The organism is Piscinibacter defluvii (genome assembly GCF_004011805.1).
GTDB classification, from domain to species: domain Bacteria; phylum Pseudomonadota; class Gammaproteobacteria; order Burkholderiales; family Burkholderiaceae_C; genus Piscinibacter; species Piscinibacter defluvii.
Window position 1 is genome coordinate 1 of the sequence record NZ_RCHJ01000003.1, and the last position, 56,821, is coordinate 56,821.

Annotated in this window: 48 protein-coding genes and 1 pseudogene (1 of these 49 cut by a window edge); 36 read left to right on the forward strand and 13 right to left on the reverse strand. The window is 72.2% G+C overall.

What is annotated here, in order from left to right; translation table 11 throughout:
• Nucleotides 1-73: 73 nt before the first annotated feature.
• The 5 genes from D9C15_RS09505 to D9C15_RS09525 form a co-directional block, all read right to left on the reverse strand.
• Entirely contained in the window at nt 74-505 is a 432-nt protein-coding gene (locus tag D9C15_RS09505) for a peptidase associated/transthyretin-like domain-containing protein (RefSeq protein ID WP_127997216.1), read from the reverse strand.
• 127 nt (nt 506-632) lie between these two features.
• Nucleotides 633-1,628 carry an L-histidine N(alpha)-methyltransferase gene (egtD, locus tag D9C15_RS09510; RefSeq protein WP_127997217.1) on the reverse strand — a complete coding sequence of 332 codons (996 nt, stop codon included), beginning with the start codon at nt 1,626-1,628 and terminating at the stop codon, nt 633-635.
• Nucleotides 1,625-3,019 (reverse strand): FAD-containing oxidoreductase, encoded by a 1,395-nt coding sequence (locus D9C15_RS09515; RefSeq protein ID WP_127997218.1) that lies wholly within the window; start codon nt 3,017-3,019, stop codon nt 1,625-1,627. The genes egtD and D9C15_RS09515 overlap by 4 nt, the downstream gene beginning before the upstream one ends.
• A 45-nt stretch (nt 3,020-3,064) precedes the next feature.
• Nucleotides 3,065-3,547, reverse strand: coding sequence for a DUF302 domain-containing protein (locus tag D9C15_RS09520; RefSeq protein WP_127997219.1), 483 nt, complete (start codon nt 3,545-3,547; stop codon nt 3,065-3,067).
• A gap of 13 nt (nt 3,548-3,560) precedes the next feature.
• The gene (locus tag D9C15_RS09525) at nt 3,561-4,073 is read right to left on the reverse strand and encodes a cupin domain-containing protein (RefSeq protein ID WP_127997220.1); all 513 of its coding nucleotides are present in this window, start codon (nt 4,071-4,073) and stop codon (nt 3,561-3,563) included.
• Between the two features lie 162 nt (nt 4,074-4,235).
• Here D9C15_RS09525 and D9C15_RS09530 point away from each other — a divergent pair, with 162 nt between their 5' ends.
• Complete coding sequence (locus D9C15_RS09530) at nt 4,236-8,978, forward strand: sensor histidine kinase (protein ID WP_127997221.1); 4,743 nt, start codon at nt 4,236-4,238, stop codon at nt 8,976-8,978.
• Here D9C15_RS09530 and D9C15_RS09535 read toward each other — a convergent pair whose 3' ends face one another.
• The 3 genes from D9C15_RS09535 to D9C15_RS09545 all read right to left on the reverse strand — a co-directional run bounded on the left by D9C15_RS09535 (nt 8,979) and on the right by D9C15_RS09545 (nt 14,966).
• On the reverse strand, nt 8,979-10,493 hold the full coding sequence (locus tag D9C15_RS09535) for a bifunctional aminoglycoside phosphotransferase/ATP-binding protein (protein ID WP_127997222.1): 1,515 nt from the start codon (nt 10,491-10,493) through the stop codon (nt 8,979-8,981).
• Nucleotides 10,494-10,555: 62 nt separating this feature from the next.
• The gene (locus tag D9C15_RS09540; protein ID WP_127997223.1) at nt 10,556-13,219 is read right to left on the reverse strand and encodes a bifunctional acetate--CoA ligase family protein/GNAT family N-acetyltransferase; all 2,664 of its coding nucleotides are present in this window, start codon (nt 13,217-13,219) and stop codon (nt 10,556-10,558) included.
• A gap of 4 nt (nt 13,220-13,223) precedes the next feature.
• Nucleotides 13,224-14,966, reverse strand: a complete 1,743-nt coding sequence (locus D9C15_RS09545; RefSeq protein WP_127997224.1) for a PHA/PHB synthase family protein — start codon at nt 14,964-14,966, stop codon at nt 13,224-13,226.
• 307 nt (nt 14,967-15,273) lie between these two features.
• Here D9C15_RS09545 and D9C15_RS09550 point away from each other — a divergent pair, with 307 nt between their 5' ends.
• From D9C15_RS09550 to D9C15_RS09635, 18 genes are all read left to right on the forward strand, one after another.
• Nucleotides 15,274-16,278 (forward strand): FAD:protein FMN transferase, encoded by a 1,005-nt coding sequence (locus D9C15_RS09550; protein WP_127997225.1) that lies wholly within the window; start codon nt 15,274-15,276, stop codon nt 16,276-16,278.
• A gap of 26 nt (nt 16,279-16,304) precedes the next feature.
• Nucleotides 16,305-19,298, forward strand: a complete 2,994-nt coding sequence (locus D9C15_RS09555; RefSeq protein WP_127997226.1) for an HzsA-related protein — start codon at nt 16,305-16,307, stop codon at nt 19,296-19,298.
• On the forward strand, nt 19,295-19,921 hold the full coding sequence (locus D9C15_RS09560; protein ID WP_127997227.1) for a hypothetical protein: 627 nt from the start codon (nt 19,295-19,297) through the stop codon (nt 19,919-19,921). The genes D9C15_RS09555 and D9C15_RS09560 overlap by 4 nt, the downstream gene beginning before the upstream one ends.
• The gene (locus D9C15_RS09565) at nt 19,918-20,694 is read left to right on the forward strand and encodes an outer membrane beta-barrel protein (protein WP_127997228.1); all 777 of its coding nucleotides are present in this window, start codon (nt 19,918-19,920) and stop codon (nt 20,692-20,694) included. Before D9C15_RS09560 ends, D9C15_RS09565 begins: the two co-directional genes overlap by 4 nt.
• Before the next feature lie 4 nt (nt 20,695-20,698).
• Entirely contained in the window at nt 20,699-21,364 is a 666-nt protein-coding gene (locus tag D9C15_RS09570) for an outer membrane beta-barrel domain-containing protein (protein ID WP_127997229.1), read from the forward strand.
• Nucleotides 21,365-21,384: 20 nt separating this feature from the next.
• Nucleotides 21,385-21,897 carry a peroxiredoxin family protein gene (locus D9C15_RS09575; RefSeq protein ID WP_127997230.1) on the forward strand — a complete coding sequence of 171 codons (513 nt, stop codon included), beginning with the start codon at nt 21,385-21,387 and terminating at the stop codon, nt 21,895-21,897.
• A gap of 2 nt (nt 21,898-21,899) precedes the next feature.
• Nucleotides 21,900-22,130: a DUF4266 domain-containing protein gene (locus tag D9C15_RS09580; protein WP_240668352.1), complete on the forward strand. Its 231-nt coding sequence runs from the start codon at nt 21,900-21,902 to the stop codon at nt 22,128-22,130.
• Nucleotides 22,117-23,214 carry a DUF3570 domain-containing protein gene (locus D9C15_RS09585; RefSeq protein ID WP_127997232.1) on the forward strand — a complete coding sequence of 366 codons (1,098 nt, stop codon included), beginning with the start codon at nt 22,117-22,119 and terminating at the stop codon, nt 23,212-23,214. Before D9C15_RS09580 ends, D9C15_RS09585 begins: the two co-directional genes overlap by 14 nt.
• An 8-nt stretch (nt 23,215-23,222) precedes the next feature.
• Nucleotides 23,223-23,810 (forward strand): AraC family transcriptional regulator, encoded by a 588-nt coding sequence (locus D9C15_RS09590; RefSeq protein WP_240668353.1) that lies wholly within the window; start codon nt 23,223-23,225, stop codon nt 23,808-23,810.
• Complete coding sequence (locus D9C15_RS09595; RefSeq protein WP_127997233.1) at nt 23,810-25,714, forward strand: tetratricopeptide repeat protein; 1,905 nt, start codon at nt 23,810-23,812, stop codon at nt 25,712-25,714. The genes D9C15_RS09590 and D9C15_RS09595 overlap by 1 nt, the downstream gene beginning before the upstream one ends.
• On the forward strand, nt 25,698-28,526 hold the full coding sequence (locus D9C15_RS09600) for a tetratricopeptide repeat protein (protein ID WP_240668354.1): 2,829 nt from the start codon (nt 25,698-25,700) through the stop codon (nt 28,524-28,526). The genes D9C15_RS09595 and D9C15_RS09600 overlap by 17 nt, the downstream gene beginning before the upstream one ends.
• Nucleotides 28,513-29,238, forward strand: coding sequence for a tetratricopeptide repeat protein (locus tag D9C15_RS09605; RefSeq protein WP_127997234.1), 726 nt, complete (start codon nt 28,513-28,515; stop codon nt 29,236-29,238). The genes D9C15_RS09600 and D9C15_RS09605 overlap by 14 nt, the downstream gene beginning before the upstream one ends.
• On the forward strand, nt 29,235-29,531 hold the full coding sequence (locus D9C15_RS09610) for a hypothetical protein (RefSeq protein WP_127997235.1): 297 nt from the start codon (nt 29,235-29,237) through the stop codon (nt 29,529-29,531). The genes D9C15_RS09605 and D9C15_RS09610 overlap by 4 nt, the downstream gene beginning before the upstream one ends.
• 46 nt (nt 29,532-29,577) lie before the next feature.
• The gene (locus D9C15_RS09615; protein WP_127997236.1) at nt 29,578-30,231 is read left to right on the forward strand and encodes a MotA/TolQ/ExbB proton channel family protein; all 654 of its coding nucleotides are present in this window, start codon (nt 29,578-29,580) and stop codon (nt 30,229-30,231) included.
• 18 nt (nt 30,232-30,249) lie between these two features.
• On the forward strand, nt 30,250-30,774 hold the full coding sequence (locus tag D9C15_RS09620) for an ExbD/TolR family protein (protein ID WP_127997237.1): 525 nt from the start codon (nt 30,250-30,252) through the stop codon (nt 30,772-30,774).
• Between the two features lie 8 nt (nt 30,775-30,782).
• Entirely contained in the window at nt 30,783-31,271 is a 489-nt protein-coding gene (locus D9C15_RS09625; RefSeq protein WP_127997238.1) for an ExbD/TolR family protein, read from the forward strand.
• The gene (locus D9C15_RS09630; protein WP_127997239.1) at nt 31,268-32,380 is read left to right on the forward strand and encodes an AgmX/PglI C-terminal domain-containing protein; all 1,113 of its coding nucleotides are present in this window, start codon (nt 31,268-31,270) and stop codon (nt 32,378-32,380) included. The genes D9C15_RS09625 and D9C15_RS09630 overlap by 4 nt, the downstream gene beginning before the upstream one ends.
• A 67-nt stretch (nt 32,381-32,447) precedes the next feature.
• Nucleotides 32,448-33,275: a class II glutamine amidotransferase gene (locus D9C15_RS09635; protein WP_127997240.1), complete on the forward strand. Its 828-nt coding sequence runs from the start codon at nt 32,448-32,450 to the stop codon at nt 33,273-33,275.
• Nucleotides 33,276-33,291: 16 nt separating this feature from the next.
• Here D9C15_RS09635 and D9C15_RS09640 read toward each other — a convergent pair whose 3' ends face one another.
• From D9C15_RS09640 to D9C15_RS09650, 3 genes are read right to left on the reverse strand one after another with little or no spacing between them, the layout of a single operon-like run.
• The gene (locus D9C15_RS09640; RefSeq protein WP_127997241.1) at nt 33,292-33,648 is read right to left on the reverse strand and encodes a hypothetical protein; all 357 of its coding nucleotides are present in this window, start codon (nt 33,646-33,648) and stop codon (nt 33,292-33,294) included.
• 16 nt (nt 33,649-33,664) lie between these two features.
• Nucleotides 33,665-34,351, reverse strand: a complete 687-nt coding sequence (locus tag D9C15_RS09645) for a CpXC domain-containing protein (protein WP_127997242.1) — start codon at nt 34,349-34,351, stop codon at nt 33,665-33,667.
• A gap of 19 nt (nt 34,352-34,370) precedes the next feature.
• Entirely contained in the window at nt 34,371-37,403 is a 3,033-nt protein-coding gene (locus tag D9C15_RS09650) for a coiled-coil domain-containing protein (protein WP_127997243.1), read from the reverse strand.
• Nucleotides 37,404-37,511: 108 nt separating this feature from the next.
• Here D9C15_RS09650 and D9C15_RS09655 point away from each other — a divergent pair, with 108 nt between their 5' ends.
• Nucleotides 37,512-38,045, forward strand: coding sequence for a hypothetical protein (locus tag D9C15_RS09655; protein ID WP_127997244.1), 534 nt, complete (start codon nt 37,512-37,514; stop codon nt 38,043-38,045).
• Between the two features lie 7 nt (nt 38,046-38,052).
• Here the strand turns inward: D9C15_RS09655 and D9C15_RS09660 are convergent, their stop codons facing one another.
• Together D9C15_RS09660 and D9C15_RS09665 are read right to left on the reverse strand one after the other, a co-directional pair.
• Nucleotides 38,053-38,760 (reverse strand): dienelactone hydrolase family protein, encoded by a 708-nt coding sequence (locus tag D9C15_RS09660; RefSeq protein WP_375138770.1) that lies wholly within the window; start codon nt 38,758-38,760, stop codon nt 38,053-38,055.
• On the reverse strand, nt 38,757-39,482 hold the full coding sequence (locus D9C15_RS09665) for a TetR/AcrR family transcriptional regulator (RefSeq protein WP_127997245.1): 726 nt from the start codon (nt 39,480-39,482) through the stop codon (nt 38,757-38,759). Before D9C15_RS09665 ends, D9C15_RS09660 begins: the two co-directional genes overlap by 4 nt.
• Nucleotides 39,483-39,649: 167 nt before the next feature.
• On the opposite strand from D9C15_RS09665, the gene D9C15_RS09670 reads away from it, so the two are divergent.
• The 16 genes and pseudogenes from D9C15_RS09670 to D9C15_RS09740 all read left to right on the forward strand — a co-directional run.
• Entirely contained in the window at nt 39,650-40,537 is an 888-nt protein-coding gene (locus D9C15_RS09670; protein ID WP_127997246.1) for a fumarylacetoacetate hydrolase family protein, read from the forward strand.
• A gap of 10 nt (nt 40,538-40,547) precedes the next feature.
• Nucleotides 40,548-41,345 carry an alpha/beta fold hydrolase gene (locus D9C15_RS09675; protein ID WP_127997247.1) on the forward strand — a complete coding sequence of 266 codons (798 nt, stop codon included), beginning with the start codon at nt 40,548-40,550 and terminating at the stop codon, nt 41,343-41,345.
• 10 nt (nt 41,346-41,355) lie between these two features.
• Complete coding sequence (locus tag D9C15_RS09680; RefSeq protein WP_127997248.1) at nt 41,356-42,663, forward strand: metal-dependent hydrolase family protein; 1,308 nt, start codon at nt 41,356-41,358, stop codon at nt 42,661-42,663.
• 10 nt (nt 42,664-42,673) lie between these two features.
• Nucleotides 42,674-43,957 (forward strand): metal-dependent hydrolase family protein, encoded by a 1,284-nt coding sequence (locus tag D9C15_RS09685; protein ID WP_127997249.1) that lies wholly within the window; start codon nt 42,674-42,676, stop codon nt 43,955-43,957.
• Nucleotides 43,954-44,904 carry a branched-chain amino acid ABC transporter permease gene (locus D9C15_RS09690; RefSeq protein WP_127997250.1) on the forward strand — a complete coding sequence of 317 codons (951 nt, stop codon included), beginning with the start codon at nt 43,954-43,956 and terminating at the stop codon, nt 44,902-44,904. Before D9C15_RS09685 ends, D9C15_RS09690 begins: the two co-directional genes overlap by 4 nt.
• Before the next feature lie 23 nt (nt 44,905-44,927).
• Nucleotides 44,928-46,037, forward strand: a complete 1,110-nt coding sequence (locus D9C15_RS09695; protein WP_127997251.1) for a branched-chain amino acid ABC transporter permease — start codon at nt 44,928-44,930, stop codon at nt 46,035-46,037.
• Nucleotides 46,034-47,287, forward strand: a complete 1,254-nt coding sequence (locus tag D9C15_RS09700; RefSeq protein ID WP_205854772.1) for an ABC transporter substrate-binding protein — start codon at nt 46,034-46,036, stop codon at nt 47,285-47,287. Before D9C15_RS09695 ends, D9C15_RS09700 begins: the two co-directional genes overlap by 4 nt.
• Before the next feature lie 14 nt (nt 47,288-47,301).
• Nucleotides 47,302-48,123, forward strand: coding sequence for an ABC transporter ATP-binding protein (locus D9C15_RS09705; protein ID WP_205854773.1), 822 nt, complete (start codon nt 47,302-47,304; stop codon nt 48,121-48,123).
• Nucleotides 48,123-48,620 (forward strand): annotated as a pseudogene (locus D9C15_RS34330) (ABC transporter ATP-binding protein); the annotation flags it as partial. The gene D9C15_RS09705 and the pseudogene D9C15_RS34330, both read left to right, overlap by 1 nt.
• A 516-nt stretch (nt 48,621-49,136) precedes the next feature.
• Nucleotides 49,137-50,372: a Tm-1-like ATP-binding domain-containing protein gene (locus tag D9C15_RS33720; protein ID WP_205854785.1), complete on the forward strand. Its 1,236-nt coding sequence runs from the start codon at nt 49,137-49,139 to the stop codon at nt 50,370-50,372.
• Nucleotides 50,373-50,391: 19 nt separating this feature from the next.
• Nucleotides 50,392-51,222, forward strand: coding sequence for a phosphoenolpyruvate hydrolase family protein (locus D9C15_RS09715; RefSeq protein WP_127997253.1), 831 nt, complete (start codon nt 50,392-50,394; stop codon nt 51,220-51,222).
• An 18-nt stretch (nt 51,223-51,240) separates the two neighbouring features.
• A complete protein-coding gene (locus D9C15_RS09720; protein WP_127997254.1) occupies nt 51,241-52,932 on the forward strand; it encodes a flotillin family protein in 1,692 nt (563 codons plus the stop codon).
• A gap of 9 nt (nt 52,933-52,941) precedes the next feature.
• Entirely contained in the window at nt 52,942-53,385 is a 444-nt protein-coding gene (locus D9C15_RS09725) for an SRPBCC family protein (protein WP_127997255.1), read from the forward strand.
• Nucleotides 53,386-53,472: 87 nt separating this feature from the next.
• Nucleotides 53,473-54,933 carry an SRPBCC family protein gene (locus D9C15_RS09730; RefSeq protein ID WP_127997256.1) on the forward strand — a complete coding sequence of 487 codons (1,461 nt, stop codon included), beginning with the start codon at nt 53,473-53,475 and terminating at the stop codon, nt 54,931-54,933.
• 16 nt (nt 54,934-54,949) lie between these two features.
• Complete coding sequence (locus D9C15_RS09735; protein WP_127997257.1) at nt 54,950-55,324, forward strand: VOC family protein; 375 nt, start codon at nt 54,950-54,952, stop codon at nt 55,322-55,324.
• A 666-nt stretch (nt 55,325-55,990) separates the two neighbouring features.
• Nucleotides 55,991-56,821, forward strand: the 5' portion of a protein-coding gene (locus D9C15_RS09740; RefSeq protein ID WP_127997258.1) for an alpha/beta fold hydrolase. The gene runs 81 nt beyond the window's last position; the window shows 831 of its 912 coding nt (coding positions 1-831); the start codon lies at nt 55,991-55,993; its stop codon lies beyond the right edge, outside the window.

The following is a 56,821-nucleotide window of genomic DNA, read 5'->3' on the forward strand; positions in this document are numbered from 1 at the left end:
TAGCGCGCCGCTCGATTGCAAATCCGTGTAGGTCGGTTCGACTCCGGCCCGCGCCTCCAGTCTCACCGCGCCGTCACTCGGACGCCTTCGCGGTGTTCCAGTCCAGGCGCTGCACGCCCCGCTCGGGCACCTGCACGCTGCGCTTCTCGACCTGTCCGTCGAAACGGGCCTCGACCGTGTAGCGTCCCGGCGGCAGGTCGATCAGCACCCAGGGCCCGGCGTCGGGCACGCTGAGGAGTTCGGCGTCGCCGCGCTTGACGCTCAGCACATCGGCCACGCCGTACTCGCCGCCGCGCCCGCTGATGACGACCTGCAGCGGATACTGCGCCGACTGGGCCTTGAACCAGCGCACCTCGTCCTCGCCGACGCCGCCGTTGAGCACGCTGACCAGGCCGTCCTGCCGCACCTCGGGCGGCGGGCTGGGCAGCAGGTCCGCGCTCATCGGCTCGGCAACGGCGATCGTGGCGCCCGACAGGGCAAGCAGCAGCGTGGCCAGGGTCTTCATCGGGGTCTCCTTGTTCGGGTGACGATGAAGCCATGGTGGCCCGCGCCGCGCCGGGCGTCTGTCGGCCCGCCGCGGGCGGCGCCGTAGGACGGCGCCGACAGAGGCGACGGCTCGGACTCTCTGCCCGTCAGCGGTCGCGCTCGAGCACGTGCAGCGCGAAGCGCGACTGCGCGTCCATCCAGAGCTGCTTCTGCGTCCAGCCGGCACGCCGGGCCAGGGCCTGGAAGCGCACGATGCCGTGCTTGTACGAGTTCTCGGTGTGGATCGACTCGCCGGCCGCAAAGCGGAACGCGTGGCCGAGCACCGTCACGCGCTGGGTGTACTCGCTGACCAGGTGCATTTCGATGCGGTGCTGCTGCGCGTCCCAGCGCGCCTCGTGGCGGAAGGCGCTCGGGCTGAAGTCGCCCTCGAGCTCGCGGTTGATGCGCAGCAGCAGGTTCTTGTTGAAGGCGGCGGTGACGCCCTGCGCGTCGTCGTAGGCGGGGATGAGCACGTCGCGGTCCTGTGTCGCGTCGGCGCCGATCACCAGCAGCGCGCCGCGTCCCACCGCCTGGCCGATGCGCTCGAGCAGCCCGACCGCCGCCTCGGGCACGAAGTTGCCGATGGTCGAGCCGGGAAAGAACACCAGGCGCCGCCCGCCCGGTGCGCCGTGCGACAGCACCGGCAGCCGGTTCAGGCGCGTGAAGTCGGCCACCACCGGCCACATCGGCAGGGCCGGGAAGCGCCGGGCCAGCGCCTGCACCGATTCGTCGAGAAACTGCTCCGAGATGTCGATCGGCACGTAGCCCGAAGGCTCGTCCAGCGCCTGCAGCAGCAGCGGTGTCTTGCGGCTCGAGCCGCTGCCGAGCTCGACGACGATCGCGCCGCGCCCCGCCTCGGCGGCGATCTGCGCCGCGCAGCGCTCGAGGATCCAGGTCTCGGTGCGGGTCGGGTAGTACTCCGGCAGCGTCGTGATCTGCTCGAACAGCTCCGAGCCGCGGTGGTCGTAAAGCCAGGTCGACGGGATGCTCTTGTGCTGCATCGACAGCCCCGCCAGCACGTCGCGCGCGAACGCAGGGTCGACGCCGGAGGTGGCCGGGGCAGCCGCGGCGGCACGGGCCGCACGTTCGAAGACAGCGCTCATCGTGGGATCTCCTCGAGGGGTTTGAGCTGCGCCATCAGGGTGGGCAGCAGCTCGCTGACGGTGGGGTGGATGGGCACGCTGCGGCGCCACAGTGAAACGGGCAGGTCGGCCTGCATGGCCAGCAGCAGCGTCTGCACGACCTCGTCGGCCTCGATGCCCAGCAGCGCGGCGCCGAGCAGGCGCTCGCTGCGGGCATCGACCAGCACCTTCATGAAGCCCTGCGTCTCGCCGCGCTCGCGTGCCCGGCCGACGCGGCTCATCGGCAGCACGCCGACCAGCGCCGGCTTCTGCATGGCGCGCACCTCGGCCTCGCTCATGCCGATGCGCCCGAGCGGCGGGTCGGTGAACAGCGCGTACGCGGGAATGCGGTCGCTGACGCGGCGCTGCGCACCGGCCAGCAGGTTGTCGGCCATGATCTCGTGGTCGTTGTAGGCGGTGTGGGTGAAGGCGCCGCGGCCGTTGCAGTCGCCCAGCGCCCACACGCCCTCGACGCTGGTGCGCAACTGGTCGTCGACCGTGATGAAGCCGCGCGCGTCGGTGGCGATGCCGGCGCGCTCGAGCCCGAGGTCGTGTGTGTTCGGCCGCCGGCCGATGGCGGCCAGCAGATGGCTGGCGTCGATCTCGCGCGCCACGCCGGCCGCGTTCAACGCCAGGTGCACGCCGCCGTCGGCGCTGCGCGCGACCTTGGCGCCGCGCACCCCGAAGTGGAAGGCCACGCCCTCGCGCTCCAGGATGGACTGCAGCTCGCGCGAGACTTCCGGATCCTCGCGCGCCACGGCGCGCTCGGCCGCCTCCAGCACCGTCACCTGCGCGCCGAAGCGGCGGAACATCTGCGCGAACTCCAATCCGATGTAGCTGGCGCCGACCACCACGAGGTGCTCCGGCAGCGTCTCCAGCGTCATCATCGAGGTGTTGTCCAGCACACGCACCTCGCCGATGCCGGGCCAGTCCGGGTGCAGCGCGCGGCCGCCCACGTTGATGAACACCTGCGGCGCGGCGAGCGTCTCTCCGCCGACCTTCACCTCGCGCGGACCGACGAAGCGCGCGTGGCCGCGGATCAGGCGCAGGTTGGGCAGGTTGGTGAGCCACTGCGTGAGGTTGTCGACCGACTGCGCCACGACGCGGTCCTTGCGTGCCTTCACGGCGCGCAGGTCCACGCCCACCGGGCCGCCGACCGTCACGCCGTGCTCGGCCGCGCGCCGTACCACGTGCGCCGCGCGCGCGCTGGCGACCATGGTCTTGGTCGGGATGCAGCCGTCGTTCACGCAGGTGCCGCCCAGGTGTTCGCGTTCGATCAGCACGGTGTGCCGGCCGGCTGCGGCCAGGCGCGCGGCCAGGAAGGGCCCGGCCTGGCCGCTGCCGATCACGATCGCGTCGCATCGTGTGGCCATGGTGCTTGTCTCCTGTTCTGCTTGTCGTGCGGCGGGAGGCGGGCCTTACTTCGGCCGGATCGTCGACGTGATCGACTCGACCACCCGGCTGGCCATCGCGAACTGCGGCATGCGGTCGGTGATGCCGTGGCGCCGGGCGATCCACGCGAAGTCCGTGTAGGCGGCCCACACCGTACCCTGCTCGTCCTGCAATACCAGCAGGCGCACCGGCCAGTCGAGACCGGAGTAGGGATTTGAGGTGAGGAACTGCGCCCCCAGCGGCGGATTGCCGAAGGTCAGCAGCGTGGACGGGCGCAGTGTGATGCCGGCCTGCGCGGCGAGCTGCTGCTGGTCGACGGCCGAGAAGAACATGATGCCCTTGGCGGCGATGTCCTCGCGCAGGCGGCGGATCGTCTCGTCCACGGGGTAGGCGCTGCGCACCTTGACCAGGCCGTCGCCGGCCGGCTCGTCGGCGTGTGCCGACGCGCCGGCGCCCAGCGCCAGCACGATGCCCAGGGTGGCCGCGAGGCGGCGGGTGAGGGAGGTCATCGTGCGGCCCCGCTCACATCATGTGCTCGTCGTGCTGCGCATCGCCGGGGAACAGGTCCACCGAGATCAACACGGCCGGTGTGCTGCCGGTGTTCTTCCACCAGTGCGAGGTGCCGTTCTTCTCGGGCGCCACGTCGCCGGCGCGGTGCACGATCGGCACGGCGCAGCTGCTGGCGTACTCGACCACCTCGCCGGAGACGATGTAGATCATCGCCGGGCGCTCGTTGTGGCTGTGCCAGGGCACCACGCCGCCGGGCGCGATGTCGAGCTGGCGCAGGCGGAACTGGCGGCCCTTGATGGCGGCCGGCTCCTTGGCCAGGTCGGTGCTGGCGCGCACCTTGTCGACCACGCCGACGGCCGCCGTCGGGCCGGGCTTCTGGCCCTGGCCGTCGGCAACGCGCTGGCCGGCCGGGCATTCGCCGGCGAAGGCGGCGCCGGCCGCCAGGGCCAACGCCGCGACGGCGGCCAGGCCGACCGCGACACGCGGCCAGATCGAGGGACGGGAGAGGGGGATGACGTTGACCATGCTCGTGCTCCTGTGAAGGTTCGGGGAGGGCGGTGCGGCAGCGCCGCGCCGTGGGTCACTGTCGCGATCCGGCTTCACGTCGCCGTCCGGGGCCGATCACGTGTTGGTCACGAATCGTGACCGGCGCGGTCCCAGGGGCTAGAGTTCGCCGCGGGAGGATGCATGGACCCGGACGGTGAATCGATCGCGCACGCGCTGGCGTCGGGCCCGCTGCCGCTGCAGGCGGCGCTCGCCGTCGGCGTGCAGCTCGCGGCGGCGCTGGCCGAGCGGCATGCGGCCGGCCGGCTGCACCTGGGGCTGCGCCCCGAGCTGCTGCGCTGGCAGGCCGCGACGCAGCGCCTGACCCTGCTCGACGCGCCGCCGGCGCCCGGCTACCTGTACGTCGCGCCGGAGCAGACCGGGCGGCTCGAGCGGCCGCCTGACGTGCGCAGTGACCTGTACCTGCTCGGGCTGCTGCTGCACACGCTGCTGGCCGGCCGTCCGCCGCTGGCGGCAGACGATCCGCTCGCGCAGGTCCACTGGCACCTGGCCGGCGTGCCGGAGCCGCTGGTGCGGCTGCGGCCGGAGCTGCCGGCGGTGCTGTCCGAGCTGGTGCTGCGCCTGCTGGCCAAGTCGCCCGACGAGCGTTACCAGAGCGCACTGGGCGTGCAGCGCGACCTGGAGCGCTGCGCACACGAGTGGGCTGCCGGCGCGACGGTCGCGCCGTTCGAACTCGGACGCCACGACCGCACGGCCCTGCTGGCCCCACCGACGCGGCTGCACGGGCGTTCGCGCGAGCTGCACCAGCTGACCGAGGCCTTCGAGCAGGCCTGTGCCGGCGGCCGGCGCCTGGTGCTGGTCGAGGGCTGGTCGGGCATCGGCAAGACCGCACTGGTGCGCCAGCTGGTGCGCCCGGTCACGCGGCGCCAGGGCTGGTTCATCGCGGGCAAGTTCGACCAGGTCGCGCGCGGCCTGCCGTTCGGCGGCCTGGCCCAGGCGCTGCGGGCCCTGGTGCGCCAGCTGCTCGGGCAGGGCGAGGCGGCGCTGGTGCAATGGCGCGCCGTGCTGGCGCAGGCGCTGGGCGAGAACGCCGGGGTGCTGGCCGAACTGCTGCCCGAGATCGCGTTGATCGTCGGCGCGACGCCGGCCCCGCAGCCGCTGCCGGGCATCGAGGCGCAGAACCGCTTCCGCCGCGTGCTGCAGCGCTTCGTCGCGGCGCTGGCGCAGCCCGGCCGGCCGCTGGTGCTGTTCCTGGACGACCTGCAATGGGCCGACGCCGCGACGCTCTCGCTGCTCGAGCCGCTCTTGACCGACCCCGAGACCGGCAGCCTGCTGCTGATCGGCGCCTACCGCGACAACGAGCTCGATGCCGCGCCGCGCCTGGTGCACACCCTTGCCGCCCTGCAGGCCGCCGGGGCGGCGCTGCAGCGCATCGTGCTCGGCCCGCTCGGCGAGGAGGACCTGGCCGCACTGGTGGCCGACACCCTGCGCGAACGCGCCGAGCGGGTGGCGCCGCTGGCCGCGCTGGTGCAGCGCAAGACCGGCGGCAACCCGTTCTTCGCGCTGCGTTTCCTGCACGTGCTGGTGCAGGAGGGCCAGTTGCAGCACGACCCGCGGCGCGGCGCCTGGTGCTGGGACCTGGAAGCGATCGCGCGGGCGCCGTTGGCCGACAACGTGGTCGAGCTGATGGCGCGCAGCATCCGGCGCCTCGCCCCCAGCACGCAGGCGACGCTGACGCTGGCGGCCTGCATCGGCAACCGGTTCGACGCGATGCTGCTTGCGCAGGTGGCCGGGCGCTCGCCGTCGGCGGTCGAGCAGGACCTCGCCGCCGCCGCCGCGGCCGGGCTGATCGAGCCGGCCGACGGCGGCGAACCGGGCCACGTCTTCCTGCACGACCGCGTGCAGCAGGCGGCCTATGCGCTGGTGCCGCCCGAGCGGCGCGAGCACCTGCACCTGGAAATCGGGCGCCTGCTGCGGGCGCGCGGCGACGACGAGGTGGTGCTGTTCGATGCCGTGCAGCACCTGGCGCGCGGCCGCCGGCTGATCGAGCAGGCCAGCGAGCGGCGCGACACGGCGGCGCTGCACCTGGCCGCGGGCCGGCGCGCCAAGGCCTCGGCGGCCCACGAGCCGGCACTGGAGATGCTGCGCGTCGGCCTCGAGCTGGCCGGCGGCGGAGCCGGTCGCGACGACGAACTGGCCTTCGCGCTGGCGCTCGAGACGGCCGACAGCCTGATGCTGTGCGGCCGGCCCGAGGAGGCGCAGGCGCAGCTCGGCGGGTTGCTGGCGCGCGGCGGTAACCCGCTGCGGCAGGCCCGGGCACTGCGCCTGCGCAGCCTGGTGTTCGAGGCCGGCGCGTCGTACGCCGAGGCGCTGGCCAGCACCCGCGCCGGCCTCGCGGCCCTCGACGCCGCCTGGCCGGACGGCGCGGCGGCGCAGGCGCAGGCGCTGGAGGAAGAGATCGACCGGATCGAGGCGCTGCGGGCCGGCCGGCCGATCGCCGAGCTGATCGGGCTGCCGCCGCTGCAGGATCCGGCGGTGCGTCTGGTGATGACGATGCTGACCGACATCTGGTCGGCGACCTACCTCGTCGGCCAGCCGACCTTGGCCCGCCTGATCTCGGCGCGCCTGGTGCGCCTGTCGCTGCAGCACGGCCACTGCGAGGAGTCGGCCTACGGCTACGTGACCCATGCCATCACGGTGGGCGCGGTGCGGGCGCAGTACGCCGAGGCGTATGCCTATGGACGGCTGGCGCTGGCTGTCAACGAGCGCTTCGGCGACCGGCTCCGGCGCGCCAAGATCTGCCAGCAGTTCCACGCCCACGTGATCTTCTGGGGCGAGCCCTTGCGCCACGCGGTCGACTACGCCCGCGCCGCCTGTCGCGCCGGCCTGGACGGCGGCGACTTCCTCTACGCCGCGTACGCGGCCGGCACCGAGCCCTGGGCGGCCTGGTGGTCGGCGCAGGACCTGGCGCGCTTCGAACGCGACACGCAGGCCGCCGTCGGGCTGCTCGAGCGGCTGAAGAACCGTCCGTTCGCCGATTCGCTGCGCCTGTTCATCGCCGCGGCGCGCGCGCTGCAGGGGCGCACCGCCGCCCCGCTGGTGCTGAGCCACGCCGGCCCCGAGGGGCAGGAGGGCTTCGACGAGGACGCCTGGCTCGCGGCCTACGGTGCGCACGGCTTCTTCGCCGCGCTGCATGCGGTGCTGCGGCTGCAGCTGGCGGTGCTGTTCGGCACGGCCGACGACGCCCTGCAGGCGGCACGGCGCGCGGACGGCCTGATCGACCACCTGCCGGGCACGATCTGGCCGCTGGCGCACGAGTTCTGGCAGGCGCTGGCGCGCTCCCGCGGCGCGGACGACGCGGGGCCGGCGCTGCGCGCCGCGCAGGCAGCCTTCGCCGCGCGCGCGCTGCACTGCGCCGAGAACTTCCACGTGCCGGCGCTGCTGCTCGGCGCCGAACTCGCGCGCCACGAGGGCCGGCCGCACGACGCGATGGCCGAGCTCGACGCGGCGATCGAGTACACCGCGGCGCATCCGCAGCCGGCGCTGCAGGCGCTGGCGCACGAACGCGCGGCCGGGCTGCGCCGCTCACTCGGCCAGCCGCACCTGGCCGGCCTGCACGAGGCCGCAGCGCAGGCAGCCTACCGGCAATGGGGTGCCTTCGCGAAGCTGGCGCCGGCGCCGGCGGACGGCCCGGCGGCGCTGCCCGCCGCAGCGTCCGCTGCCGGCGACGGGCTGGACCTGGCCAGCGTGCTGCGCGCCGTGCAGGCAATCGCCGCCGAGCCCGATCTGGACCGGCTGCTGGCGCGGCTGATGCACATTGCGCTCGAGAACGCCGGGGCCGAGCGCGGCGCGCTGGTGCTCGAGACCGACGACGGGCCGCGCGTGCATGCCTTCGACGCGGCCGTCGACGGCCCGGTCGCCGGGGTGGCGCTGGAGCAGTCCGACGCCGTGCCGGCGGCGCTGGTGCATCTGGTGCGGCGCACCGGCGAGACGCTGGTGCTGGCCGACGCAGCGGTCGACGAGTCGCACGGCGAGGACCCGTACCTGGTGGCACACCGGCCGCGCTCGCTGCTGGTCCAGCCGGTGCAGCAGCAGGGCCGCCTGCTCGGCGTGCTGGTGCTGGAGAACCGCCACGTGGCCGGCGCATTCGGCGCGGCACGGCAGCGCCTGCTGACGCTGCTGGCCACGCAGGCCGCGGTGTCGCTCGAGAACGCGCGCCTGCTCGCGGCGGTGGAGGCGGAGAACTCCGCGCTGCGCCGCGACCTGATCGCCAACGTCTCGCACGACCTGCGCACGCCGCTGGTGTCGCTGCGCGGCTACCTCGAGCTGCTGTGCACCCGCGGCGCGCAGCTCGATGCGGCGCAGCAGGCCGAGTACCTCGGCATCGCGCTGCGCCAGAGCGAGCGCCTGGGCACGCTGATCGACGAGCTGTTCGAACTCGCCAAGCTCGACTTCAAGGGCACCACGCCGCAATGCGAGCGCTTCGTGCTGGCCGAGCTGGCGGCCGACGTGGTGCAGAAGTTCGCGCTGGAGGCGCAGTCACGCGGCGTGAGGCTGCAGCTCGACTCGCCCGATCGGCACGCCTTCGTCGCGGCCGACCTCGGCCTGCTCGAGCGCGTGTTCGAGAACCTGGTCGGCAACGCGCTGCGCCACACGCCGGCCGGCGGCACGGTCAGCGTGCAGCTCGAGCGTCGCGGCGACACGCTCGAGGTGACGGTGGCCGACACCGGGCGCGGCATCCCGCCCGGCGAGCTGCCCTTCCTGTTCGACCGCTACTGGCGCGGTCGTGCCTCGGCCGGCGGCGACGGCGCCGGCCTCGGGCTGGCGATCACGCGCCGCATCCTCGAACTGCACGGCAGCTCGATCCGCGCCGAAAGCGACGGCGCGAGCGGCAGCCGCTTCCGCTTCGCGCTGCCGCTGGCCTGATCAGGCCGCCATCCAGCGCGCCGCCAGCGCCGCGTCGTCCCAGGGCCGGTCGGTGGCCAGGCTCAGCGTGTGCGGGCGCTCGTCGTCGGCGAGCGGCTCGACGAACTCCTGCTGCGCCGCCAGCACGGCGAGGTCGGCCTCGGACGGGTCGTCGCCGCGCCGGTCGCGGCCGGCCACGCGCTCGCGCAGCAGCGCCCCGGGCGCGCTGCAGGCCAGCACGTGGAACGGCACGCGCAGGTCGAAGGCGAGGGCATGGAAGCGATCGCGCTCGCAGCGGCGCAGGAAGGCGGCGTCGACGATCACCGGCCAGCCGGCCTGCAGCGCGGTGCGCGCGCGCTGCAGCAGCTCGTCGTAGGTGCGTGCGGTGGCCGCCGGCGTGTAGATGCCGCCGGGCACCTGCGCGGCCGAGCGCGCCAGCGGCGCGAGCCCGAACAGGCGCTTGCGCTCGACGTCCGAGCGCAGCCGCACCGCGCCGGCCTGCGCCGCGAGCAGCGCCGCCGCGTGGCTCTTGCCGCTGCCCGACAGGCCGTGGGTCAGCAGCAGGCGCGGCGTTGCCGCGCTGCTCAGGCGCTGTGCGAGCGCCAGGTAGTCCGGCCCTTGTTCGGCCGCCGGCCGCAAACGTGACACCAGGGCCCGCACCAGCGCACGGTGCACGAGGTAGAAGCGCAGCAGCGTCAGGCCGGCATGGTCGCCGGTGGCGGCCAGCCAGCCGTCGAGGAAGCGCCAGGCCAGCGCCGGTCGTTCGTGCGCCAGCAGGTCCATCATCAGGAAGCCGGCGTCGTCGATCACGTCGATCCAGCGCAGCGCCGGGTCGAACTCGATGCCGTCGAAGGCGGTCACCTCGCCGTCGGGCAGGCGCAGGGTGTTGGCCAGGTGCAGGTCGCCGTGCACCTCGCGCACGCGTCCGGCACGCAGGCGCTGGCGCAGCGTGCCGGCCAGGCGCGCCAGCTCGGCGTCGGCCCAGCGCGCCAGTGCCGGCTGCGCCGCACCGTGCGCGGCCAGGCGCTCCAGCACGCCGTGCGTGGCGGCGGCCACGGCGGCCGGCGTGCCCCAGGGGCCCTCGGCCGGCGCGGCCGGCGCCGCCTCGTGGAAGGCGGCGATGCGCTCGGCCAGGCGGTCGATCTCCTCGGCCTGCAGCGTGCCGGCTGCGAGCCGCTCGGACAGCAGCGCGCCGGCCGGGAAGCGCCGCATGTGCAGCACGTGGTCGAGCACCGCACCGCGGCCGCCAAGCCGTGGCGCCGCCGGCGTGCCGGTGACCGGCACGACCTCCAGGTACAGCGCCGGCGCGAGGCGCCGGTTCAGGCGCAACTCCTCCTCGCAGGCGTGGCGGCGTGCCGCCACGCTGGAGAAGTCCAGGAAACCGAGCGCCACCGGCTTCTTCAGCTTCCAGGCATCGTCGCCGGCCAGCAGCACCCAGGAGATGTGGGTCTCGATCAACTCGACCGGCCTGCCGCCGGCGGACAGGGCGCGGCGCAGCCCCTCGAGCAGCGTGTGGTCCGGTGCGGGGGTCTCCATGCGCTTCACTTTAGGCGCTCGGGGGCGCGCCCGATTGAGGGCGCGCAATCGGCAAGGTGTGGTCAGGCGAGCGAGCGGTGTAGCTCGACCAGGCCGGAGCGCGACGGCGCGAGCGTGAAGCCGGCGCGCCGGGCCAGCGCGGCCATGCCCGGGTTCTCGGGCAGGCACTCGCCGTAGACCTCGCGCACGCCGCGCTGGCGCAGGTAGGCCAGCAGCTTGTCGAGCAGCGCGCGGCCCAGGCCACGGCGTTGCCAGCCGGTGCGCACCTGCACCGCGAACTCGGCATGCCGGCCGTCCGGATCGCACACCGCGCGCGCCTCGCCGAGCAGCGCGTCGTCGCCGTCGCCGGGCAGCAGCGCGACGAAGGTCATCTCGCGGTCGTAGTCGATCTGGCTGTAGCGTGCCAGCTCGGAGTGCGGCACCTCGCGGCGCGTGAAGAAGAAGCGCAGCCGCATGTCGGCCGGCGTGGCGTGGGCGTAGAAGGACTGCAGGCGCGCCTCGTCCTCGGGCCGGATCGGGCGCAGTTGCACGCTGCGGCCGTCGACCTCGATCGACTGCTCGTGCTCGCCCGGGTAGGGCAGGATGGCCAGGCGTTCGCCGGGCCGCGCGGTGGTGGCGTGCACCTTCACGCGCGCGTCCAGCGCGATCACCCCGCGCTCGTCGGCGAGCAGCGGGTTGATGTCGAGCTCGAGCAGCTCGGGCAGGTCGCACACCATCTGCGAGACGCGCAGCAGGCTGTCGGCCAGTGCCTCGCGGTCGACAGCCGCGCGGTCGCGGTAGCCGGCCAGCAATGCGGCGATGCGGGTGCGCCCGATCAGGTCGTGCGCCAGCACGCTGTTCAGCGGCGGCAGGGCCATCGCGCGGTCCTTCAGCACCTCGACTGCGGTGCCGCCCTGGCCGAACAGCAGCACCGGGCCGAACACCGGGTCGCTGGCGACGCCGACGATCAGCTCGTGCGCATGCGACCGGCGCACCATCGCCTGCACCGTGAAGCCCTCGAGCCGGGCGTCCGGGCGCAGCGTGTGCACCCGCGCGGACATGGCGCGCGCCGCGCCGCGCACCGCGGCGGCATCGGGCAGGTCGAGCGCCACGCCGCCGACGTCGGACTTGTGCGAGATCTGCGGCGAGACGATCTTCAGCACCACCGGGAAGCCGATCGCCTCGGCCGCCGCGACGGCGGCCTCGGCGTCGGGCACGCGGCGCGTCTCGACCACCGGCACGCCATAGGCGGCCAGCAGCGCCTTGGCCTCGAACTCGTCGAGCATGTCGCGCCCGTCGGCCAGCACGTGCCGCAGCAGCGCACGTGCCTCGTCGGGGCGGTGCGCGAAGCCGGGCGCGGCGCGCGGCGTCTGCAGCAGCGCCTCGCGGTTGCGCCGGTACTGCACCATGTGCACGAAGGCGGCCACCGCGCGCTCGGGCGTGGCGTAGGTCGGCACGCCGGCGCGCGCGGTGAGATCCGCGGCCTCGTGCACCACGTCGGCGCCCATCCAGCAGGCCAGCACCGGCTTGCCCGGCGCGGCCAGCAGCGGCACCACCGCCTGCGCGATCTCGCGGCTGGGCACCACCGCCGTCGGCGCGTGCATGAACAGCACCGCGTCGACCTCCGGCGCGGCCAGCAGCACCTGCAACGCGGCGGTGTAGCGGCCGGTCGGTGCGTCGCCGATCAGGTCGACCGGGTTGCCGCGCGACCAGGTGGCCGGCAGCGCCGCGTCGAGCGCGGCCAGCGTGGCCTCGGAGAGCGTGGCGAGCCGCCCGCCGGCCAGCGCCAGCGCATCGGCCGCCAGCACGCCGGCGCCGCCGCCGTTGGTGACGATCGCGAGCCGGTCGCCCTGCAGGCGGCGCGCACGCGCCAGCGTCTCGGCGGCGTCGAACAGGTTGTCGAGCGTCGCCACGCGCAGCATGCCGGCGCGGCGCACCGCGGCGTCGAACACGTCGTCCGAGCCGGCCAGCGCGCCGGTGTGCGAGGCGGCCGCCTTGGCGCCCTCCGGCGCGCGGCCCGACTTGACCACGATGACCGGCTTGTTGCGCGAGGCCGCGCGCGCCGCCGACATGAACTTGCGCGCCTGCTTCACCGACTCGAGGTAGAGCAGCAGCGCGCCGGTGTCGGGGTCGCAGGCGAGGTAGTCGAGCAGGTCGCCGACGTCGACGTCGGCGCTGTCGCCCAGCGAGACGAAATGCGAGAAGCCGATGGTGTTGGAGTTGGCCCAGTCGAGCAGCGCGGTGGCCAGCGCGCCCGACTGCGACACGAAGGCGAGCCGCCCCGGCATCGCGTTGGTGTGGGCGAAGCTCGCGTTCAGCTTCGCGCCCGGCACCAGCGTGCCCAGGCAGTTGGGGCCGAGCAGTCGCAGCAGGTGCGGCCGCGCCGCATCGAGCATGGCCTGCTCGAGGCTGCGGCCGTCGCCGTGCGGCGCCTTCAGGCCGGCGGTGAGCACGATCGCGGCCCGGTTGCCCTTGCGGCCGAGCTGATCGACCAGGCCCGGCACCGTGGCGGCCGGCGTGCACAGCACCGCCAGGTCGGGGGCCTCGGGCAGCGCCGCCACGTCGGCGTAGGCCGGCCGCCCGGCCACCTCCGCGTGGCGCGGATTGACGGGCCAGACCGGGCCGTCGAAGCCGGCGTCCAGCAGGTTGCGCATCACCAGCGCGCCGAGGCTGAGGGGCCGGTCGGAGGCGCCGATGACGGCGATCGATCGCGGGCGGAACAGCTGTTCGAGGTTGCGTACGCTCATGCACTCAAGTCTGCATGACGTAGCGACCGGGGGCGTCGTCCAGCGGCGTCAGCACGCCGCCGCCGGGCGTCGGCGGCTTGACCGGCCGGCCGGAGCGACCGGCCAGCCAGCCCTGCCAGGCCGTCCACCACGAGCCGGCATGGCGCGGCGCGGTGTCGAGCCAGTCCTGCGGGTCCTGGTAGGCATCGCCGCGGCGGCGCAGCACGCGCCGGTAGCTCGCACCGGCATAGGCGCCCGGCCCCTCGGGCGGGTTGACGATGCCCACGTTGTGGCCGCCGCTGGTCAGCACGAAGTCGATCTCGGTGTCGCTCAGCAGGTGGATCTTGTAGACCGAACGCCAGGGCGACACGTGGTCGCGCTCGGTGGCGACGCAGAACACCGGCAGGCGGATGTCCTGCACCGCCACCGGCCGGTCGCGCACGCGCCAGCGGCCCTCGGCCAGGTCGTTGTGCAGGTACAGGCCGCGCAGGTACTCGCCGTGCATGCGTGCGGGCATGCGCGTGGCATCGGCGTTCCAGGCGCGCAACTCGGTCAGCGGCGTCTGCGCGCCCATCAGGTACTCGTGCACGAGCTTGGACCAGACCAGGTCCTTGGAGTTGATCAGCGCGAACGCGCCGGCCATCTGGCGACCGTCCAGCCCGCCGTGCTCGGCCATCACGTCCTCGAGGAAGGCGACCTGGCTCTCGTCGATGAACAGGCCGAGCTCGCCGGGCTCCTCGAAGTCGATCTGCGCGGCCAGCAGCGAGAGCGACTTCAGCGCCGTGCCGTCGTCGCGCGCCAGCGCGGCGGCGGCGATTGCCAGCAGCGTGCCGCCGAGGCAGTAGCCGGCGGCGTGGATGCCGCGCCCGGGCAAGGCGCGCTGCACCGCGTCGAGTGCGGCCAGCACGCCGAGCTCGACATAGTCCTCCATCGACAGGTCGCGGTCCTGCGGGCCCGGGTTGAGCCAGGAGATCATGAACACCGTGTGGCCCTGCGCGACCAGCCAGCGCACCAGCGAGTTGTGCGGCGCGAGGTCGAGGATGTAGTACTTCATGATCCACGACGGCACGATCAGCAGCGGCTCGGGGTGCACCCTGGCCGTGGCCGGCGCGTACTGGATCAGCTCGATCAGCCGGTTGCGGAACACCACCTTGCCGGGCGTCAGCGCGACCGTCTGGCCGGGCAGGAACTTCTCCGCGTCCTTGGGCTTGCCGTCGGACCAGACCGCGGCGGCGTCGCGCCACCAGTTGGCCGCGCCCTGCGCCAGGTTCATGCCGCCGGTGCGCCAGGTCTCCTGCAGCACCTCGGGATTGAGCGCCACGGCGTTGGACGGCGAGACCATGTCCAGCGCCTGGCGCGCGACGAACGCGGCCACCTGCTCGTGATGCGGCGACACGCCGCGCACGCCGTGCGTGGCCTGCTGCCACCAGTCCTCGCACAGCAGGAAGCCCTGTGCCAGCGCCTGCCAGGGCAGGGGCTGCCAGGCCGGGTGGGCGAAACGCGGGTCGCGCGGGGCCGGTGCCGAACCGTCCTCGCCCTGGCCCACGGCGGCGGCCTGCCACCACAGCCACCAGCGCATCGCCTGGCGCAGCGCGCTCTCGCCGAGCTCGAGCTGCTTGCCCGGTGACAGCGCCAGGTGCGCGGCCCAGTCGAACAGCGCGCTGCCCACCGCGATCGGCGAGATGCCGTGCGTGGCACGGCCGAGCGCGGACTTCAGCGGGAGGTCGAAGGCCGGCGACGCGGCGCTGGGATGGGACGGCTCGGGCATGAATGGTGGGCAGGCAGGACCAACCGTTGATGCTGGCCGCGGGCCGCGGATGCCGGTTTGCGCGTTGTCAATGCGCGACGGCCGTAGCGATTGAACACATCTGAATCACTTGCCGCCGGGCTGGCGCGGCCAGTCACGATTTCTTGTGCGACCGCGTGTAACGATTTCGCCGTTTGCCAAGTTTTGACGCATTTTCCGAGCATCAAAGCTTGAAGATGCGCCGCCAATGAGCTTCGGGCTTGACGCGGTTGCGATCCACCCCGGGGCCATGAAGTTCCGCTCCGTGCTCAGGGAAACAGGGTCGTCCATGCTCTTCGGTCTGTCCAGCGCCTTGCGTCGCAGCCCGCCGCGCCCCGCGGCGGTGGTCGAGCCTGTCCGCGAATCCGCCGGCTGGCTGGCGCGCGACGAGGCCATCATGGGCACCGCGATCCGCGTCGAGCTGTGGTGCGACGAGCGCCGCGCCGGCGAGGCCGCGATCGACGCGGTCATGCAGGAGATGCACCGCATCGACTGGGCGATGAGCCCGCACAAGCCGCAGTCGGAGCTCTCGCGCATCAACCGCGACGCGGCCGACGCGCCGGTGCGCCTGTCCGACGAGATGTGGGCCCTGCTGCAGCATGCGATCGCCTTCTCGCGCCTGTCCGGCGGCGCCTTCGACATCACCTACGCCTCGGTCGGCGCGCTGTACGACTACCGCAGCGGCGCGGCGCCGAGCGAGGCGCAGCGCGAGCAGGCGCGCGCGCTGATCGGCTGGCAGCACCTGCACCTGGACGAGCGCACGCGCAGCCTGCGCTTCGGGCGGCGCGGCATGCGCATCGACCTGGGCGGCTTCGCCAAGGGCCACGCGGTGGACAACGGCGTGGCGATCCTGCGCCGCCACGGCATCCGCCACGCGATGGTCTCGGCCGGCGGCGACAGCCACGTGCTGGGCGACCGGCGCGGCCGGCCCTGGACGGTGGCGATCCGCGACCCGCGCGACGCCGCCGGCATCGTGGCCGTGCTGCCGCTCGAGGACGTGGCGATCTCCACCTCGGGCGACTACGAGCGCTACTTCGAGCGCGACGGCGTGCGCCACCACCACCTGATCGACCCGCGCAGCGGCCGCAGCCCGGACCGCGTGCGCAGCGTCACCATCCTGGCCGCCGACGGGCTGACCAGCGAAGGGCTGTCCAAGAGTGTGTTCGTGCTCGGCGTCGAGGACGGATTGCGACTGGTCGAGTCGCAGCCCGGCGTCGATGCCGTGATCGTGGATGCGGCGGGAGCGCTGCACTACTCGTCGGGTCTGCTGGGCGCGCAGGCGCAGCGGCAGTGAGCCGTAACGGTACAGAGGAGGCGAAGATGAAGAACCTGAACCTGAGGATCCGATCGCCGCTGCCCGCGGCGCTCGTCGTGCTGGCGCTGGCGGTGCTCGCCGGCTGCTCGGGCGGCAGCGACTCGGACGGCGTGACCGTCAACGGCGACGTGCCGCTGGCCTACGTGAAGCGCTCGACGGCGCTGTCGATGAACCCGACCGACGGCACGCCCAGCGCGCCGGGCGGCGACCTGATGATCCGCGAGAAGTCCTCGCCGTCGGCCACCGAGCACAACATCACCGCGTCGATCACCCAGGGGCGCGGCGACGCGTCCGACCCCGAGGTGTCGTACGACGGCAAGAAGGTCGTCTTCGCGCTCAAGTGCCCGAGCGACAACACCTCGACGATCGACGGCGCGGCCGCGTGCACGGGGCGCTGGAACATCTGGGAATACGACATGACCACCGGCGGCTTCGCCGGCGGCAAGCTGCGTCGCATCACCAACTCGAACCAGTTCGACGACGTCGACCCGGCCTACCTGCCCGGCGGGGGCTACGTGTTCTCGTCGAACCGCCAGACCAAGACCCGCACCGTGCAGGGCGGCCGCACCATCCTCGCGCTGGACGAGTACGAGCGCGAGGCGGTGATCAACCTGCACACGATGGACGACGACGGCGGCAACATCACGCAGATCTCGTCGAACCAGAGCCACGACCGCAACCCGGTGGTGCGCCCGAACGGCGACATCATGTTCTCGCGCTGGGAACACGTGGGCATGCGCAACCGCTTCGCGATCTTCCGCGTCAAGCCCGACGGCACCGACATGTTCGTGCTGTACGGCGCGCACAGCCCGGGCAACAGCTTCCTGCACCCGCGCGACATGGACCCGAAGGGCAAGTACGCCGGCCAGGTGTCGTCCTCGCTGATGGCGTTGTCGCGCACCCAGGAGGGCGGCTCGCTGATGTTCATCGACGCCAAGAACTTCTCCGAGAACAACACGCCGGCGACCAAGAATCCCGCCGCGGCGGCCGGCCAGGTCGAGGTGACTCCGGAGCCGCTGAGCCAGAACCGCGGGCTGTCGCAGTTCGGCCGCATCACCTCGCCGTTCCCGCTGTGGGACGGCACCGACCGCGTGCTGGTCGCGTACCGGCCCTGCCAGGTCACGCGTGATGGCCAGGTGATCCCCTGCGCCAACCTGACCGACGAGGAACGGGCGCGCCTGGAGGACGGCGAGCGCACCCGCGAGGAAGTCGCCGCCGACCCGGTGCAGGACAACGCGCCGGCCGCCTACGCGATCTACATGTACGACCCGGCCAAGCAGACCTGGCTGAACGTGGCCAGCCCGCCGTCCGGCTTCATGTACACCGACCCGATCGCGCTGCAGAAGCGTGACCGGCCGAACGTGGTCGAGCCCACCAGCGTCGACCCCGCGCTCGCCGCGCAGGACCTCGGCCTGCTCGAGGTGCGCAGCATCTACGACACCGACGGCCTGCAGCGCATGGGCGAAGCGGTGATCGCGCCGGCCGACCTGCCCGCCGGCTGCGACGCCGGCATCGCGACCCGCTCGACCTCGGGCGAGACCGACCCGACCGAGACCCGCGCCCGCATCGCCGACCTGGTGCGCATGAAGACCCCGACCGATGCCGCCTGGCATTGCTCGCCGGCGCGCTTCGTGCGGGCCATCCGTGCCGTCGCGCCGCAGGCCGGCATGAGCGGCATGCGCGAGGCGATCGGCGAGACCGACTTCGAGCCGCAGCAGATCCTCGGCTACGCGCCGATCGAGCCGGACGGTTCGTTCCGCATGAAGGTGCCGGCCGACACGCCGCTCGCGCTGGTGATCACCGACGCGCAGGGCCGCGGCCTGCAGACGCACCTGAACTGGATCCAGGTCCGCCCGGGCGAGCGCCGCACCTGCGACGGCTGCCACAGCCCGCGCCGCGGCGCCTCGATCAACACCGGTGCCACCGCCGATGCGCTGCCGGCCGGCCTGAACCCCGCGCTGGTGGCCCAGCACACGCCGGGCCAGACCATGGCCAACCTGCGCACCAACGACCCGGCCACGCCGGACCTGCTGGACCTCAAGCCCGACATGATCTTCACCGACGTGTGGGCCGACACCAGCCATCCGGGCGTGACGGCGCGTCCGTCGATCGAGATCAAGTACACCGGCAACGCCAACCCGGCGGACGACCTGGCCACCACGGTGCCCACGCGCGGGCTGATCAACTACCCGACGCACATCCAGCCGATCTGGAGCCGCGTGCGCGGCACCAACGGCAGCCAGACCTGCACCACCTGCCACGCCGACACCCAGGCGCTGAGCCTGCAGGGCACCACCGCCGGGACCGGCCGGCTGGTCTCCTACGAGGAACTGGTGCTCGGCGACCCGGTGATCGACGAGGCCACCGGCCTGCCGGTGACGCAGATCCGCGAGGGCGTGCCGGAGATCGTGCGCGGCGCGGCGCTGGTGGAGACCGACGCCGGCAATGCGCAGGGCCTGGCCCGTTCCAGCCGGCTGATCGAGATCCTGTTCGGCCAGACGCTGAAGTCGAGCGCCGAGGCGCGCACCGCGCACCCGACGCCGACGACGGTGGACCACTCGACCATGCTGAACAAGGCCGAGAAGCGGCTCGTCACCGAATGGGTCGACCTGGGCGGGCAGTACTACAACGACCTGAACGCCGACGGCAGCCCGGTGCAGCTGTCCACGCTCAGCGAGGAGGCCTTCGTCGCCAGCGTGCTGCCGATCCTGCAGGCCGACTGCGCGAGCTGCCACCAGCCGGTGGGCAGTTCGGGCGCGGCGCAGACGGCGACGCAGTTCCGCAACAACCGCTTCGTGCTGACCGGCAGCGAGGAGGGCGACTTCAACGTCACCCTGTCGATGATCTCCAACACCTGTGCCCCGGAGAGCAACGCGCTGCTGGCGCGGCCGTCGACGGCGCCGCACCCGGCCGGGGCGGCCAGCGCGCCGGTGCCGCTGCCGGCCAACGGCACGAAGTACAACACCATCCGGACCTGGATCTCCGGCGGATGCCCATGACCCTTCCCCCGCGTCTTTCCCATGCGCGGCAAGCCGCGGCGGCCTCGGCCGCCGCGCTTTTGCTCGCGGCCTGCGGCGGCGGCAGCCCGCTGTCCAACCCGCCCGACATCCAGAACCCGCCGGGCCAGTCGGGGCAGAAGCTCTCGTTCGCCTACTTCCAGCGCTGCATCAACCCGATCCTGCTGGCGCAGCTGACGATCCGCCAGAACGGCCAGGAGTCGATCGCCACCTGCGCCAACAACGGCTGCCACGACAACACCACCGGCACCGGCGGTGCGCTGCGCCTGATCGGCAGTGCGCCGGACATCGCCAACCTGACCGCCGACCTGACGTCCCGCGCCGACGAGATCCGCGCCGCGCCGATCTACGTCAGCTTCTACTCCTCGCAGGCCTCCACCGTGATCGGCGTCCCCACCGAGAGCCGCATGCTCAACAAGCCGATGGTGCGCGGCACGCTGCATGGCGGCGGGCTGATCTTCGAGAGCGCCGACGACCCGAACGCCAAGGTCTTCGAGTACTGGATCAGCCACGCGATGCCGGTCGGGCAGGACGAATTCGGTGCCGCCGCAGCCAACCTCTTCGAGGGGGGCGACGTCGCCAACGGCAACTGCCTGACCCAATGAGCGGCCCGAGACCGAGCCGGGTGTCCGGGCTGCTCGCCGCAGGCGCACTGGCCGTCGGCCTGCTGGCCGCCGCGCCCGTCCGGGCCGAGGACGAGGCCCCGCGCATCGAGCGCGTGCGCATCACCGAGCCCTACATCGAGATGCGCACCGGTCCCGGGCGCGGCTACCCGATCCACCATGTCGCCGCACGCGACGAATGGATCGTGATCCAGCTGCGCTTCACCGACTGGTTCAAGGTGCGCACCGAGAACGGCCGCGAGGGCTGGGTGCAGCGCCGCCAGCTCGAGAGCACGATGACCGAGGCCGGCGTGGCCAAGAGCTTCCGCGACGTGCTGCTGGACGACTACCTGCGCCGCAAGGTCGAGCTCGGCGCGGGCTGGGGCAGGTTCGAGTCCGAGCCGATGCTCAAGGTCTGGCTGGGCTACCGCTTCGCCGACACGCTGGGCGCGGAGCTGACCGTCGGCCAGGTGCAGGGCAAGTTCTCCGGCTCGGACTTCTGGCACCTGAACCTGCAGGCCGAGCCCTGGTCGGACCAGCGCATCTCGCCGTTCTTCGCGATCGGCTTCGGCAAGTTCAAGAACATCCCGAACGCCAGCCTGGTGGACGCGACGCCGACCGATGCAAAGCTCGCCAATGCGTCCCTCGGCGTGCGCTATTACCTCACCGAGCGCTTCATGCTGAGGGCAGACTACTCGATCTATACCGCGTTCGTCTCCGACACGCGCTCGACGGAATACCGCGCCATCGCGGCCGGACTGTCCTTCTTCTTCTGACGCCATGCGACAACAACAATCACGCACTGTCCTGGCCGCCGCGCTGCTCGCGCTGGCGGGTCCGGCCGTCCTGGCCCAGACGGCGCCGCAGCAGCCGGCCAACGAGCAGGTGATCCAGCCGGAGGTCGAGCGGCGGGAACTGCGCCTGCCCAAGTTCCCGTCCAAGGACTTCGAGGTCGGCCTCTACGGGGGCCTGTACGCGACCGAGAACTTCGGCTCCAGCGCGGTGGGCGGGCTGCGCCTGGGCTACCACATCACCGAGGACTTCTTCGTGCAGGGCACCTACGGGCGCACCAAGATCAGCGACGAGGCCTTCCGCAACATCTTCCCGGACAGCGGCCCGCTGCCCAGCCGCAACGAGCCGCTGACCTACTACAACCTGTCGGCCGGCTGGAACGTGCTGCCGGGCGAGGTGTTCGTCGGCCGCAACCGTGCCTTCGCCTCGCAGGTCTACCTGATGGCCGGCGTCGGCAGCACCAAGTTCAACACCGGGCGCGGCGACCTGAAGCGCCAGACCATCAACGTCGGCCTGGGCATGCGGGTCATGTTCCACGACCGCTTCGGTGTGCAGGTCGACCTGCGCGACCACATCCTCAACCTCGACATCCTCGGCGACGACGCCCGCCGCAACCACCTCGAGCTGACCACGGGCGTCTCCTTCTTCTTCTGAACCATCCAGGGATCCACCACATGACGACGACGGGCCTGTCACGCGTTCGCCGCCTCCTTGCCTTCCTCGCGCTGGCCTGCGGCGCCAACCTCGCCGCCACCGCGGCCCTGCCGAGCAGCCAGGCGCCGGACTTCACGCTGCGCACCGCCGACGGCCGCCACCTGCGCCTGCAGGAGATGCGCGGCCAGGTCGTGATGGTCAACTTCTGGGCCACCTGGTGCGGGCCGTGCAAGGTGGAGATGCCGCACCTGAACGCGCTGTACGACAAGTACAAGTCGGCCGGCTTCACGCTGCTGGGCGTCAACGTCGACGAGGATCAGCGCGCCGCGATCGGCCTGGCCCAGCGCATGGGACTGCACTTCCCGGTGCTGCTGGATGCCGACAAGAAGGTCAGCCGCCAGTACGACCTGAGCACCATGCCCTCGACCGTGCTGATCGACCGCGACGGCAAGGTGCGCTACGTGCACCGCGGCTACCGCGACGGCTACGAGCGCACCTACGACCAGCAGATCCGCGACCTGCTGAAGGAATGACCGTGCTTCGACCCGTTGCCACCGTTGCCCTGTCCGCTGCCGCGGCGCTGCTGGCCGGCTGTGCCGCGCCGCAGCCCTGGGTCAAGCCCTACGAGCGCGAGCGGCTGGCCGACCCCGTCATGAAGTTCTCGCGCGCTGCGCTGCCCGACAAGCACCGCGAGCACGTGTTCGTGGTGCGCGAGGGTTCGCGCGGCGCCACCGGCACGCAGGGAGGCGGCTGTGGCTGCAACTAGCCGCCCCTGGTGGCAGCGCCTGCTGGGCCTGCTGGGCAGCCTGCTGGCGACGCACGGCGCCAAGGCCGTCGACCTGCCGGAAGACCGCGGCGAGGCGCTCTACCACGTCTACACCGGCGGCGGCGTGACCGCGCATGGCCCGGCGCTGCTGGTGCGCAAGAGCATGGCCGACCGCGTCTCGCTGTCGGCCGGCTACTACGTCGACGCGGTCAGCAACGCCTCGATCGACGTGGTCACCACGGCCAGCAAGTTCAGCGAGACGCGCCAGGCCTTCGACCTCGGCGTGGACTACGTGGTGCGCGACTCGACCATCTCGCTGTCCACCTACCAGAGCAAGGAGCCCGACTACAAGGCGCGCTCGGTGAGCCTGGACGTGACGCAGGAGGTGTTCGGCAACATGACGACGGTCGCGCTCGGCTTCACGCGCGGCTCCGACGACGTGGGGCAGAAGGGCGTGGGCTTCTTCGACACCGCGCGCCACTGGCAGTACCGCTTCGGCCTGACGCAGATCCTCAGCCCGACCTGGCTGGCCAGCGCCAACCTCGAGGTGGTCTCCGACGACGGCTACCTCGGCAATCCGTACCGCGCGGCACGCGTGTTCGGCGCCACGGTGCCGGAGCGCCACCCGCGCACGCGCTCGAGCCGGGCGATCAAGCTGCGCTCGCTCAAGGAGATCGGCGAGCGGCAGTCGCTGCGCGGCGAATACCGCTACTTCTGGGACAACTGGGCCATCAAGGCGCACACGCTGGAAGCCGGCTACGCACGCTATTTCGGCGACAAGTGGCTGGCCGAGGGCTTCGGGCGCTACTACAAGCAGAGCAAGGCCAACTTCTACAGCGACAACGCGCAGAGCGAGACCACCTACGTGTCGCGCAACCGCCAGCTCGGCACCTTCGACAGCATCGGCCTGGGGGCCAAGCTCACCTACTCGGCCGGCCGCTACAAGGGCGAGTACGACATCAAGGTGAACGGCGCGCTGGAGGCCTACCGCTTCAACTACAAGGACTTCACCGACGTCCGGGACGGCAGCAAGTACTCCTTCATCGGCTCGCTGTTCCAGGTCTACGTGACCGCCACCTACTGAGGTTCACGATGTTCCGCACATGGCTTACCCGTGCGACGGCGGCGCTGGCGCTGGCCGCCGCGCTCGTCCCCGTCGCGGCGCAGACCGCCGCGCCGGCCGCGACTGCGCCGGCCGCGTCTGCCGCGGCTGCGGCCCCTGCCGCGGCCGCCTCCGCCGCCACCCTCGACGGCCGCATCCAGGACGTCAAGGGCGACGTGATCCGCCTGAATCGCGACCTGCTGGTGCTCGAGGAGGAACTGCTGTTCCCGGCCAACACCCAGGTGGCGCTGTTCGTCTCGATGGACGTGGGCAAGCTGTTCCAGCTCGAGTCGGTGCAGATCAAGCTGGACGACAAGCTGATCACCAACTACCTCTACACCCCGCTGGAGGTGCAGGCGCTGCACCGCGGCGGCGTGCAGCGCGTGCACGTGGGCAACCTGCGCACCGGCACGCACGAGATCGTGGCCTTCTTCACCGGCCAGGGTCCGCACGAGCGCGACTACAAGCGCGGCGCGACGGTTCGGTTCGACAAGGGCACCGAGCCGAAGTACATCGAACTGCGCATCAAGGATTCCACCGGCAAGCTGCAGCCGGAGTTCGACGTCAAGGTCTGGTAGTGGGTCGTCTCGTAAGTCGTCGTTCCCGTCGCTCGAGCTGGCGGCGCGCCGCGGGCGCGCTCGCGCTGGCCTGCGCCTGCGCGGCCGCGCAGGCGGCCGAGGCCCCGAAGAAGCCCGGCCCGGTGCAGGCCCCGCACTACGGCGACACGCTGTTCCACTTCTTCCAGGACAAGTACTTCACCGCCATCACCACGCTGATGGCCTCGCAGGAGTTCGGCCGCATCGCGCCGCACGACGACGAGGCCGAGATCCTGCGCGGCGGCATGCTGCTGTCCTACGGCCTGCACCGCGAGGCCGGCGAGATCTTCGCCCAGCTGATCGAGCGCGGCGCCTCGCCCGCGACGCAGGATCGCGCCTGGTACTACCTGGCCAAGATCCGCTACCAGCGCGGGCTGGTCGATTCGGCCGAGCAGGCCGTGACGAAGATCGGCAAGAACCTGCCGCCCGCGCTCGAGGAGGAGCGCGTGCTGCTGCACGCCAACCTGCTGATGGCCAAGGGCGACTACGCCGGCGCCGCGGAGATCCTCGGCACGCTGCCGGCCAAGAGCAACGCCAGCCTGTACGCGCGCTTCAACCTGGGCGTGGCGCTGGTGCGCGGCGGCGAGGGCGAGCGCGGCGAGAAGCTGCTCGACGAGGTGGGTCAGGCCAAGGAATTGCCCGGCGAGGAGCTGCGCAGCCTGCGCGACAAGGCCAACGTCGCGCTCGGCTACAGCGCGCTGCAGTCGAGCCGGCCCGAGGCGGCGCGCCTGGCGCTCGAGCGCGTGCGCCTGGCGAGCCTGCATTCGAACAAGGCGCTGCTCGGCTTCGGCTGGGCCGCCGCCGAGCTGAAGGAGCCGCGCAAGGCGCTGGTGCCCTGGACGGAGCTGGTGCAGCGCGACATCAGCGATTCCGCGGTGCTCGAGGCCCACATCGCCGTGCCCTACGCGTACGCGGAACTGGGCGCCTTCGGCCAGGCGCTGGAGCGCTACGAGCAGGCCATCGCCACCTTCGACCAGGAGGCGAAGAACCTGGACGAGTCGATCGCCGCGATCCGCTCCGGCACGCTGGTCAACGGCCTGCTCGAGCGCAACCCGGGTGAGCAGATGGGCTGGTTCTGGGCCATCGACGCGCTGCCGGAGATGCCGCATGCCAGTCACCTGGCGCAGGTGCTCGCGCAGCACGAGTTCCAGGAGGCCTTCAAGAACTTCCGCGACCTGCGCTTCCTGGCCGACAACCTGAAGGGCTGGCAGGAGAACCTGGTCGCCTTCGAAGACATGCTGGCGAACCGCCGGCAGGCCTACGCGGAGCGGCTGCCCAAGGTGCGCGAGCGCACCAGCAAGGCCGACATCGCCGCGCTGGCCGCGCGCAGCGATGCCGTTACCGCCGAGGTGCAGGCCGCCGAGTCGGCGGCCGACGGCGTGGCCTTCGCCGACGAGCGACAGCAGGCGCTGATGGCGCGCATCGAGGAGGTGCGCGCCAACCTGCAGGCGCTCGGCGCCGATGCCGAGCCGGCCGCGCGCGAGCGCGCCCGCCTGGCCGGCGGCGCGCTGATCTGGCAGCTGGCGCAGGAGTACCCGGCGCGGCTGTGGGAGGCGAAGAAAGGCTTGCAGACGATCGATGCCGGCCTGGCCGATGCGCAGCGGCTCGACGCGGCGCTGGAGCAGGCGCAGCGCGACGAGCCGGCGCGCTTCGAGCGCTTCGCCGAGCGCATCAAGACGCTCGGCGGCCGCATCCAGGGCCTGGTGCCGCGCGTGGCCGCGCTGTCGAACGAGCAGCAGGGCCAGGTGCAGGAACTGGCGGTGGCCGAACTCGAGCGCCAGAAGGAGCGCCTGGCGGTGTACGCCACGCAGGCACGTTTTGCCGTGGCGCAGCTCTACGACCGCGCGACCGCGCAGCGAAAGGACGACCGTGCGCCGTCCCAGTAAGCCCCGGCTGCTGCCGCTCGCGCTGGCCGCGATGACGCTCGGCCTGCTGGCCGGCTGCGGCAGCAAGAAGCTGGCGAAGCCCGACAACGAGCCCACGCTCAAGACCCTGGCCGGCCGCGAACTGCCGGTCCAGGCCGACGGCGGCATCGAGGTGACGCCGGAGAAGTCGATCGCGGCCTACCGCAAGTTCCTCGAGGTGGCGCCCAAGGCGCCGCAGCGTGCCGAGGCGATGCGCCGCATCGGCGACCTGGAGATGGACATCGCCGACGACCGCCTCGCCGCCGGCCAGGCCGGCCCGAGCGGCGCGGCCGACTACCGCGCCGCGATCGCGCGCTACCAGGAGTACCTGAAGACCTACCCGAACGACCCGGGCAACGACCGCGTGCTCTACCAGCTCGCGCGCGCCCAGGAGCAGAACGGCGAGCTCGAGGTGTCGCTGAAGACGCTCGACCGGCTGGTGGCCGCGCACCCGAACACCGCCTTCCGCGACGAGGCCGAGTTCCGCCGCGGCGAGCTGCTGTTCAGCACGCGCGAGTACGCCAAGGCCGAGCAGGCCTATGCCACCGTGCTGGCCGGCGGCGACGCCAACCCGTTCCGCGAGCGCGCGCTCTACATGCAGGGCTGGTCGCAGTTCAAGCAATCGCGCCTGGAGGAATCGCTGCGCTCGTTCTTCGGCGTGCTCGACCTCAAGGTCGCCGGCCGCGCCGGCGAGGGCGGGCTCGACGCGCTCGAAGGCCTGTCGCGCGCCGACCGCGAACTGGTGGAGGACACCTTCCGTGTCACCAGCCTGGCGCTGAACAACCTGCAGGGGGCCGAGAGCATCCCGCCCTACATCACGAGCGAGGAGCGGCGCAGCTACGAGTACCTCGTGTACGAGCAGCTCGGCGAGCTCTACCTGAAGCAGGAGCGTGTGAAGGATGCGGCCGACACGTGGAGCGCCTTCGCGCGCCGCCAGCCGCTGCATGCGCAGGCGCCGCAGCTGCAGGCGCGCGTGATCGAGATCTACCAGCGCAACGGCTTCGCCACCCTGGCGCTGGATGCGAAGAAGGACTACGTCTCGCGCTACGGCATCGACTCCGAGTTCCGGCGCGCCAACCCGGCCGGCTGGGAGAAGGCCCAGCCGCTGGTCAAGACGCACCTGACCGAGCTCGCGCGGCACTACCACGCGAGCGCGCAGAAGAGCAAGGCGAGCAGCGACTACCAGGAGGCGGTGCGCTGGTACCGCGCCTACATCGCCTCGTTCCCGGACGATCCGGAAACGGCGCAGAACAACTTCCTGCTCGCCGAGCTGCTGTACGAAGACAAGCGCCTTGCCGAGGCGGCAGTGGAGTACGAGAAGGTGGCCTACGGCTACCCGAACCACGCCAAGGCGGCCGATGCCGGCTACTCCGCGCTGCTCGCCTATGCCGGCCAGGAGAAGGCCGCCGCGCCGGCCGAACTGCCGGCGCTGCAGAAGCAGGCGGTGGAGAGCTCCTTGCGCTTTGCCCAGGCCTTCCCGAGCGACCCGCGCACCGGCGCCGTGCTGACCAACACCGCCGAGAAGCTGTTCGCGCTGAAGGACGGCGAGCGCGCCAGCCAGGTCGCGCAGCAGGTGCTCGATCTGCAGCCGGCGGCCAAGCCCGAGCAGCGCCGCGTCGCCTGGACCGTGATCGCGCACACCGCCTTCGACAAGGGCGACTTCCTGCGTGCCGAGAAGGGCTACGGCGAGGTGCTGGCGCTGGTGCCCGAGAAGGATCCGGCCCGCAACGAGCTGACCGAGCGGCTCGCCGCCTCGGTCTACAAGCAGGGCGAGCAGGCGCGTGCGGCCGGCGACGGCAAGGCCGCGGTCGAGGCCTTCTCGCGCGTGGCGGTGGTGGCCCCGGGCTCGAGCATCCGTGCCAACGCGCAGTACGACGCGGCGGCCGCGCAGATCGCGCTGAAGGACTGGGACGGCGCGGCACGCACGCTCGAGGACTTCCGCCAGCGCTACCCGAACCACCCGCTGGCCGGCGAGGTGGGCGGCAAGCTGGCGGTGGCCTACCTCGAGAAGCAGCAATGGGACAAGGCGGCCGGCGAGTTCGAGCGCCTGGCCAGCACGAGCAAGGATCCGCAGGTGGCGCGCAACGCGCTGTGGCAATCCGCCGAGCTGTACGAGAAGGGCAATGCCAGGCCGCTCGCCGCGAAGAGCTGGGAGCGCTACGTCAAGCAGTACCCGCAGCCGCTCGAGCCGGCGGTGGAGGCGCGCGCCAAGCTGCTCGCGCTCGCCAAGGCCGAGGGCAACAAGGCGCGCGAACTGGCGCTGACCAGGGAGATCTACGAAGCCGACCGCAGCGGCGGCGCCGCGCGCACGCCGCGCACGAAGATGCACGGCGGCCTGGCCGCGCTGGCGCTCACCGAGCCGACGCTCGAGGCCTACCGCAAGGTGCCGCTGGTCGAACCGCTCGCGAGGCAGCTGAAGCTGAAGAAGGCCAAGATGGAAGAGGTGCTGAAGGCCTACGGCGTGGCGGCCGACTACGGCGTGGCCGAGGTCACCACCGCAGCCACCTTCCGCACCGCCAACCTGTACCAGGACTTCGGCCAGGCGCTGATGAACTCGCAGCGCCCGAAGAAGCTCTCCAAGGCGGAACTCGAGCAGTACAACGTGATGCTCGAGGAGCAGGCCTTCCCGTTCGAGGAGAAGGCGATCGAGCTGCACGAGGTCAACGCGCGCCGCACCACGGCGGGCGTGTACGACGAGTGGGTCAAGGGCAGCTTCGCCGCGCTGGCCAAGCTGCGGCCGGCGCGTTACGGCAAGGCCGAGCGCAGCGAGGGGGTCGTCGATGCGATCCGCTGAACGACTGCTCGCGACCGCCGCGCTGCTCCTCGCGGGCGGCTGCTCGACGCTGTCGAACACCGTGCAGGCGGTCAAGGACACGGTGGTCACCCCGGTGGCCCAGGCGCTGACGCCGGCCCCCGCCGCCTCGGCACCGGCGGCGCCCGCCGCGGCCGCGGCTGCCGCCTCGGCGCCGGCGAAGCCGGCCGAACCGGCGGTGGTGCTGCCCCCGCTCGACCCGGCCGTGCAACGCGCCTACGACAACGCCGTGCGTGCGCTGCGCGCCGGCCGCGCCGACGAGGCCGAGAAGGGCTTCAAGGCGCTGGCCCAGGTGCACCCGGAACTCGGCGGCCCGCACGCCAACCTGGGCCTGCTGTACCGCCAGGCCGGCAAGACCACCGAGTCGGTGGCCGCGCTCGAGAAGGCCGTGGCGGCCAGCCCGCAGCAGGCGCAGTTCCACCACCAGCTCGGCCTGAGCTACCGCGCGGCCGGCCAGTTCCAGAAGGCGAAGGCCGCCTACGAGCGCGCGCTCGAGCTCGAGCCGGACTACGCCGCCGCCGTGCTCAACCTCGGCATCCTGAACGACCTCTACCTCAACGAGCCGGCGCGTGCGCTGGAGCTGTACGAGCGCTACCAGGCGCTGACCGGCGGGCGCGACCAGGCGGTGGCCAAGTGGGCCATCGAGGTGAAGAACCGCAAGGACAAGCTGGCCACGAAGAAGGAGCCCTCATGACGCGCATTGCACTCACCGGCCTCGCGCTGGCGCTCGCCGCGCCGCTCGCCTTCGCGCAGGACAAGGCCGACATCGACCGCACCCAGATCATCGGCAACCGCGAGCTGCCCAAGGTGCTGTACATCGTGCCGTGGAAGAAGCCGCTGCCCGGCGACCTGGCCGGCCGCCCGGTGGCCAGCGTGCTCGACGAGGCGCTCGCGCCGGTCGACCGCGACGTCTTCCGCCGCCAGGTGCAGTACGACGCCCAGATCCAGTCCAAGAGCGCGGCGGCGGCCCCACCGGCCGCCCGCTGAACGCCGCTAGCAGAACCCATCGCCTCGTCCTTCAAGGAGTCCGTCCATGTCCATCGTCGATTTCGCCGTCAAGTTCTTCCAGGACAGCGGCGTTGCCATCTACTTCTCCATCGCCATCATGGCCGTCGGCCTGGCCATCGCCATCGAGCGCTTCGTCTTCCTGAACCGCGCGCGGGCGCAGAACCGCCAGCTCTGGGCGCAGGTGCTGCCGATGCTGCAGAACGGCCGCTTCAAGGAGGTGATGGGCCTGGCCGCCAAGTCCGACGCCGCGATCGGCAAGATCGTCACGCACGGCCTGGAGCGCATGCAGAGCCCGGCGCGCCGCGAGGACATCGACAACGCGATGGAGGAGGGCATGATGGAGATCGTGCCGCGCCTGGAGAAGCGCACCCACTACATCGCCACGCTGGCCAACGTGATCACGCTGGTCGGCCTGCTGGGCACCATCATCGGCCTGATCAAGGGCTTCACCGCGGTGGCCGCGGTCAACCCGGCCGAGAAGGCCGAGATGCTGTCGGCCTCGATCTCGATCGCGATGAACAACACCGCGTTCGCCCTCTCGGTGGCGATCCCGTTCCTGCTGATCCACGCCTTCCTGCAGGCGCGCACCAGCGAGATCGTCGACGGCCTGGAAGCCGCCAAGATCAGCTTCCTGAACCTGGTGCAGCGCCTGAAGGCCGAGTCGGCCCCGGCGCGCTGATCCGACGCCGAGCCGATCATGCGAGTCAGACGACTGCGCAAGCGCACGGCCGAGCTCGAGGTCACGGCGTTCATCAACGTGATCGTCGTGCTGGTGCCGTTCCTGCTGTCGACCGCGGTGTTCACGCGGCTGTCGGTGGTGGAGCTGTCGCTGCCGGCGCAATCCGCCGGCGTCGAGCAGCTCAAGGTCGACGACCTGAAGCTCGAGGTCGTGATCCGCCCCGACGCGCTGGACGTCGGCGACCGCATCGGCGGGCTGATCCAGCGCATCCCCGCCAAGAGCGCGACCGAGCACGACCTGGGCACGCTGTCGACGCTGATGCAGGCGATCAAGACCAAGTTCCCGGACACCACCACGGCGACCGTGCTGGCCCAGCCCGACACGCCCTACGAGATGCTCGTGCAGGTGATGGACGCGGTGCGCGAGACGCTGCCGCCGCCGCACGTCAAGGGCCAGCCGGCGCCGCCCGAGGTGGCGCGCTCGGTGCTGTTCCCCGACATCTCGATCGGCGACGCGCCGATCAGCGTCGCGGCGAAGAAGTAGGGGAGGCCATGAAACTCACCCCGATCCAGAAGCGCGCCGAACGCCATGCGCGCAATCAGCACGGCCTGGACATGAACCTGGTCGCGCTGATCGACATCTTCACGATCCTGATCTTCTTCCTGATGTCCTCCACCGGCATCGAGGTGCTGACCACCGCGCGCGCCGTCAAGCTGCCCGAGTCGACGGCGCAGAAGGACCCGAAGGAGACCATCGTGATCACGGTCAGCAGCACCGAGATCGTGGTCGACGGGCGCAAGGTGGCCAACGTCGCCGAGGCGATGGCCTCCACCGACGACCTGATCGCGCCGCTGAAGGCCGAGCTCGACGTGCTGTCCTCGCGCCAGGTGATCCGCAAGGAGAACGAGGCGCAGAACAAGCAGGTCACGATCATGGGCGACAAGGGCATCCCCTACACGCTGCTGCGCAAGGTGATGTACACGGCCGCGCGGGCCAACTACAGCGACGTTGCCTTCGCGGTGACGAAAAAAGCCACATGAGCGGCGCCGCGATCACCTTCCGCCCGCAGGTGCTGCCCTGGGCGCTCGTGCTCGAGGACGAGGCACGCTTCAAGCGCATCCTGCGCATCGTGCTGGGCATCTGCGCGCTGCTCTGCATCGTGCTGCTGCTGCTGCCACGGCCGGTGGAGAACCGCGCCGCGCCGCCCGAGCTGCCGCCGCGGCTGGCCAAGCTGGTGCTCGAGCGCGAGCCCGTGCCCGCGCCCAAGCCGCCGCCGCCCAAGCCGGAGCAACTCGCCAAGGCGGCCGAGAACGCGCCGCCCAAGCCCGAGGCCGCGCGGCCCGAGCCGAAGCGGCCCGAGCCGCCCAAGGCCTCGGCCGTGCCCGAGGCGCGCAACCCCGTGAAGGGCAAGCCGCCCGGCGAGAACCTGGAGGCCGCCAAGCGCAAGGCCGCCGGCGTGGGCCTGATGGCGATGAAGCAGGAGCTGGCGCAGCTCGCGCTCGCGCCGACAGCCGTGCAGCTGAACAAGGACATCAAGCCGGGGCCGGGCATCGGCGCGGGCACGGGGGTCGGCGTCGGCGCAGGCACCGACCCGGGCATCCCGACACGCGCGCTGATCACCTCCAACGCCACCAACGGCAGCGGCGGCATCAACACCGCCGGCTACAGCCGCAACACCGGCGGCGGCGGCCTGGCGGGCCGCGGCACGACGCTGGTGGAAGGCACGATCGGCGGCGGCGGCGGCGGCGGCCCGGGCGGTGGCCTGGGCGTCGGCGGCAAGGGCGACGGCTCGGGCAACGGTTCGGGCGTGGGCGGCGGCGGTGCCGGCGGCAAGCTGACCAAGGGCGGCAGCGGCAAGGCCTCGCGCTCGCTGGAGGACATCAAGCTCGTCTTCGAGCGCAACAAGGGCGCGATCTACGCCATCTACAACCGCGCGCTGCGCGACGATCCGTCGCTGCAGGGCAAGGTGGTGGTGAAGCTGACCATCGCGCCGGCCGGCCACGTGGTGGACGTGAAGGTCGAGTCCAGCGAACTGCACGCCAGCGAGCTGGAGCAGAAGCTGCTGGCGCGCATCCGCAGCTTCGACTTCGGTGCCAAGGACGTCGACCAGATGGTGGTGACCTGGCCGGTCGACTTCCTGCCCTCGTAAACCCGGCATAAAGACTGCATGGGCGGGTGACGACAACCAAATTCGTCACCCGCACGTTTCAGTCCTCATGTGCCAGTTGTTTGCGCTGAACAGCCTCGCCCCGGCGGCGGTCACGTTCGCGTTCACCGGCTTCTCGGCCCGCGGCGGCGCCACCGGGGAGCATGCCGACGGTTTCGGCCTCGCCTTCCACGACGGCCAGGCCTGCCGGCGCTTCGTCGACCCGGCGCCGGCCTGCGATTCGGTGCTCGCCCAGTTCCTGCGCACCCACCCGATCCACGCGCGCACCGTGCTCGCGCACATCCGCAAGGCCACGCAGGGCCCGGTGCAGCTGGCCAACTGCCACCCCTTCGTGCGCGAGTGGCAGGGTCGCGAATGGTCGTTCGCGCACAACGGCGACCTGAAGGACTTCCACCCCCGCCTGGATGGCAGCTACCGCCCGGTCGGCCAGACCGACAGCGAGCGCGCCTTCTGCTGGATGCTGCAGAGGCTGCGCCGCCGCTTCCGCCGCGCGCTGCCCGACTGGACCCGGCTCGCGCCGGCGATCGCCGAGCTGGCCGAGGCGATCGCGCCGCACGGCAGGTTCAATTTCCTGCTGTCCGACGGCCGGGCGCTGTATGCCTACGGGGCGACGCGGCTGTACTGGCTGCAGCGCCGCCACCCGTTCGGCACCGCGCACCTGGTCGACCACGACCTGACGCTCGACCTGGCCACCACCAACGGCCCGGACGACCGCATGGTGCTGGTGGCCACCGAGCCGCTGACGCGCAACGAGGCCTGGCAGCCGTTTGCGCCCGGCGAGCTGCGCGTGTTCGTGGACGGCGAGGAGGCCTGGCGCCACGTGCCCGCCGCGGCGACGGACCGGCTGCGTCCCGGCTTGGTGATGCAGCCGGCCTGAGCCGGCCCGCCTGCGCTCAGACGCAGGTGACCGTCACCAGGTGGGTGTGCCCGAGCGTGTTCGACGAGGTCACGCTCACCGGCCGCCCAAACTTCAGTTCGCCCAACTGGTCGACCGTGAGGATAACCGTATGGTTGTGCCCGGCGCTGCCTTCGATGTTGTAGGACTTCGGAGTCGTCGAATTGAGGTCCGCCACGGCGACGGTGAGCGTGTGGCCGTGATTGCCGACGATCTCCGTGGCACTGCAACTGGTCAGGACGGGCGGCAGCCCGCCGTTGCCGTTGCCGGCATCGTCACCCCCGCCGCCGCAGCCCTGCAGCCACAGCAGCACCATGCCGCCGGCGCCGGCGGCGAGGAATTGTTTGCGTTTCATCGCACCGATTACACCATCAGGAGGCCAGCAACTCGCGCTGGAAATCGACCACGTCGCCCTCGGCGACGCTGTCTTTGACAGCCTGCCACTTCGCCGGGTCGGCGTCGATGACATCGATCAGCTGGCGCGGCACCTTCAGTGCCGGCAGGGCCTCGCCCTCGCTGCCGCCGCCCAGCCAGGCGAGCACCGGGTCGCCGCCCTCGGCCGCGATCAGCCGCAGCTCGAGCCGCCCGGGCAGCGGCGATTCGCCCTGCGTGCGCATCACCGCCAGCTTGGCCGCCTCGAGGGTGCGGTCGTCGATGCCGGCGTCGCGGGCCAGCAGCTTCTCCACCAGTGCCGGCCAGCCGAACACCGTGCGCACGTCGAGCTTCTCGCCCAGCGCACGCGCCTCGCGCGGCGCGTTGACGCCCAGGCTGTGGTCGAAGGTCTCGCGTGTCCTGGCGGCGCAGGCCTGCCACTCGTGGCGGCGCGAGGCCGGCCAGACGCCGATGTACTGGCCGCGCTTCTGGTCCAGGTAGGTGAACTCGGGCTCGCAGCGGAACGTCGTGCCGCAGCCCGGGCACTGCTGCAGCTGGAAGCTGCCGTCCAGGATCGCGTCGCGCAGGTCGGGGCGCCGGTCGGCGTTGACGCTGTGCACCAGTTCGTAGTCCACCGGCGCGCCGCAGCTCGGGCAGGCCAGGGTGTGGGTGCGGAAGATCGACATGCCGGGCTCTCCTTCCGGTTCAGAGCTTCTTCAGCCAATCCATCGCGGGGTGGCTGTCCTTCAGCTTGTTGGAGCGGTAGCCGGCGTACAGCTCGGCGAACCATTCGCCCGGGGCGCGGAACTGGTAGCCGGTCAGCGCCTTCTTGCGCGCCGAGGCGAGGTAGCGCACCCAGACCCGCGCATAGGCCTCGTGGTAGACGTAGTCGCCGATCTGCAGCGTGCTGCAGTCGCCCTGCCGGCGGTAGACGTCGGAGGCGGTGGCGGTCGCCAGCCAGTTGTGGAAGGCGGCCAGCGCGTTCGCCTCGTCGCCGGGCTTCGCGGCCGGTGGCTGCACCGGCTTGTTGAGCAGCCGGTCGGCGATGTAGCGCTTCTGCTCGGCGGTCTTGTAGAACGCGGCGAAGCGCGCGTCGCCGCCGATCGCGTCGGCGATCGGCTGCACGCTCGCGCCGAAGGTGGTCCAGCCGCCGTACTTCTCGAGGTGGCCGTTGCGCGCCATGAAACCCTGCGCGTCGTCGACCGCATGGCCCACCTCGTGCGCCGCGGCGAAACCGAGGTACTCCACGGCGGCGGCGTTCTTGGGCTGGCAGTCCGCCTCCACGTCGGGCGGCAGCTCCGAGGCGATCGCCGCGCCGAAACCCTGCGGAATGCCGGGCCGGCCGTTCATGCGGATCTTGACGTCGTCGTAGCTGTGCGAGCCGCCGGCCGAGCCGACCGCGTCCTTCCACTCGACGCCGGACACGCTCGGGCTGTCGACGATGTCCTGCGGGATCTTCGAGAACATGTCGCAGACCACCTTCATGGTCTTCACCGGGTCGCCGGCCGGCACCGCCGGCGCAGTGACGGTGGCGGCCTTGGCCGGGAACGGTGCGGCGTTGGTGAACTTGACCCCGTAGCGCCCCTCGGCCAGCGCATTGAGCAGCTTGATGTCGCCACCGTTGGGGATGGCCTGGATCATCTGGTCGACCTCGGACGCGCCGCCCTGGCCGACCATCTTCTTGGCCAGCGTGGTGATCTTCGCGGCGTCCGGCGCGCCGGCGCTCATCAGCCCCTTCATGGCCGACTTGTCCAGGCGCAGCTCGATCTGGTCCTGCTGCTTGGCGGCCGCGGCGAAATCGAGCGCGTCGGCCTTGGCCTTGGCCTGCGTCTCCAGCCCGGTCAGCGCGTTCTTCTCGCCGGCGTCGGTCAGCGCGGTGATGCGCGGCGCGAGTTCGGTGGCGCGCCGGTCGAAGGCCTCGCGGGCCTTGTCGGCCGCCTGGGCCTCGGCCACCGCGTCGCTGCCGCGCCGCAGCGCCGCGATGGCCTCGACGCCGTCGTGCTTCGCGTCGGCCGCCTTGGCGTCGGCCAGGCCCTTGGCCACCGCGTCGATGCGTGGCTTGATCTGCGCCGCGCGCGGCGAGGCCTGCAGCGCCTTGAGCCGGGCCTCGAGCGCCGGAAGGTCGGCAGCGAACTGGGCGTGGGCGGTCTGGATGCGCTTGGCCTCGGTCAGCGCCGCGGCGGCCTGGGCGGTGGCCTTGGCCGCGGCCTCGCCGTCGTTCTTTGCCAGCGCCTCCTTCGCGGCCTTGACGGCGTCGTCGAAGCGCTTGAAGGCCTCCTTCGCCGCGTCGGCATGCTTGGCGCCCTGCGCGGCGGCGCCATCGGCGGCAAGCTGGTCCAGCGCCGTCTTCAGCGCCGCCTTGTTGCCCGGCTTGGCGGCCGCCGCCTCGGCCGCGGCAGCCGCGCCGAGGCCGTCGACCAGCGATTTCGCCGCGGCCAGGTCGGCCCGCGCGCGTTTCACCTCGGCCAGCACGCCGGCCCAGCCGGCCGCCGGGTCGGGCGCGCCGTCGATCACGACGGTCAGGTTCTTCGCGCCCGCCAGCCGGGTGCGGATTGCCTCGCGCTGCGCCGTGACCTTGGCCGCGGCCGGGTGCTTGTCGAGTTCGGCCAGTTCGCGGTCGGCGGCGGCGCGCTCCTTCGCGTGCTCGGCAATGGTCGGTCCGACGGCGGCCCAGGTGGTCGCCTGCTGCTCGGCGCGCACCAGCTCCGCCAGCCCCTGCTCGATCTTCAGCGAGCCGATGGCGGCCAAGGCATCGGCCTGCACCACCCGCTTGTCGAGCGCCTCGGCACGCGCCTTCAGCGGCAGCTGTGCGCGCACAGTGGCCACGGCGGCGACGGTCTTGCCGCGTTGCGCCTCGTACTTGTCGCGCCGCTCGCAGATGCGCGCGGCCGGCCCGAGCAGGCGCAGCGCGGCGGCGGCGCGCTGCAGGCAGGCGCTCCATTCGCCGGCGGCGAAATGCTTGTCGGCCGCCGCCAGGTGCTGGCGGCCGGGATCGACCTGCGCCTTGGCGTAGCCGCGCGACTCCTTGCTCGTCGCATCGATCGCGGTCTGCTTGGCCTTGCACTTGTCGAGCAGGTCCTTCAGCAGCGGCTTGAGCTGGCCGGGGATCAGGGCGATCTTGGCCAGCGCCGCCGCGAAGTTGAGCGGCGGTCCCTTGGCGATGTTGTCGGCCGCCACCAGCTTGGGCCGCACCCAGGCGTCGGCGTCGAAATCGGCATTGCCGAAGGCGTACGCCAGCGCCTCGGCATCGGCGCGCTGGCGCAGGTAGTCGACCCAGTCGTCGCCGGCCTTCTTCGCCGTGGCCGCCAGCGTCTTGGCCTCCGCGAGCGCCTGCTTGGCCTGGGTCCAGGCCTTTGCGGCGGCCTGCGTGTCGGCCTCGCCGAGCTTGGCGCTGGCGGCCGCGATCTCGGCGACGATGCGCGACTGCTGCGGGTGCTTGCCGAGCGCGTCGATGTCGCGCTTGACCGCGGCGCGCGCGACGGCAAAGGCCTTGGCCTCCGGGTCGGCCGCGCCGGTCGCGGAACCGGTGGGCGCACCCGCGGTCGGCCCGGACGCGGGCTTGGCCGGGGGCGTGCCGCCCGACGGCGGTGTCGTCCCGCCGCCACTGGCCGTGCTGCCGACGGTGGCCGAGGCGGGGTCCTTCTTGTCGTTGGCGGTGCCGAGCACCGCCTCGAGATCGGGACCGTCCGGCGACTTGTTCTTCAGCGGCGGCAGCCCGAGCGTGGCGAGCAGGCCCATGCGAGTCTCTCCTTGGCGTGGTGCAGGTTCACCGACGGGTGAGTGGCGCGTCGCAGTCTAGCGCCGGCGGAGTATGCTCAGGGCCCCCGACCACCCCCGGATGCGCGGATGCAACCCTGCCCCGACACCTCGCCGCGATGCCGCACCCGAGCCGGGGTCGCCGCCCTGGCCGTGCTGCTGCTCGGCGCGGCGGCCTGCACGGGGCAGGCCGGCGAATCCGGCGACAAGAGGCCGCAGACGATGTCATCCTCACCGAAGGCCGGCGCGGCCGGCGCCAAGATCTCCGCCGCCACGCTGGCCGAACTCTTCCCGGCCGGGCTCGGGCCCTGGACGCTGAAGCAACTGCAGGAGCCGCCGCAGCACGCCGGTGCGCCCACGCCCGGGCCGGCCATGCAGGCCTCCTACACCCAGGGGGCGCAGGAGGCGCAGATCACCGCGACGGCCGGCCCGCCCGGCGGCGCGGCCAAGGGCAGCCGCGAGGTCTACCGCGAGGCGCGTGCCCAGCAGGGCGACACGCTGGTCGTGATCACTCTGCCCAACGGGCTGGCGTTTGCCGCCACGAGCCGCAGCGCCGACGCCGCCACGCTCGAGGCGATGTTGCGCAGCATCGACCTGGACAAGGCCGAGACGCTCGCACCGTAGCCGCGCGTCAGAACAGCGCGGCGAGAAAGCCCAGGCTGCGCCCGAGCGCGAGCGCCGCGCTGGCCGGGTGGTAGGTCGCGCGCGACCAGCAGTTGAAGCCGTGCTGTGCGCCGGGGTAGTCGTGGAACTGCGCCGGTGCGTGGGCCATCGCGGCACGCACCGCCGCCACCGCCTCGGGCGGGATGCTCGCATCCTGCTGCGCATGGTGGAACAGGATCGGGCAGCGGATCTGCGGCGCCAGCTCGAGCTGGCCGGCGATGCCGCCGCCGTAGTAGCACACCGCGGCGTCCACGTTGCACAGCGCCGCGGCGGTGAAGGCCAGCCGGCCGCCCATGCAGTAGCCGATCGCACCGACCCGCGCGCCGCACTCGGGCCGTGCGCGCAGCGCGGCCAGGCTGGCCTGCAGGTCGGCCACCACGTCGTCGCGCGCGACGGTGCGCATCAGCGCCAGCGCACGCTCGCGCTCCTCGCCGACGTAGCCGAGCTCGATGCGCCGCCCCTGGCGCCAGAACAGGTCGGGCGCGATCACGCTGAAGCCGGCCAGCGCGTACTGCTGCGCCACGCCGCGGATGTGCGGGTTGATGCCGAAGATCTCCTGCAGCAGCAGCAGCCCCGGGCCGTGGCCGGCCGGCGGCAGCGCGAGGTAGGCGTCCATCGTGCCGCCGGGCACGGCGAGCTCGATCCATTCGGTGCGGACGGGCTGCTCGGTCGTCATGGCGTGTTCCGGGGCGGTTTCGGGGTCACGATCGTACGGCTCCCGCGCGCCGCGGCGCGGCCCCGGGCACGCGCCGGCGGGCCGGCCGCAGCCGACTCGCGCAGCGCCGCGTCGATCAGCGCATCGGCCATCCACAGCGCGACACGCTCGACCTCGCGGTCGGGCAGGCGCCAGATGTCCTTCAGGATCATGTAGGGCTCGATGCCGTAGACCACCGACAGCGCGTGGTGCAGCCGGTCGCGCGAGGCGGGCGTGAGCGCCGGCGCGAGCGGCGCGATGGCGTGCTCGAGGATGCGCACGCGGTGGCCGCGCCGGTAGGGCTCCTCCTCGAGCAGCCCGGCGCGCTCGAGCGCCCACTGCTCGAGCGTGAGCTGCGCGGCGGCGCGCAGCTGCGCCTCGAACTCCTTGAAGCGCGGGAAGGTCTTGGCGAACAGCTCGTGCACACGCGCGCGGCCGTCGGGCGAATCGCTCGCGAAGCTGCGCACCGGGCCGAGCGAGGTGTCGATCACCGCGGTGACCAGCGCGCTGCGGCTCGGGAAGTACCGGTAGGCGGTGGCGCGCGAGACGTTCGAGCGCACCGCCACCTCGGCCACCGAGGGAATGTGGCCGCGTTCCTGGATCAGGCGCATGCCGGTTTCGAGCAGCAGGTTCCAGGTGGCCGCCTTGACGCCGCGTGCCGGCGGCTGCGGGGGCTCGGTGACACGCGGCTTGGGTCGGGCCATGCGGGTTAGTCCGGGGCTGGGGCGATGGGGTCTTGGCTTGCGGCCGGTCAAACGCGGCCCGTATGATGCAGCCATCCCGATCTGAGACACAAGTCTCAAATCGATCCAGAGCGTCTCACGGGTCGCGCCGCGCGGCCGCCGGACGGGCGCCACCAGGAGACAAGACGATGCGGCTGGCCTGCTGGAGCTGGGGCGGGCGCCACCATGCCGGCACGGTGTCGGCGGACGGGCGCGAGCTGACCCCGCTGTCGGTGCCCACCCCGGAGCTCGGCGCGCTGCCGCTGATCCAGGCGCTGGCACGCGGCGAGGGGCTGCCGCGGCCTGCCGGTCCGCGCCTGCCGGTGGCCGCGGCCACGCTGCACGCGCCGCTGCCGCGCCCGCTGCGCGGGCTGTTCTGCGTCGGCCGCAACTACCACGACCACGCGGCCGAACTCTCGGCCAGCGTGTTCCGCGACAGCCTGCCGGCCGAGCACCGCTGGCCCATCGTGTTCACCAAGTTCGCCGAGTGCGTGGTCGGCCCGCACGACGACGTGCGGCTGCCGCCGGCCTCGCTGTCGAGCCAGATCGACTACGAATCCGAGCTGGCGGTGGTGATCGGCCGCGGCGGGCGCGACATCCCGGCCGCGCGCGCGGTGGAGCATGTGTTCGGCTGGACCATCGTCAACGACGTGACCGCGCGCGACGTGCAGGTGCGCCACCAGCAGTGGGACCTGGGCAAGAGCTTCGACACCTTCTGTCCGATGGGGCCGTGGATCGTCGGCCTCGACGAACTCGACGCGCGCGACACGCGCCTGCGCGGCACCCTGATCCGCCGCGACGGCACGCAGGAGCTGCGCCAGGACGGCCACACGCGCGACATGATCTTCGGCGTGCCCGCGCTGATCGAGACCTGCTCGCGCGGCATCACGCTGCACCCGGGCGACGTGATCGCCACCGGCACCTGCGCCGGCGTCGGCATGGGCTTCCAGCCGCCGAAGTGGCTCGCCGCGGGCGACCGCTTCCGCATCGAGATCGACGGCATCGGCGCGATCGAGAACCGCTTCGTCGCCGCCTGAGGATCACACGATGGCGCTGCACCTGATCGACAAGCTGGCCGTCGAGGACGAAGGCGAGGGCGATGCGGTGGTCTGCGTGCACGGCCTGGGCGGCAGCAGCAACACCTGGACGCCGCTGATGGGTGCGCTGGCCGGCCACCGCGTGCTGCGGCTCGACATGCCGGGCAGCGCGCGCTCGGCCGGCGTGTCGGGCCCGATCACGATCGAGCGGCTCGCCGAGGCCGTGCTCTCGGTGTGCGGCCGGCTCGGCATCACGCGCGCGCACCTGCTCGGCCATTCGATGGGCACCATCGTCTGCCAGCATGTCGCGGCGGCGCAGCCGAAGCTGGTGCGCAGCCTGGCGCTGTTCGGCCCGCTGATCGCCCCGGCCGAGGCGGCGCGTGCCACGATGCGCACGCGGGCCGCCAAGGCGCGTGGCGAGGGCCTGGGCGGCATGCAAGAGATCGCGCAGGCGCTGATGCACGCGGCCACCGCGGCCGAGACGCGCCAGCGCCAGCCGGCCGCGGCGGCCTTCGTGCGCGAGAGCCTGATGCGCCAGGACCCCGAGGCCTACGCGCGCAGCTGCGAATGTCTGGCCGCGGCCCAGCCCGCGGAGCTGGCGCGCATCGCGGCGCCGGTGCTGCTGGTCACCGGCGACGAGGACAGCGTGGCGCCGCCGCAGAACGTGCGCGCGATGGCGGAGAAGCTGGTCCACGCGAAGGGCGGCGTGCGCGTCGTGGTGCTGGGCCGCTGCGGCCACTGGACGCCGGTCGAGCGGCCCGAGGATTGCGCGCGCGAGCTGCGCGCCTTCCTGAGTTCGCAACGCTGAGGAGCACCCGATGGCAGACGTCCTGTTCACCAACGTGCGCATCTTCGACGGCGGCGGCGAGACGCCGTTCATGGGCGAGGTCCTGGTGCAGGGCAACCGCATCACGCGCGTCGCGCGCAGCGGGCCGGGCGCCTGGTCGGCCCCGGGCCCCCGCGCGCCGATCGGTGGCGCCACGGTGGTCGACGGTGCGGGCGCCTTCCTGATGCCGGGCATGGTGGAGGCGCACACGCACTTCTCGTGGAACGACCAGCCGAGCCTGGACGCCATCCAGCGCATGCCGCCGGAGGAGCACATCCTGTGGTGCGCCGAGGTGGCCAGGCGCTATCTCGACATGGGCTGGACGTCGTGCGTCGGCGCGGCCACCGCCAAGCCGCGCCTGGACGTGGTGATCCGCAACGCGATCGAGGACGGCACCATCGTCGGCCCGCGCTACCTGGCCGCGAGCCAGGAGATCACCGTGCCCGGCGGCCTGGGCGACACCACGCAGCCGCACCTGCCGCAGCCCGAGTTCGCCTTCGGTGCGGTGGTCAGCGGCCCGCACGAGATGCGCCGCTGCGTGCGCATGTTCGCCAAGTACGGCGTGGACACGCTGAAGATCAACCTCTCGGGCGAATCGATCACCGGCTTCTCGAGCGAGAAGAGCCAGTTCACCGAGGAGGAGATCGCCGTCTGCGTCGAGGAGGCCAAGGCCTGGGGCAAGCGTGTCGCCGCGCATGCGCGCTCGACCTGGTCGATCAAGCAGTGCATCAAGCACGGCATCGAGGTCATCTACCACGCCAGCTTCGCCGACGAGGAGGCGCTCGACCTGCTCGAGGCGCACAAGTTCGAGCACTTCGTCGCCCCGGGCCTGGCCTGGCTGGTCAACACCTGCCACCACGCCTCGAAGTGGGGCCTGACGCCCGAGGTCACGCGCAGGATGGGCTACCACCACGAGCTCGAGTGCGCGATCGAGAGCATGAAGGCGATGCGCCGGCGCGGCATCCGCATCCTGCCCGGTGGCGACTACGGCTTCGCCTGGACGCCGCACGGCACGAACGCGAAGGACCTGGAGTACTTCGTCAAGCTGGTCGGCATGAGCCCGATGGAGGCGCTGCTGTCGGCCACCGCCTGGGGCGGCCCGATGATGAAGATGGGCAAGCAGCTCGGCTACATCCGCGAGGGCTGCCTGGCCGACATCCTGCTCGTCGACGGCGACCCGCTGGCCGACATCACGATCCTGCAGGACAAGGCGCGCATCCTGGCGGTGATGAAGGACGGCGAGTTCCACCGCGCGCCGCCGCTGCGCGCCGCGCGCACGGCCACGCGCTGGGCCGCCTGAGGAGACGACGATGGCCGACGTGCTCTTCACCAACGTGCGCATCCTCGACGGCACGCTCGCCCACCCGTACGCCGGCAGCGTGCTGGTGCAGGGCAACCGCATCCGCGCCGTGGGCCGCTCGACGGCGCCGATCTCCTCCGCCGGCGCGACCGTGATCGACGGCGCCGGTGCGACGCTGATGCCGGGCATGTGCGAGGCCCACACGCATTTCTCGTGGAACGACGCCGCCACGCTGGCGCAGATCCAGACCATGCCGCTGGAGGAGCATGTGCTGTGGTGCGCCAAGGTGGCGCGGCGCTACCTCGAGGCCGGCTTCACCTCCTGCGTCGGCGCGGCCTGCGCCAAGCCGCGCCTGGACGTGGTGATCCGCAACGCCATCAACGCCGGGCAGATTCCCGGCCCGCGCTACCTCGCCGCGAGCCAGGAGATCACCGTGTTCGGCGCGCTCGGCGACGAGACCCTGCCGCACCTGCCGTTCCCCGAGTTCAGCTTCGGCGTCAACGTCACCGGCGCGCAGGAAATGCGCAAGGCGGTGCGCATGTTCCTGAAATACGGCGTCGACTCGATCAAGCTGAATCTCTCGGGCGACAACTTCACGCCGCAGTCGCCCGCCGACACGAGCTGGATGACCGACGAGGAGGTCGCCGCCGCGATGCAGGAGGTGCGCATGCGCGGCAAGCGCGCCGCGGCGCACGCGCGCTCGGCCGAGTCGGTGAAGCAGGCGCTGCGCCACGGCATCGAGATCATCTACCACGCGAGCTTCACCGACGAGGAGACGCTCGACCTGCTGGAGGAACAGAAGGAGCGCATCTTCGTCGCCCCCGGCATCGCCATCCTGTACGCGATGCTCAACGAGGCCGAGCCCTGGGGCATCACCCGCGCGATGGCCACCGACATGGGCTACCAGGTCGAGTGGGACGCGGCGCTCGAGTCGCTGCGTGCGATGCACAGGCGCGGCATCCGCATCCTGCCCGGCGGCGACTACGGCTTCGCCTTCACGCCGCACTGCCAGAACGCGCGCGACCTGGAGTTCTTCGTCAAGTACCTCGGCTTCACGCCGGCCGAGGCGATCCGCTGCGCCACGCAGTACGGCGGCCAGATCATGATGCGTCCGCACGAGCTCGGCCAGGTGAAGGAGGGTTACCTCGCCGACCTGCTGCTCGTGGACGGCGACCCGCTCGCCAACCTGTCGATCCTGCGCGACCCGAAACGCCTCCTCGCGGTGATGAAGGACGGGCAGTGGGCCAAGGCGCCGGAGATCGCCGCCGAGCGCTTCTGGGGGCGTGCGGCATGAGGATGTCCCGGGCGCAGCTCGCGGCCTGGCTGCTGGTGGGCGGCCCGATCCTCGTGTTCTCGGTCTGGGCGCTGGTGGACAACCCGCGCCTGTACCTCGTCACGCTGCTCAACGGGCTGACGCTGGCCTCGCTCTACTTCATCGTCGCCAGCGGTTTCACGCTCGTGTTCGGGCTGATGCGCAACGTCAACCTCGCGCACGGCAGCCTGTACCTGCTGGGCGGCTACGTCGGCTACGTGGTGGCGGGGCACACCGGCTGGTGGATCCTCGCGCTGGCCGCCGGCTTCGCCGCGGCGGCGCTCGGCGGGCTGCTGCTGCAGGGCCTGATCCTGCGCCACATGCAGGGGCAGGACCTGCGCCAGACCATGGTCACGATCGGCCTGTCGATCGTGATCGCCGACATCCTGCTGTGGATCTTCACCGGGCAGGTCTACCAGATGGAGGCGCCCGAGTGGCTGCAGGGGCCGATCCGCGACATTCCGCTGATCCGCGCCTACTCGGCCTACCGGCTCAGCCTGCTCGGCTTCGGCATCGCCATCGGCGTGTTCCTGTGGTGGCTGCTCGCGAAGACCCGCGTCGGCGCGATGATCCGCGCCGGCGTCGACGACCGCGGCATGCTCGCCGCCTCCGGCATCAACGTGAACCTGGTGTTCGCGGTCACCTTCGCGCTCGGCGCCGGGCTGGCCGGCTTCGGCGGGGTGATCGGCGCCGTCGAGCTCTCGATGGTGCCGGGCGAGGACACCCGGCTGCTGCTCGCCTCGCTGATCGTCGTGATCGTCGGCGGCATGGGCAGCGTGCCGGGTGCGGCCATCGGCGCGGCCATCCTCGGCCTGGCCGAGACCTACGGCCTGGCCTACGCGCCGACCTACAGCGTGGTGTTCACCTTCGTGATCCTGATCGGCGTGCTCGCGTTCCGGCCGCGCGGGATCATGGGGCGCGCGGCATGAGTGCAGCACAGTGGCGCAGGGCGATGAACTCCCGCGGTGCGGCGCAGGTGCCTCCGCGGCCGAGCATTGCGCCGCCCGCGCCCGCCCCGGCCGACCCCTACGAACACAGCGACGCCCCGCGCTGGCTCAAGTTCCTCTGGCGCACGCTCGCGCCGCGCCATGTGTTCGGCGGGCTGGCGCTGCTGCTGTTTCCCTTCGTCGCCACGCCCTTCTTCACCTTCCAGGTGGCCGCGCAGGCGCTGGTGCTCGGGCTGATCGCGCTCTCGCTCGGCTTCCTGGCCGGCTACGGCGGCATGGTCTCGCTGGCGCAGATGACGGTGGCGGGCATCGCCGGCTACGCGATGGCGGTGCTGGGCACCAGCAGCAGCCCCGAGATCAGCCTCGGCTGGCCCTGGTGGGTGGCGGTGCCCGCGGCGGTGCTGGTGGCCACCTTGTGCGCCACGCTGATCGGCTGGCTCTCGGTGCGCACCGAGGGCATCTACACCATCATGATCACGCTGGCCATCGGCGTGGCCTTCTACTACCTGGTGCTGCAGAACTACAGCGTGTTCAACGGCTTCCAGGGGCTGCGCGAACTCAAGCCGCCCACCGTGTTCGGCGTGCACTGGCGCGACCCGCTGCCGTTCTACTTCCTCAGCCTGTTCTGGGCGCTGGCCGGCTACGCGCTGGTGCGTTACGTGGTGCGTGCGCCCTTCGGCATCGCGCTGCAGGGCATCCGCGACAACCCGCGCCGCATGGCCGCGCTCGGCTTCCACGTCGTCGCGCACCGCGTCGCGGCCTATGCGCTGGCCGGGCTGATCGCCGCGGTCGGCGGCATCCTGCTGGCCTGGTACAACGCGCTGATGACGCCGGGCTCGGTGGGCACCGGATGGCTCATCAACCTGCTCGTCATCGCCGTGCTCGGCGGCGTGAAGCACCCGATCGGCGCCTTCCTCGGCGCGCTGGTGTTCGTGCTGCTGCAGACCTTCGCGATCGACGTGATCGACCGCGAGCGCTTCAACCTCGTGATCGGCGGCATGTTCCTGCTGATCGTGCTGTTTTCCCCCGACGGCCTGCTCGGACTCTGGGCGAAGCTCCGCTCGCGCTTCGGACCGCCGCAGACCCTGACTTCCACCCCAAGGAGACAAGCGTGAAAGTGACGAAGAGACTCTGGGTCCGTTCGATGCTGGGAGCCGCCGCGCTGTCCGCGCTGATGGGCAGCGCCTGGGCGCAAGGGCAGCCGGTCAAGATCGGCCTGCTGGCCACGCTGGAAGGCCCGTTCGCCGCCGGTGGCGCCGACGGCATGCGCGGCGCCGAACTGGCCGTCAAGCAGCGCGGCGGCGTGGTCGCCGGCCGCAAGATCGAGATCATCAAGGCCAGCTCCGACGCCAAGCCCGACGTGGCCGTCAACGCCACGCGCAAGCTGGTCGAGCAGGACAAGGTCGACATCATGGTCGGCCCGCTGTCCGGCGGCGAGGGCATCGCGGTCAAGGACTACTCGAAGACCCAGCCGCAGGTCACCTTCATCAACGGCGCCTCCGGGGCGCAGGCGACCACGCTGGTCAACCCGAGCCCGAACTTCTTCCGCTTCAACACCGAGGGTGCGCAGTGGATGGTGGGCCTGGGCAAGGCCGCGCTGGACAAGGGCTACAAGCGCGTGATGGTGATCGCCGAGGACTATGCCTTCCCGTACTCGCAGGTGCAGGGCTTCATGGCCGAGTACTGCCGGCTCGGCGGCAAGGTGCCCGAGAAGGCCTGGGTGCCGCTGGGCGGCAAGGACTACAGCTCGGTGATCGCCAAGATCCCGAAGGACGTCGATGCGCTGCTGGTGGTGCTCGGCGGCGCCGACGCGGTGAACTTCCTGACCCAGTATGAAAACGCCGGCGGCGACAAGCCGATGCTCGGCGGCTCGATCACGGTCAGCCAGGACGTGCTGAACTACAAGGGCAAGCGGCGCGAGTCGCTGGTGGGCACGCTCTCGGCCGGCCCGGTGGCCGACAGCTACGACGGTGCCGACTGGAAGGCCTTCGTGGCCGACTACCAGAAGAACTACCCGGTCTCGGCCGGCGGCTTCCCGAGCCCGAGCCTGTTCGCCTACGTGTACTACATGAACATGAAGGCGGCGCTGGACGGGCTGGACGCCGTCAAGGGCGACCTCTCCGGCGGCCAGGCCAAGTACCGCGAGGCGCTGTCCAAGCTGGTGCTGAAGACGCCCACCGGCGACGTGCGCCTGGACGCCAACCGCCAGGCCATCGGCACGACCTTCGTCACCGAGGTGGTGAAGGACGCCAAGGGCGAGCTGACGACCAAGGTCGCGCGCAAGGTCGACAACGTCGAGCAGACGCTCGGCATGAAGCCCGACGAGTTCAAGATCGGCTCGCGCGACGTGCCTTCCTGCCCCTGAGGACGAGGGCCGCGGTGGCGTCGATCACGCAGATCCGGGGCGAGCCGGCCGCCGCGCGCGCGGCGGCCGCGCAGGCCCATTCGCCGCTCGCCTCCAACGACGCGCTGGTGCTCGAGGGCGTGACGCGTGCCTTCGGCGCGCTGCGTGCGGTCGACGGCGTGTCGCTGGCGGTCGCGGCGGGGCAGAAGTACGCCATCCTCGGCTCCAACGGGGCGGGCAAGACGACGCTGTTCAATGCCATCACCGGCGACTTCCCCGCCACCGCGGGGCGCATCCTGTTCTTCGGCGAGGACATCACCACGCTGCCGCCGCACGAGCGCATCCGCAAGGGGCTGCGGCGCACCTACCAGTCCTCGCTGCTGTTCCGCGAGCTGACGGTGCGCGACAACCTGTTCCTCGCGGTGCGCGGCGTGGCCGGCGGGCGCTTCTCGCTGCGCCGCGCCGGCGCGCGGCACGGCAGCACGGGCGCCACCAACGAACTGCTCGAGCGGTCGCGCCTCGCGCACCTGGCCGACACGCGCGTGGCCGAGCTCTCGCACGGCCAGCAGCGCCAGCTCGAGATCGGCATGGCGCTGGCCGGCGCGCCGCGGCTGATCCTGTTCGACGAGCCGGCCGCCGGGCTCTCGCCGGCCGAGCGCCGCGAGCTGGTCGCGCTGCTGCGCTCGCTGCCGGCACACATGAGCTACGTGCTGATCGAACACGACCTGGACATCGCGCTGCGCGTGGTCGAGCGCGTGACGGTGATGCACAACGGCCGCGTGCTGTGCCACGGCACGCCGGCCGAGATCGAGGCCGATGCGCAGGTGCAGGCGATCTACATGGGGAGCCGCCACTGATGGCACGCTGGGCGCGCGCTCGTGAGCCAGCGCCGACGGGCGGCTCGCCGTTGTTCGTCGTGCAGGGCCTGGACGTCTACTACGGCCATGCCCATGCGCTGCAGGGCGTGGGCTTCACGCTCGAATCGGGTGTGTTCGGCATCGTCGGCCGCAACGGCATGGGCAAGACGACGCTGTGCAACGCCATCACCGGCCTGGTGCGCGCCTCGGGCAGCGTGAAGCTGGCCGGCGAGGAGATCCTCGGCCTGGCCCCGCACGAGATCACGCGGCGCGGCATCGCCTACGTGCCGCAGGGCCGGCGCGTCTGGCCCTCGCTCTCGGTCGACGAGACGCTGCGCCTGGTGGCGCGCCAGCGCCGCGAGGTCGAGCGCATCTACACCATGTTCCCGCGCCTGGCCGAGCGGCGCGCCAACGGCGGTGCGCAGCTGTCCGGCGGCGAGCAGCAGATGCTCGCGATCGGCCGCGCGCTGCTGCTCGAGCCGCGCCTGCTGGTGATGGACGAGCCCACCGAGGGCCTCGCGCCGGTGATCGTCGAGCAGGTGGTGCAGGCGCTGCGCGAGCTGTCGGGCGAGCGGCGCATCGCGGTGCTGCTGATCGAGCAGAACCTGGGCGTGGCCATCGACGTGGCCGACCGCATCGGCGTGATGGTCAACGGCCGCCTCGCGCAGGAGCTGCCGGCCGCGCAACTGGCCGCCGACCGCGCGCTGCAGGAGCGCCTGCTCGGCGTGCGTGCCGCCGCCGACGAGGTGCCGGCCGAGGTGCCCGAGACCGCCGCGCCCGCACCGCAGGCCACGGTGCAGGTGCTGACCGTGCGGCGGGCCCACGGCGAGGGCGCGCCCTCGCTGGACAGCGTGGCGCCGCGGGTCACGCCGGCCTTCAACCGCTGGAACGCCGGTGGGCTGGACGCGCCACCGCCGCTGCCGCCGCTGCCGGCCCTGGCGTCGGCGCCGCCGCCCGCCCCGGCGCCGCCGGCGGCCACCGCGGCCCCGCCGGCCCAGGTGTTCGACTTCCCGATCGCGGCGGGCGCGAACCGCGCCGCCTACGTGGCCGGCACCTTCGACACCAAGGGCCGCGAGCTGTCCTACCTGCGCCAGTGCCTGGAGAAGCTCGGCCTGCGCGTGGTGACCGTGGATCTCTCCACCGCCGGCAAGACCTCCACCGCCAGCGTGCACCCGCGCGAGGTGGCGCGCCACCACCCGGAGGGCGAACGCGCGGTGTTCAGCAACGACCGCGGCAGCGCCGTCACGGCGATGGCGCTGGCCTTCGAGCGCTTCATGCTGAGCCGGCGCGATGTCGGCGGCCTGGTCTCGGCCGGCGGCTCGGGCGGCACGACGCTCGCCACGCAGGCGATGCGTGCCCTGCCGGTGGGCCTGCCCAAGGTGATGGTCTCGACCATGGCCTCGGGCGACGTGCGGCCCTACGTGGGGCCGAGCGACATCTGCATGATGTACTCGATCACCGACGTGTCCGGCATCAACCGCATCAGCGAGAAGGTGCTGGCCAACGCGGCGCATGCGCTGGCCGGCATGATCGCGCACCCCGCGCCCTCGGCCGGCACCGTCAAGCCCGCGCTCGGGCTGACCATGTTCGGCGTGACCACGCCCTGCGTGCAGGCGGTCACGAAGCGCCTGGGCGAGGCCTACGACTGCCTGGTGTTCCACGCCACCGGCGTGGGCGGACAGTCGATGGAGAAGCTGGCCGACTCCGGGCTGCTCGAAGGCGTGATCGACGTCTCGACCACCGAGGTGGCCGACGAGGTCGTCGGCGGCGTGCTGTCGGCCGGGCCGCAGCGGCTGGACGTGTTCGCGCGCCGCGCGATCCCCTATGTCGGCTCCTGCGGCGCGCTCGACATGGTGAACTTCCACGCCTGGGACACGGTTCCCGAGCGCTTCCGCGGCCGCACGCTCTACCGCCACAACCCGAACGTGACGCTGATGCGCACCACGGCCGACGAGTGCCGCGCGATCGGCGAATTCATCGCGCGCAAGCTCAACGCGATGGCCGGACCGGTGCGCTTCCTGATCCCCGAGGGCGGGGTCTCGGCGATCGACCGACCGGACCAGCCCTTCCACGACCCCGAGGCCGACCGGGTGCTGTTCGAGACGATCGAGCGGCAGTTCCGCGCCGGCCCCGGCCGCAAGCTGATCCGCCTGCCGCTGCACGTCAACGACGAGGCCTTCGCCGACGCGCTGGTGGCCGCCTGGCACGAGGTCGCCGCGCCGGCCGCGGCGGCGCGCGCGGCCCGCTGAGAACGAGAGGAAGGACCCCATGCCCCGCATCGCCCGCGCCACCATCCTCGAGCGCCTGCGCGCCAAGATCGCCGCCGGCACGCCGATCATCGGCGGCGGCGCCGGCACCGGCCTGTCGGCCAAGTGCGAGGAGGCCGGCGGCATCGACCTGATCGTGATCTACAACTCCGGCCGCTACCGCATGGCCGGGCGCGGCTCGCTGGCCGGGCTGCTGGCCTACGGCAACGCGAACCAGATCGTCTGCGAGATGGCGCACGAGGTGCTGCCGGTGGTGCAGCGCACGCCGGTGCTGGCCGGCGTGAACGGCACCGATCCGTTCATGATCGCCGACGACTTCCTGCAGCGCCTGATCGCGCTCGGCTTCTCGGGCATCCAGAATTTCCCGACCGTTGGCCTGATCGACGGCACCTTCCGCGCGAACCTGGAGGAGACCGGCATGGGCTACGGCCTGGAGGTCGAGCTGGTCGCGCGGGCCCACGCGCTCGACCTGCTGACCACGCCCTACGTGTTCAGCGAGGCGAACGCGCGCGAGATGGCGCACGCCGGCGCCGACATCGTGGTGGCCCACCTCGGCCTGACCACCGGCGGCGCGATCGGCGCCGAGACCGCGCTGACGCTGGCCGACTGCGTGGCACCGATCGATGCCTATGCGGCCGCGGCGAAGGCCGTCAACCCGGAGGTGATCGTGCTGTGCCACGGCGGACCGATCGCCACCCCGGCCGACGCGCAATGGATCCTGCAGCGCTGCCGCGGCTGCCACGGTTTCTACGGCGCCAGCTCGATGGAGCGCCTGCCCACCGAGGTGGCGCTGACCGAGACCACCCGGCGCTTCACGCAGATGACACGCTAAGCCCACGGAGACCGCACCATGACCGGCGCCCAATTCGGAACCTTCCTGCTCGGCCTGATCGTCGCGGCGATCGTCGTGGCCATCGTCGTCTGGCTGCTGCACTGGCTGTACCTGCGCAGCAGCAAGGAGCGCGCCTTCGTGCGCACCGGCCTGGGCGGGCAGAAGGTGGTGCTCGACGGCGGCGCCTTCGTGCTGCCGATCGTGCACGAGGTCATCCCCGTCAACATGAACACCTTGCGGCTGGAGGTGGCGCGCGGGCGCGACAAGGCGCTGATCACCAAGGACCGCATGCGCGTGGACGTGATCGCCGAGTTCTACGTGCGTGTCGCCGCCGAGGCCTCGGCGGTGGCCGCTGCGGCGCAGACGCTCGGACTGCGCACGCTCGAGCCCGAGCAGCTCAAGGAGCTGGTGGAGGGCAAGTTCATCGACGCGCTGCGCACCGCCGCGGCCGAGATGACGATGGAGGAACTGCACGAGAAGCGCGGCCAGTACGTCAAGCGCGTGCGCGAGGCGGTGGCGGGCGACCTGACGAAGAACGGCCTGGAGCTCGAGTCGGCCTCGCTGACCCAGCTCGACCAGACCTCGATGGAGTTCTTCAACCCGAGCAACGCTTTCGACGCCGAGGGCCTGACGCGGCTGACCGAGCAGATCGAGCACCGCAAGAAGCAGCGCAACGACGTCGAGCAGGACACGCTGATCGCGATCCGCAACAAGAACCTGGAGGCCGAGAAGCTCTCGCTCGAGATCGACCGCGAGGCCGAGTACGCGCGCCTGAACCAGCAGCGCGAGGTGGAGGTGGCGCGGGCGCGCCAGCGCGCCGAGCTGGTGACCGAACGCGCGCGCCGCGAGCAGGACGGCGAGGGCGCGCAGATCGCCGCCAAGCAGGCCATCGAGGCGGCGCGCATCCGCTCGGAGCAGTCGGTCGAGCAGGAGCGCATCCACAAGGAGCGCGAAGTCCAGGCCGCCGAGATCGAGCGCCGCCAGGCCATCGAGCTGGCCGAGCAGCAGCGCGCCATCGCGGTGGCGCGCGAGAGCAAGGCGCAGAGCGAGGCGCAGGCCGCGGCCGACGAGGCTCGGGCCGCGGCCGTCGCGGCCGAGGAGCGCGTGTTCACCGCCCGCGAGGTCGAGATGGCGGAGAGGCGCAAGCAGATCGAGCTGATCGCCGCGGCCCAGGCCGCCGAGCGCGAGGCGCTGCGCCTGACCGTGGCGGCCCAGGCCGAGAAGGCGGCCAGTGCCGACCGCGGCGCGGCCATCCGCGCCCAGGCCGAGGCCGACGCCGAGGCGGAGAAGATCCGCGCGCTGGCCGTGCGCGTGCGTGCCGAGATCGAGGCCGAGGCCACGCGCCTGATGAACGAGGCGCAGAACGTGCTGTCGCCCGAGGCGCGTGCCTCGGCGCTGCGCCTGAAGCTGGTGGAGAAGGCCGAGGCCATCATCCGCGAGTCGGTGCGGCCGATGGAGCGCATCGAGGGCATCAAGATCCTGCAGGTCGACGGGCTGGGCGGCGGCGGTGCGCGCGCCAACGGCGACGGCGGCGGTGCCGGCATCGCCGACAGCGTGGTCAACTCGGCGCTGCGCTTCCGCGCCCAGGCCCCGATCGTCGACCAGCTGCTGCGCGAGATCGGCCTGGACACCAGCGACATCAACCGGCTCGCCGGCGGCGCCGCCGGCGGCCCGGCGGCGCTGCCGCCGGCCGCCGCGCCGAAGGAGTGACGCGCCGCCATGATCCGCGTCTACACCTCGAGCGTCATCGACGCCGGCGCCGACACCGTCTGGGCGCGCGTGCGCAACTTCAACGGCCTGCCGGACTGGCACCCGGGCATCGCCGACAGCCGCATCGAGAACAACGAGCCGGCCGACCGCATCGGCTGCATCCGCCACTTCCACACGCGCGACGGCGGCACGATCCGCGAGCGGCTGCTGGCGCTGTCGGACTACGACTACAGCTGCACCTACGAGATCATCGACAGCCCGATGGGCGTGGACAACTACGTCGCCACGCTCAAGCTGACGCCGGTCACCGACGGGCAGCGCTGCTTCGCCGAATGGAGCGCCGAGTTCGACTGCGACGAGGGGCGCGAGCGCGCGCTGACCGAGCTGATCGGGCAGGGCGTGTTCCAGGCCGGCTTCGACGCGCTGAAGCGCCACTTCGGCTCACGGCGCTGAACATGGGCCCCCACGCTCGCTGGCGCTCGCTGCCCCCCGAGGGGGCGCAGGCCCTGCTTGGGGCGGCCCGGCGCCGGGCCTGACGGCATGCTGCAGAAGGTCGTCCGCTCCACCATCATCGACGCGCCGATCGAGCGCGTCTGGGCCGTGCTGCGCGACTTCAACAGCCACGACCAGTGGCACGCCGTGGTCGAGGCGAGCCGCATCGAGGCCGGCCGGCGCAGCGACGAGGTGGGCTGCGTGCGCAGCTTCACGCTGAAGGACGGCAACCGCATCCGCGAGCAGCTGCTGACGCTGTCGGACACCGAGCACCGCTCGACCTACTGCATCGTCGAGGCGACGGTGCCGCTGCTGCGCTACGTCGCCACGGTGACGCTCAAGCCGGTGACCGACGGCAACCGCACCTTCTGGCACTGGGAGTCGAGTTTTGCCACGCCGCCCGGGCGCGAGCGCGAGCTGCGCGAGATGGTGGCGCGCGACGTCTACGAGGCCGGCTTCGAGAACCTGCGGCGCCACCTGGCCGGCGGCACGCGCAGCGCGGCGCTGGCCCCGGCGGCGAGCGGCGTGCCGATCGCCACGCGCGAGGTCCGGGTGCAGCGCTACGGCGGCGCCGAACAGCTCGAGCCGGCGGCCGGCGAGGCGCGCGCGCCGGGGCCGGGCGAGGTGCGCATCCGGCAGCGCGCGATCGGCGTCAACTTCATCGACGTCTACCTGCGCCGCGGCTGGATCCCGGCCATGCTGCCGCTGCCCGGCGTGCCGGGCATGGAGGCGGCGGGCAGCGTGATCGACGTCGGCCCGGGCGTGGCCGGCCTGTTGCCGGGCGACCGCGTCGCCTGCCTGTGGCACCAGCCGGGCGCCTACACCAGCGTGCGCACCGTGCCGGCCGACACACTGGTGCGCCTGCCTGCCGCGGTAGAGGACGTCACTGCCGCCGCGCTGCTGCTCAAGGGCGTCACGGCCGACTACCTGCTGCGCGACCTGGGCCGCATCGGCCCCGGCACGCGGCTGCTGGTGCATGCCGCGGCCGGCGGCGTCGGCCTGCTGCTGTGCGCCTGGGCGAGCCGGCTCGGCGCCACGGTGCTGGGCACGGTGTCGAGCGAGGAGAAGGCGCGCGTGGCGCGCGCGCATGGCTGCGCGCACCCGATCGTCACGCGCGAGGCGCGTTTCGCCGAGGTGGTGCAGCGCCTGGCCGGCGGCGCCGACGTGATCGTCGACGGCATCGGCGACGCCGCACGCGAGGAGAACCTCGCCGCGCTCGCGCCGCGCGGGCACTGGATCAGCCTCGGCCAGGCGAGCGGGCCGCTCGCGCCGATCGACCCCGACGCGCTGCTCGCCAAGTCGGCCAGCTTCTCGCGCCCGGTGGTGTTCCACTACGTCGCCACCGCCGCCGAACTGCAGGAACGCGCCGCGCGCGTGTGGGCGGCGCTGGCCGACGGCAGCTTGGCGCTGCCGCCGATCGAGCGCTTCACGCTCGACGCCGCCGCGCAGGCCCATGCGCGGCTCGAATCGCGCGGCTCGGTCGGGCCGCTGGTGCTGCTGGCCGGATGACCCGAAGGAGAGCGCCATGATCGAAGGCATGAACCACTTCACCGTGATCGCCGAGGACGAGCGCAAGACGCTCGACTACTACGTCGGCCTGCTCGGCCTCGAGCCGGGACCGCGGCCCGACCTCGGCTTCGCCGGCGCCTGGCTGTACGCCGGCGGCCGCGCGGTGCTGCACCTGTACTTCGACCGCCCGGTGCCGGCGCAGCGCGCCGGCGTGATCGACCACATGGCCTTCACGGCGCGCGACCTGAAGGCGGTGAAGGCGCGCTTCGACGCGGCCGGCGTCAAGTACGACCTGCGCCGCCAGGCCGGTGCCGGCACCTGGCAGCTGTTCTCGTTCGACCCGAACGGAGCGAAGGTCGAGCTGGACTTCGATGCGGCCGAGGAGCCTTGACGCGGCCTTGCGTTCAGGCGCTCCAACAACGTCGGTCTGCTCCCGACCCCAAACCCGCCCGTCAGCCATCTCCAAAGCTGCCCGACGCGCGGACCGCCCTCGTTCGGGTTCGGCGTCTACGAAGCAGCCGTTCGTGGCCACCGGGACTCGGCCACAAGCGGTCCTAGCCGACGCCCTCCAAATTCTTGCGCCGGCTCGCCGATGATCGACAGGTTTGCGGCGACGAAACTGAGCCTCCCTTCGGCTCGCTCTGTTAAGTGTTGTCGGACACCTGCCCGAGCACGGGACAAGGCGGCGATGAACATGGGCCTGAGGGCAGGTGTCCGACAACCCTTAACAAGTCCGCCCGGCCATGAACGACCGCTCTCGGGTGGCCCACGTTCAACGACCGCTGTGCGACGATGAACTCGGTAGGCGGTCAGTCGTGTGCCGACCCGAAGATGCATCCGCGGTTCTGATCTCGTTGCATGCAAAGCTGCCGCTCGAGCGCGAACACAGCCACCTGTAGGAGGCCCACTCCGCGCAGCGCAGCGTCAGGAACCCGTGCGCCAGGATGTCGCAGACCTCGGCCGCCGTCCCCCGAGGGACGAAACAGGGACGGCCGGTGCCTAGGCTCTCGTGGATCGATGCCGACGGGTTCGCCGCCGGCCGTGATGGAGATCGACGATGCCTTCCGCCCTTCAGGCGCTCGCCCCGACGCGCCGGCCCGGCGAGCCCGAACCAGCCGCCGCGGCGCCGACCGCACCGGCCGTGCTGCTCGTCCCCGCGATGGGTGTGCCGGTCGGCTTCTACCAACCCTTCCTGACCCGGCTGGGCAGCGACGGCGCCGCCGCCGAGGTCCACGCGCTCGAATTGCCCGGTCAGGGCACGAGCACACTGCGCGCGCGGCGCGGCGTCGACTATGGCTACCGCGAGATCGTCGAGGACATGCTGCCCGACGCGGTCGAGCGCATCGCCCGCGCGGCCCCGCAGCGGCCACTCGTGGTCATCGGCCACAGCCTCGGCGGCCAGTTGTCCGTGCTCGCGTGCGCGACGCTGCCGCGGCCCGTCGAGCGGCTCGTCCTGATCGCCGCGGGCACGGCGCACTGGCGCGCCTGGCCGCAGGGCCGCCGCCTGCGCGCCGCTCTCAGCGTGCACGGGATCGCTGCCGTGGCGGCGCTGCTGCCCTGGTACCCGGGCACGCGCCTGGGCTTCGGCGGCGACCAGGCGCGCCGCTTCATGCGCGACTGGTCGTACAACGCCCGCACCGGCCGGTATCGGCTCGAGGGCAGCGCCATCCCCGACGTCGAGTTCGCGCAGCGGCTCGCCGCGGCGCGGCCGCGCGTGCACCTGCTGTCCGTGGACGGCGATCCGGTCGCGCCGCCGGGCGCGGCGGACGAGCTGCTCGCCCTGCTTCCGTCAGCCGACGTGAGCCGTGCGACGGTCCGCGGCGTCTCCTCCGACAGCCCCTGGCGGCGGCACTTCTCCTGGGCGCGCCGCTTGAGCGACGTCGATGAC

What these genes read in the sequence shown, in the direction of transcription:
- D9C15_RS09505 (WP_127997216.1), bottom strand. Translation starts at nt 505, where the DNA reads ATGAAGACCCTGGCCACGCTGCTGCTTGCCCTGTCGGGCGCCACGATC.
- egtD (WP_127997217.1), bottom strand. Translation starts at nt 1,628, where the DNA reads ATGAGCGCTGTCTTCGAACGTGCGGCCCGTGCCGCCGCGGCTGCCCCG.
- D9C15_RS09515 (WP_127997218.1), bottom strand. Translation starts at nt 3,019, where the DNA reads ATGGCCACACGATGCGACGCGATCGTGATCGGCAGCGGCCAGGCCGGG.
- D9C15_RS09520 (WP_127997219.1), bottom strand. Translation starts at nt 3,547, where the DNA reads ATGACCTCCCTCACCCGCCGCCTCGCGGCCACCCTGGGCATCGTGCTG.
- D9C15_RS09525 (WP_127997220.1), bottom strand. Translation starts at nt 4,073, where the DNA reads ATGGTCAACGTCATCCCCCTCTCCCGTCCCTCGATCTGGCCGCGTGTC.
- D9C15_RS09530 (WP_127997221.1), top strand. Translation starts at nt 4,236, where the DNA reads ATGGACCCGGACGGTGAATCGATCGCGCACGCGCTGGCGTCGGGCCCG.
- D9C15_RS09535 (WP_127997222.1), bottom strand. Translation starts at nt 10,493, where the DNA reads ATGGAGACCCCCGCACCGGACCACACGCTGCTCGAGGGGCTGCGCCGC.
- D9C15_RS09540 (WP_127997223.1), bottom strand. Translation starts at nt 13,219, where the DNA reads ATGAGCGTACGCAACCTCGAACAGCTGTTCCGCCCGCGATCGATCGCC.
- D9C15_RS09545 (WP_127997224.1), bottom strand. Translation starts at nt 14,966, where the DNA reads ATGCCCGAGCCGTCCCATCCCAGCGCCGCGTCGCCGGCCTTCGACCTC.
- D9C15_RS09550 (WP_127997225.1), top strand. Translation starts at nt 15,274, where the DNA reads ATGCTCTTCGGTCTGTCCAGCGCCTTGCGTCGCAGCCCGCCGCGCCCC.
- D9C15_RS09555 (WP_127997226.1), top strand. Translation starts at nt 16,305, where the DNA reads ATGAAGAACCTGAACCTGAGGATCCGATCGCCGCTGCCCGCGGCGCTC.
- D9C15_RS09560 (WP_127997227.1), top strand. Translation starts at nt 19,295, where the DNA reads ATGACCCTTCCCCCGCGTCTTTCCCATGCGCGGCAAGCCGCGGCGGCC.
- D9C15_RS09565 (WP_127997228.1), top strand. Translation starts at nt 19,918, where the DNA reads ATGAGCGGCCCGAGACCGAGCCGGGTGTCCGGGCTGCTCGCCGCAGGC.
- D9C15_RS09570 (WP_127997229.1), top strand. Translation starts at nt 20,699, where the DNA reads ATGCGACAACAACAATCACGCACTGTCCTGGCCGCCGCGCTGCTCGCG.
- D9C15_RS09575 (WP_127997230.1), top strand. Translation starts at nt 21,385, where the DNA reads ATGACGACGACGGGCCTGTCACGCGTTCGCCGCCTCCTTGCCTTCCTC.
- D9C15_RS09590 (WP_240668353.1), top strand. Translation starts at nt 23,223, where the DNA reads ATGTTCCGCACATGGCTTACCCGTGCGACGGCGGCGCTGGCGCTGGCC.
- D9C15_RS09605 (WP_127997234.1), top strand. Translation starts at nt 28,513, where the DNA reads ATGCGATCCGCTGAACGACTGCTCGCGACCGCCGCGCTGCTCCTCGCG.
- D9C15_RS09610 (WP_127997235.1), top strand. Translation starts at nt 29,235, where the DNA reads ATGACGCGCATTGCACTCACCGGCCTCGCGCTGGCGCTCGCCGCGCCG.
- D9C15_RS09615 (WP_127997236.1), top strand. Translation starts at nt 29,578, where the DNA reads ATGTCCATCGTCGATTTCGCCGTCAAGTTCTTCCAGGACAGCGGCGTT.
- D9C15_RS09620 (WP_127997237.1), top strand. Translation starts at nt 30,250, where the DNA reads ATGCGAGTCAGACGACTGCGCAAGCGCACGGCCGAGCTCGAGGTCACG.
- D9C15_RS09625 (WP_127997238.1), top strand. Translation starts at nt 30,783, where the DNA reads ATGAAACTCACCCCGATCCAGAAGCGCGCCGAACGCCATGCGCGCAAT.
- D9C15_RS09630 (WP_127997239.1), top strand. Translation starts at nt 31,268, where the DNA reads ATGAGCGGCGCCGCGATCACCTTCCGCCCGCAGGTGCTGCCCTGGGCG.
- D9C15_RS09635 (WP_127997240.1), top strand. Translation starts at nt 32,448, where the DNA reads ATGTGCCAGTTGTTTGCGCTGAACAGCCTCGCCCCGGCGGCGGTCACG.
- D9C15_RS09640 (WP_127997241.1), bottom strand. Translation starts at nt 33,648, where the DNA reads ATGAAACGCAAACAATTCCTCGCCGCCGGCGCCGGCGGCATGGTGCTG.
- D9C15_RS09645 (WP_127997242.1), bottom strand. Translation starts at nt 34,351, where the DNA reads ATGTCGATCTTCCGCACCCACACCCTGGCCTGCCCGAGCTGCGGCGCG.
- D9C15_RS09650 (WP_127997243.1), bottom strand. Translation starts at nt 37,403, where the DNA reads ATGGGCCTGCTCGCCACGCTCGGGCTGCCGCCGCTGAAGAACAAGTCG.
- D9C15_RS09655 (WP_127997244.1), top strand. Translation starts at nt 37,512, where the DNA reads ATGCAACCCTGCCCCGACACCTCGCCGCGATGCCGCACCCGAGCCGGG.
- D9C15_RS09660 (WP_375138770.1), bottom strand. Translation starts at nt 38,760, where the DNA reads ATGACGACCGAGCAGCCCGTCCGCACCGAATGGATCGAGCTCGCCGTG.
- D9C15_RS09665 (WP_127997245.1), bottom strand. Translation starts at nt 39,482, where the DNA reads ATGGCCCGACCCAAGCCGCGTGTCACCGAGCCCCCGCAGCCGCCGGCA.
- D9C15_RS09670 (WP_127997246.1), top strand. Translation starts at nt 39,650, where the DNA reads ATGCGGCTGGCCTGCTGGAGCTGGGGCGGGCGCCACCATGCCGGCACG.
- D9C15_RS09675 (WP_127997247.1), top strand. Translation starts at nt 40,548, where the DNA reads ATGGCGCTGCACCTGATCGACAAGCTGGCCGTCGAGGACGAAGGCGAG.
- D9C15_RS09680 (WP_127997248.1), top strand. Translation starts at nt 41,356, where the DNA reads ATGGCAGACGTCCTGTTCACCAACGTGCGCATCTTCGACGGCGGCGGC.
- D9C15_RS09685 (WP_127997249.1), top strand. Translation starts at nt 42,674, where the DNA reads ATGGCCGACGTGCTCTTCACCAACGTGCGCATCCTCGACGGCACGCTC.
- D9C15_RS09690 (WP_127997250.1), top strand. Translation starts at nt 43,954, where the DNA reads ATGAGGATGTCCCGGGCGCAGCTCGCGGCCTGGCTGCTGGTGGGCGGC.
- D9C15_RS09695 (WP_127997251.1), top strand. Translation starts at nt 44,928, where the DNA reads ATGAACTCCCGCGGTGCGGCGCAGGTGCCTCCGCGGCCGAGCATTGCG.
- D9C15_RS09715 (WP_127997253.1), top strand. Translation starts at nt 50,392, where the DNA reads ATGCCCCGCATCGCCCGCGCCACCATCCTCGAGCGCCTGCGCGCCAAG.
- D9C15_RS09720 (WP_127997254.1), top strand. Translation starts at nt 51,241, where the DNA reads ATGACCGGCGCCCAATTCGGAACCTTCCTGCTCGGCCTGATCGTCGCG.
- D9C15_RS09725 (WP_127997255.1), top strand. Translation starts at nt 52,942, where the DNA reads ATGATCCGCGTCTACACCTCGAGCGTCATCGACGCCGGCGCCGACACC.
- D9C15_RS09730 (WP_127997256.1), top strand. Translation starts at nt 53,473, where the DNA reads ATGCTGCAGAAGGTCGTCCGCTCCACCATCATCGACGCGCCGATCGAG.
- D9C15_RS09735 (WP_127997257.1), top strand. Translation starts at nt 54,950, where the DNA reads ATGATCGAAGGCATGAACCACTTCACCGTGATCGCCGAGGACGAGCGC.